This window comes from Hyphomicrobium sp. 2TAF46, from assembly GCF_052114865.1.
Classification (GTDB): domain Bacteria; phylum Pseudomonadota; class Alphaproteobacteria; order Rhizobiales; family Hyphomicrobiaceae; genus Hyphomicrobium_B.
Genome location: NZ_JBFRFO010000010.1, coordinates 56,548 through 109,377, shown reverse-complemented (window position 1 = coordinate 109,377; position 52,830 = coordinate 56,548). Strand labels below are relative to the sequence as shown.

Genomic DNA, 52,830 nt, shown 5'->3' with positions numbered 1-52,830 from the left:
CAACATTGGTCACTTCCTGATCGGAGAGGCGATTTTCGGGGGGCTTTCCATGGCCGTCCGCCGCATGCGCGTTCTGATGGACGAAGCTCGCGAGGCGCTCTCGGTGCAGAGAGGGCGATGATCATCGGCATCGGCAATGATCTCTGCGATATCCGGCGGATAGAGCGGACGATTGAGCGCTTTGGCGATCGCTTTCTCCAGCGTGTGTTCACGGCGGAAGAACGCCGGAAGGCATTCTCGAGGGCCCACGCGGCTCGAACCTTCGCAAAGCGCTTTGCCGCCAAGGAAGCGGCTTCGAAGGCGCTCGGGACCGGTTTTCGCCGCGGCGTCTATTTGAAGGACATCGGGGTCGTCAACGCCATGTCGGGACGCCCGACGTTATCCTTTACCGGCGGCGCCGGCGCGCGTCTTGCCGAGTTGATACCGAAGGGTTTCAAGGCGCGCATCGACGTCACCCTGACGGATGAATATCCCCTTGCCCAAGCCATCGTGATCATCTCGGCGGTCCCGGACGAGGAAAATCGAGGCGACTGACTATTTCGCCGCGGCTAAAGTCGTCGCCGAGTATCCCCTTGCCGCAAGGCCGCCGCGGCGCTGAAGTACTGTTATTCCTTACGGTTTTGTCAGGTTTGTGCCCGTCGTTGCGGCACAGGAGCAAACTCGCTATAGCGGACCCCCTAACATGAAGCGAGCCCCGGCCAATGCCGCCTGGCGGCGCAGAGGAGCCTCTGGATGAGCGTTGGTATCAAGGCGTCGAGATCGAGTTGGTCTGAAACTCTCATCATCGTCGTCGAAGCACTCGCCATTGCGATGTTTGTCCGCGTCTTCTTCTATCAGCCGTTCAATATTCCGTCTGGCTCGATGAAGGAGACACTGCTGATCGGCGATTACCTGTTCGTCTCGAAGCTGTCCTACGGCTACAGCAAGTTCTCCTTCCCCTTCAGTCCAAACCTTTTCGAAGGGCGGATTTTCGGCGCGGAGCCGAAGCGGGGAGACGTCGCCGTCTTCAAGCTGCCGCGGGACAACTCGACCGACTACATCAAGCGGGTCATCGGTCTCCCGGGCGACGAAGTCCAGATGAAGAACGGTCAGCTCTTCATCAATGGGCAGGCGATACCGAAGGTGGCTGCTGGTGAATTCACGACTTTTGAGGATGGCCGCGAGCGGACTATACCGGTATTCGAGGAAACGCTGCCCAACGGCGTGAAGTATAAGGTTCTCGATAGCGACCCGAATGGACCCTACGACAATACGGGGGTCTATAAGGTTCCCGAGGGTCACTACTTCATGATGGGCGACAATCGCGATAACTCAACCGACAGCCGGGTTCGAAGCGCGGTCGGGTTTGTACCTTACGAGAACCTCATTGGCCGTGCCGAGATCATCTTCTTCTCTGCCAAAGTCGACGAGCCGGATGCCTTCCGCTGGTATGCGCCGTGGACTTGGCCGTTTGACATCCGCTGGGACAGGTTCTTCACTCTCGTGCGGTGACCGCAAAGCGGCATTTGCGCCATGCTGAGACCTCGCAAGTTTAAAGAACTCGAGACGAAACTCGGATACAAGTTTAAGGATCCCGCGCTCCTGGAGCGCGCGCTGACGCATGCGAGTGTTCGCGGCGGAAAGGTTGCGCGGTTCGACAACGAGCGGCTCGAATTCATCGGCGACCGGGTTCTTGGGCTCGCGATCGCCGAGGCGCTCAACGGGCAATATCCCGAGGCCAGCGAAGGGGAGCTTGCGCGGCGCTACAATCGCCTCGTTCGGGGGGAGGCCTGCGCCAAAGTCGCTCGCACTATCGGACTTGGGGCCCATCTTATTCTTTCGGAAAGCGAAGCCGATAGCGGCGGCCGCAACAAGACAACCATTCTGGCCGATGCCGCCGAGGCTCTTCTCGGCGCGGTGTTCATCGATGGCGGCTTTGAAAAAGCGCGCGGCGTCGTTCACAGGCTCTGGCAGGAACAAAGCGAACTCGTTCCTGAAGTCGCCGTCGACGCCAAATCGGCTTTGCAGGAGTGGGCGCAAGGGCAGGGCTTGCCACTGCCGCGATATACGGTCGTTGCGCGCAATGGGCCGGATCACGCGCCTCGCTTCACGGCCGAGGTCTTGATTACTGGAAAGGCGCCCGCGCAGGGCGAGGGGGCTTCGAAGCGCATTGCCGAGCAGGCGGCAGCATCGGCGCTTCTAACTCGAGAAGGCGTAGGAGCCCGGATAGGCGATGGTTGACGACAAAGGAATTTCCTCACCACCCGACGCTGCCGATCAGCGTTGCGGTTTCGTTGCGGTCATCGGGCCGACGAACGCCGGCAAGTCGACGCTCGTCAATGCGCTCGTCGGTGCCAAGGTCGCGATCGTCTCGCACAAGGTTCAAACGACGCGGGCGCCCATTCGCGGTATCGCGATCGAGGGCAACAGCCAGATCGTCTTCATCGATACGGCCGGCATCTTCAATCCGAAGCGCCGGTTGGATCGGGCGATGGTGGATGCGGCGTGGGGCGGGCTTGAAGACGCGGACGCGGTGCTGCTCGTCATCGACGCGGCGGCAGGTATCGACGACGATGTGCATGGCATCATCGAGCGGCTCAAATCGGCCCGGATGCCGAAGATCGCGATTTTGAATAAAATCGACCGCGTGGATGACAAGCCGCGGCTGCTGTCATTGGCAAAAATGGTCGATGAGATGCTTGTGCCCGATCGCATTTTCATGATCTCGGCGACCGAAGGGCAGGGCATCAAAGATTTGCGGACGTATCTCGCAAAGCTCGTGCCTAAGGGCCCATGGCACTATTCGGAAGACGACGTGACGGACGTGCCGATGCGGACGCAGGCGGCCGAGATGACGCGGGAAAGCGTCTATCGCTTCCTGCATCAGGAGCTGCCGTACACGACGACGGTCGAGACCACCGACTGGAAGACGCTGAAGGACGGCTCGGCGCGCGTCGAACAGACGATTTACGTCGAACGCGACAGCCAGAAAAAGATCGTGCTCGGCAAGGGCGGCGAAACGATCAAGAAAATATCGAGTACGGCCCGGCACGCGATCGAAGAGATGGCTGGCCACAGGGTGCATCTCTTCCTATTTGTCAAAGTGCGTGAGAACTGGGAAAGCGACCCCGAGCGTTACCGGGAAATGGGTCTACCCTTCCCTAAATCGTAAGGCGCCGGCTATTCAGCCATATGCAATGGTCCGATGAAGGCATCATTCTTTCGGTAAAGCCCCACGGCGAGACTGCGGCGATCGTCGATCTATGGACGAGAGCGCATGGCCGGCACATGGGGCTTGTGCATGGTGGGCGTTCGCGGCGCCTCAGGCCCATTCTGCAGCTCGGCAATCATGTCGATGCGGAATGGAAGGCGCGTCTCGCGGACCAGCTCGGTACCATGAGCCTCGAAATGCGGCGTGCATTCGCCGCCGAGACGCTCGACGATGCGCAGGCGCTCATGGCGCTTTCTTCGATCACGGCACTTACGCGGCTGCTGCCTGAACGCGATCCCCATCCCAATCTTTATGAAATTACGCTTTTCGTTCTCGGCTTTCTCAATGATTTGACGGTTTGGCCGGCGCTTCTCGTCCGGTGGGAGATGGCCCTGCTCGACGAGTTGGGATTCGGTCTCGACCTCAGCCAATGCGCCGCAACCGGCAGCAACGACCAGCTCATCTACGTTTCGCCGAAGTCGGGCCGAGCCGTCTCCGCCTCAGCCGGCGAGCCCTATCGCGATAAACTGTTGGCGCTGCCTCAGTTCCTGACGAAGCAGCGGTCGGGACCGGTGACGGTGCAGGACGTCAATCTCGGGTTCGTGCTGACGGGACATTTCATCGAGAAGCATCTTTTGCTTCCGCGCGGCCAATCACTTCCGCAATCTCGCGCCCGGCTGCTGGCGCAGCTCGCGGCCTGACGTTCAGTTCACCTGCTTTCTCGCATTTGCGCAGCGCGTTCGCGACGGAATTGGAGGCAGCGTCCGTTCCTTTAACATCTGCCTGTCGTGATTGCGGGATCACGCTTCGGCGATAACCGATTGTACTCCGGCCATGGAAGCTTTTCCCGCCGGTACTTTTCATTCGGCCGCGTGCGTCCGATATCGCACTCAGCCGATCTGCCCGTTCGGAAATTCCCCCTTCCGGACGGGCTTTATTGTGTCCGCTCCACATCCACGTTCGCCGTGTTGCGCTGGGAAGATTGAAGGCATTAGCGCGGACCGGACAGGCTTTCAGCAACCGTTCATTCTGAGGTGTAGATAACTCCATTGAAACTTACCCGTCGCGCACGCGGGAGCACGGCGGGGGGTTACGGGGGTCGCAGCGGGGAGCTGCGGCCCCCCGACGTTTCTCAGGTCTGTGACGGCGCAGCCACAATTCGCCTCGCGGCCTTTTGCGTGTTCAATTTTCGCGCGCCTCTTAAGGTCCAATTAAACATCGCGGCTTTACCTTTCGGGCATTGCTAGCCTGGGTGTGAGGCATTCGATGAGTGGGCTTCGGTCGCTGCCGATAGACGATATTTTGAAGCGCAGAACGATCGATCTGATCGATATTGTGCATTTTCGCCGTGTCTACTACGAGGACGGGATTCTCTCCTCCGATGAAGCCAATCTGCTCTTCACGTTGAATGACGCTTGCGTGGTGTATAATCCCGAGTGGCCTGAGTTCCTCGTCGAGGCCATCACCGACTATATCGTCTTTCAGGAAGCGCCCCGGGGCTACATCACGGCCGACAACTCGAATTGGCTGATTGATCGCGTTTCGAAAGACGGAAAGATCGATCGGAAGACCGAACTCGAGCTCATCGTCAATGTTCTCGATAAGGCGCGCTGGGCTCCCGTCAGCCTCGTCAAATTCGCGCTTGAGCAGGTGAAGCACGCGGTGATCGAAGGCGCCGGACCGCTGCGCAAGGGCAAAGCCCTACCGGCCGGTAGCATCAGCGAAGCAGAGGTCGATCTTATTCGGCGCATGCTCTATGCCTTCGCAGGCGACGGGGCCGTTGCCGTGACGCGGGCCGAGGCCGACGTTCTCTTCGATATCGACGAAGCGATTTCGGGCGGTGCGCCCAATCCGGCGTGGACCGATCTTTTCGTAAAGGCCATCGCCAACGTCATGATGGCGGCGTCGGGCTATGCGGTTCCCTCGCGCGAACAGGCATTGCGGCAGGAAGCGACGCTCGACAATCCGGGAGAGGAGACGTCGATGCTCGCTGCTCTTCTTTCGATGGTGCAAGCGAACTTGGCATCGGTACAGGACGCTTACCTCGATCAAACGGCCGAGGAGCGCGCGTTGGCCCGGCTCGAGCATCAGCGCATCGAGATCATCACGCACGAGGAAATTACCGAAGCTGACGCGACTTGGCTCGTCAGCCGCCTTGGCCGCAACGGCCGTATGAGCCCGAGCGAGAAGGCACTCGTCTCGTATTTGAATCGGGAAAGCCCCCGGATTCACCCTGTTCTTACCGAGGCGGTCTGCCGGCTTGGCGACGCTGCCTGACGCGTTAAGGGATTTCGGCCCGATTGACCCTCGATCGGGCCGGTAAAGACGGCCTCCGGCGATCTTCAGCTGTGCGGCAGCGGATCGCACAGTTCGCGGCGCCGGCCCATCTCGAGGCGTGTTTACGACGCCTTCCACAGGCTCTAGAACGGCGTCTTGCCTTGCGACAAGCTGAGGCACTTGAAAGTGCTTACGGGAAGGACCGGGACCGGCCGATGTTCAAGAAAATTCTGATTGCAAACCGCGGTGAGATTGCCTGCCGCGTAATAAAGTCGGCGCGCAAAATGGGCATCAAGACGGTTGCGGTCTATTCGGACGCTGACCGGGACGCCCTCCATGTTGAAATGGCGGATGAAGCCATTCACATCGGTCCTGCACCTGCGGCGCAGTCCTACCTCCTGATGGATAAGATTATCGAGGCCTGCAAGGCGACGGGCGCCGAGGCGGTTCATCCGGGCTATGGGTTTCTGTCGGAGCGCGAGGCGTTTCCGATTGCGCTGCAGAAGGCCGGCATCGTCTTCATCGGCCCCAACTCCAAAGCCATCGCCGCGATGGGCGACAAGATCGAAAGCAAGAAGGCGGCGGCTGCCGCCAAGGTTTCGACCGTTCCCGGCTACATGGGCGAGATCAAGGACGCGAAGCATGCGGTCCAGATCGCCAACGAGATCGGCTATCCGGTGATGATCAAGGCCTCCGCAGGTGGCGGCGGCAAGGGCATGCGCATCGCCTATGACGCGAAAGAGGCTGCGGAAGGTTTCGAGCTTGCCCGTTCGGAAGCCAAATCGTCCTTCGGGGACGATCGCTGCTTCGTCGAAAAGTTCATCGAGAATCCCCGCCACATCGAAATTCAGGTGCTCGGCGATAAGCACGGCAATGTGGTCTATCTCGGCGAGCGCGAATGCTCCATTCAGCGCCGGAACCAGAAGGTTCTCGAGGAAGCTCCGTCGCCGTTGCTCGACGAGAAGACCCGCAAGGCGATGGGCGAGCAGGCCGTCGCCCTGTCGAAGGCCGTCGGTTACGATAGCGCAGGCACCGTCGAGTTCGTCGCCGGCCAGGACCGCTCCTTCTATTTTCTTGAAATGAACACACGTCTCCAGGTCGAGCATCCGGTGACGGAACTTGTGACGGGCGTTGACCTCGTCGAGCAGATGATCCGCGTCGCGGCGGGCGAGAAACTGCCGTTCAAGCAGTCCGACATCAAGCTCAACGGGTGGGCAGTCGAGAGCCGGGTCTACGCTGAAGATCCGTTCCGGAACTTCCTGCCTTCGATCGGCCGCCTGGTCAAATACCGGCCGCCTGCAGAGGCGACCAAGGGAGGCGTCACGGTCCGGAACGACACCGGCGTCTTCGAAGGTGGCGAGATCTCGATGTACTACGATCCGATGATCGCCAAGCTCGTCACGCATGCACCCACGCGGGAAGCGGCGATCGACGCCCAATCGGATGCGCTCGACGCCTTTTACATCGACGGCATCCAGCATAACGTGCCCTTCGTCTCAGCGATGATGCAGCACCCGCGCTGGCGTTCCGGCAAGATTTCGACGGGTTTCATCAAAGAAGAGTATCCCGAAGGGTTCGCGCCTCGGGCTCCCGAGGGCAAGGATCTGATCACGCTCGCCGCAGTGGCGGGCACCATCGATCACCTCGGCAATTCGCGCCGCCGCGATATCACGGACCAGATGTCGGGGCATTCGATCCGCTTCGCCAAGCGCCGCGTTGTAAAAATCGGCTCGGCGACGGTTGAGCTCGAAGTCCTCGGCGCCATTCCCGGGCCTTATTATGTATCAATCCTCGGCGGCGATGGTCAGCCGACGAAGACCATGGAGATCACATCCGAGTGGTGGCCGGGCGAGCCGGTTTGGTTCGGTGAGGTCGATGGGACCGAGGTTGCGGTTCAGGTCCGCCCGATTTCCAACGGGATGACCCTTTCCTATCGCGGCATCCAGGCGCCGACCTACGTCTATACGCAGCGCGAGGCCGAACTTGCCGCGCTGATGCCGGTCAAGGTTGCGGCCGACATGTCGAAGTTCCTGCTGTGCCCGATGCCGGGATTGGTCAAGGCGGTGAACGTCGTCGAGGGCCAGGAAGTCAAGGCCGGGGACAATCTGGCAATCGTCGAGGCCATGAAGATGGAGAACATCTTGAAGGCCGAGCGCGACGGCAAGGTGAAGAAGGTTGCCGCGCAACCCGGCGACAGCCTCGCTGTCGATGCGGTGATTCTCGAGTTCGTTTGAGCGCGTTCACCTGAGCCAGGTCCGGCGTCAGGAATAGAAACAATCTGTGAAGTAGGGCGGCCGGACCATTAGCCGAGCTTGGCGGCCGCCCGCCTCAAACCTCGCAGAATAGGCTCATAGGCCTCTTCGTTCCGGGTTTCCGGATAGACCATATATACCGGATAAGTGAATTTTCGCGCCCGTTTGGGCTCTCTGACCCGGCCGCGCGCGATCAATTTGCGCACCATTCGCGCCGGAAAATATCCCGAGCATTCGTTTGCCAGCAGATAGTCCAGGCCCATCGGTCCGAGGTCGAGACTGATCGCGGGATTTGCGTGCTCGGGAAATGCCGCGGCGTGATCCTGCAAGAAATCCGTTCCCCAATCGACGAGCAGATAGTCGTTAACGCCTCGCCGCGCCGCCGCTCTCGACGACGAGACCAATACGAACTCCTCGTCGAACAAATGTTCGATCGTCAGGCCCGGAGGGGGCGACGGGCGGTACATGATTGCGAGATCGAGCGTTCCTTCAATGAGGCGTTGGCTCAACATGGCTGAGGCACCCGCGGTCGCGGAAACCGCGATGCCGGGGATCTGGACTCGCAATCCTGCGGCCCATTTCAACAGGAATCCGCCCCAAAGGCTCAATGGAGCGCCGACGGAAATGTGCTCAGGATGCTGATCGGCAAGCGAGACCTGTAGCTGCGCTTGTTGCCAAACGCGGACCATCGCGAGCGCATGCTTCTGAAAGAGTTCGCCGGCGCCCGTGAGCTCGGCGCCAGACTTGGAGCGCGTGAAGAGTGGCCGTCCGAGCAGATCTTCCAGGCCTTTGATGCGTGCGGAGACGGTTGATTGGGTAATGTTCAGCTTGCGTGCGGTATCGACGAAGCTTCCGGTCTCGGCGACGACGAGGAAGGTACGAGCGAGATTGACGTCCATCGCGTGGGATCCTCATCGGATGCGTGGAAAACTCATCTATCGAAATTTCCGATATCACCAAACGCCAAATTTCGTTTGTGCATTGTCTTGAATCTAATCAATGTCAATGCGACCTGACTCGAGTCGGGTCGACAGACGTGCGTCTGTCAACGATCCAAACGGAAGGACGATTTAAAATGGCTAAAGCTGCAAAGAAAGCCGCCAAGAAGGCTCCTGCCAAGAAGGCAGCTAAGAAGAAGAAGTAATGGATTTCTGCCGCGATCGCAGGAGCGGCCGTTTTGACCTTCTGGCTCTTACGGTTCGCATGATCGCAGTTCTTCTTATGACCTCGGCTGCTTCCGCAGCCACGATTGCCAACCGAGGTGATAATGAGGTCAAGCTCACCATCACCCAGGGCTCGTCCCATCAAGACGCGGTTCTGCCAGTAGATAAGGTGATTGGCGGGGTCTGTCAGAAGAGCTGCATCGTCCGCCTCAACGACAATGTGAACGACGAGTACGAACTCGATGGTTCGGAAAGCGTCTCGGTCGAAGGGGGATTTCTCTACTACGATTCTTCCGAAAAGGGGCTCGCGCCGCCCGCTGGCAGCGCCTCGAAAGAGGGAGAGGGGAAAATAAGGTAGAGAAAAGGTTGCGGCATCGCCTGTTTGGCGCTTGTGTCCCCCTCGGACGCAGGCGCCTTTTTCTTTTTGCGGCCTGAACGTTGACGTGCCGATCGTCCGTTTTCGGCCTAAATATCGAGGCCATCGCTCTCGATGAGCCTCGTCGGCCCGAAAATCTGTTGAAAACTTCTGCGCAGCGCCACGTCTACGTCGTAGAGCGTCACCGGCAAGCCGAGGCCGGCCAAGCTTGTCACGCCATGATCGCGGATGCCGCACGGGACGATTCCGTCGAACTGAGAAAGATCGGGGTCGACGTTCAGGGCTATGCCGTGGCTGGTCACCCATCGGCTGACGCGAAGACCGATCGCGGCGATCTTGTCCTCGACCGCTTCACCCTTTGACGGCCGTCTGATCCAGATGCCGACGCGGTCGTGCCGCGTTTCGCCAACGACATTGAATTCGGCGAGGGTTTCGATCAGCCACTTCTCGAGGAGGGTGATGAGGCCACGGATATCGCGGCCGCGGGTTTCGAGGTCGAGCATGATGTACACCACGCGCTGACCCGGACCGTGATAGGTGAACTGGCCGCCGCGGTTGGTGTGATAAACGGGGAGTGAGCGGGGGTTCAGAAGATCCTGCTCCTTCGCACCAGTGCCGGCCGTGTATAGCGGCGGATGCTCCAGCAGCCAGACCAGTTCCTTCGCCCGGCCTTCGCGAATTGCCATTGTCCGGCGCGCCATAACGGCGAGGGCGCGGTCGTATTCGACATAGCCATTGCTGACGATCCAATCGACGGCGGCAGAAGAGTTTGCAATCGATAATTTGGATGGCATCGGCGTTAATCTGACTGGTTCTCGAAGGGCGTCGAACCTCAAAATCGGCTGATTCAAGCGGGATTCCGGCGATCCGGAGCCCGGTAATAGCGATCACCTCAATATATAGAGTGAGTCCGGGCCAAAAGGTTCGATGGGCCCCTGGCAAACTGCCGCTTGCGTTTGTGAGAACGCTCTGTTACGTCGGCGTCTTCGCGGATTTGGGCAGCGCCAAACGCCCTTTCGCGATTTCCAGATCCTACGGGTCGGAACTGCGGTTGTGGCGGAATTGGTAGACGCACTACCTTGAGGTGGTAGCGCTGGAAACGGCGTGAAGGTTCGAGTCCTTTCAACCGCACCATTGTATTTTCAAGTGCTTACGTACTTGAGCAAGGCTCAGATTTTCGGAGCCGTCCGTCAGCTATTGACGGGCGGCTCCTTTTTTTCGCGATAATCTAGACGCCGCCGCTTTTAAGCAGTCGGGATCGCGACGTAGCGATCGCCGTTGGCGGTCTTCAGCTGCATCAGGACCGCGCGTTTACTCTGCTTCTTGGCCTCTCGCAGCGCCTTGGTTATGTCCTGCGGGCCCGAGACGGATTTGCCTCCGACCGACAGAATGATGTCGCCCTGCTGAATGCCCTTCTCGGCGGCGGTGCCATCGGGATCGACATTTACGACCACGGCGCCCTTAGACCCTGCACCCTGCACGCTATCGGCAGGTGCCAGCGTCATACCGAGCTTCGTATCGGTATCGGCAGGCTGCTCATGTTGGGCGGCCTTGTCGTCAGGATAGGTGCCGACCTTCAGATCGAAGGTTCGAGAGTGCCCGTCGCGAATGACTGCGACGCTGATCGCTTTGCCCGGCGACATGCCGGCGATCGTCCGGGCGAGATCGCGTCCGTCCTTGATCGGCTTCCCATCTACGGAAACGATTACGTCCTGCGCCTTCAGCCCTGCTGCAAGTGCGGGGCCGCCGACTTGCGGCTCGTCGACCAATGCGCCTTTGGCTTCCTTCAAGCCGAGGCTGTCAGCAATATCGGCAGTCACCGGCTGGATCGATACGCCGATCCAGCCGCGAACGACCTGACCTGACGCTTTGAGTTCGTCGGCGACGTATTTGGCGGTTTCGGCAGGAATGTCGAATGCAATACCGACCGAGCCGCCCGACGGAGAGAAGATCGCGGTGTTCACGCCAACGACTTCACCCAATTGATTGAACGTCGGACCGCCCGAATTGCCCTTGTTGATCGGAGCGTCGATCTGAATGAAATCATCGTAAGGTCCGGCTCCGATATCGCGTCCGTTGGCCGATACGATGCCGGCTGTGACGGTGCCACCGAGGCCGAACGGGTTGCCCATGGCCACGACCCAGTCGCCAATGCGCGGCTTCGACGACGCGAACCGCACGAACGGGAAGTCGGAAGATCCTTCGACCTTCAGGAGGGCGATGTCAGTTTTCGGATCGGTGCCTGCCACTTTGGCGGGATAGCGTTTTCCATCCTCCATTGCGACCTCAACGCTCTTGGCGTGGTCGACGACGTGATTGTTCGTAATCAAATAGCCGTCCGCGGAAATGAAAAAGCCCGAGCCCTGCGCCTGCATGAGGTGGTGGCGAGGCTTGGCGTTGCCATTGCCATTGTCCGATTGCGGACCGAATTGACGGAAGTTGAAAGGCTGGCCCTGGAACGGGTTGTCTCCGTCTTGTCCGTCCGATTGCCCATCCGACATGCTGGCGACATCTTCGATCTGGTCCGCTTTCACGAACACCGAGACGACGGCCGGTTTCACGCGATCAACGAGGTTGGCGAAGCCAGGCTCGCTCTGACTGTCCTGATGAGTCGCGCTCAGATCGGCGACCGGCGTTACCATCGGCTTGCCGGGGAGGTTGTTCGTGTTGGCAAAGACGGCGGTCGCGCCGAGCGTCGCTATGATGGCGGCGCAGGCTGCCAGGGTGCGTTTATGCGAAGCGATTGTGCCCACCGATTTGGGGCGGCTTGCCGTGGTGTCATCCATCATCATCGTTCCTGATCCATGAGGGTCGTGCGCGTGCTGCGCATCGCGGGGGTGCAGCGAATTTGCCTGCGCCAATCTTTCCGGAAGCCGTCCAACGCCTTAAAAATCAGAAAGCAATGCTGTGGCCGGCTCGTGCCGGCGGCGCTCAAATAGATCGGATCGCGGGGCCGATGCGATGATTAACGCGGGAACCGCCCGGCCGACATTCTCCAATTTGATCTATTTCCTTGGCGATGAAGTTGGATCGTTCGGCGCAAGATCGTCCCCGCTGTCAACGCTGGAGATACCGCCATGTCCGATCTCGTCGTCATCGTCTATCCGAACGAGGCGAAAGCCGAGGAAATGCGTACGAAGCTGCTCCAACTTCAAAACGAGTATCTGGTCGAGATCGGCGACGCCGTGATCGCGGTCAGACGGGAAGACGGCAGGGTGAAGCTCAATCAGCTGATGAATACGACCGCCGCGGGCGCCATATCCGGTGGCTTCTGGGGAACGCTCGTTGGCTTGATCTTTCTGATGCCGCTGCTTGGCGCGGCAGTCGGGCTCGCCTCCGGTGCCCTGGGCGGCGCGCTTTCCGACTATGGCATTAACGACGACTTCATGAAGAAACTCGCGTCCAAGCTGACGCCCGGAAGCGCCGCTCTCTTCGTCGAAATCAGGAAGATGACGGAAGACAAGCTCTTGGAGGCGATCAGGGGGACAGGCGGCGAGCTTTTACAAACTTCGCTCGATCATTCGAAGGAGCAAGCGCTGCGCGAGGCGATCTCGGCTCACGTGCCACCTATTGGAGAGAATTCGATAATACCTCCGCCACCAGCGGGAAGCGCTCCACCGGCCGGGGCCAATCCCAGTCGAGCGGCTTAAGCGTCAGGCTTGTCGCGGATCAATTGAAGAAGGACGGTGGCCAGACCAATTCTGGTTCCTTCGGCTTGCTGCCCTTTTTATTTTTTGCAGCCGCCGGAGCTTCGGAACTTTCGCCAGATAGGCCTTCAGTGATCGAGGGCTTGGTCGAAATCTTCTTGTAGCGGTTCGGCTTGTGTTTGGTTCCGGGCACCGTCACGGTGGCGACGTCCGTCTCCGCCGACGGCGACGGAGCCGGTGACATCGGCCAGACAATCGAGCGCGTTGCGATCGGATTTGCGGCTTTCTTCGCTGCTTTCGCGGCAAGAGCCTTCTGGGCGGCCTCGTCGTAGGAGGCGATCGTCTCGATATGGCCCTCAGGAACGAAGTGGACGATCTTGAAGCCGCGGTCGTGAAGTTCCTTCAGGAGATCGGGCAGCATCGCGGCAGTCCAGGCGTGGATGTCGTGCATCAGGATGATGCCCTTCTTCGCCGTTGCGAGCTGCGCGAGGATGCGTTGCTGAACGACTTTCGGACTGCGCGTCAGATAGTCCTTTGAATCGACGTCGATCCAGATGGCCGCGATATTCCGCCCCTTGAGATAATTCTCGGTCTGCTTCGTCGAGTTCAGATACGGGAAGCGGAAAAGCGGGGCGACCGGCGTGCCCTTGGCTTGCGACACAGTCGAGATCGCCGCTTCGATCTCCTGCTGAGATTTGGCCAGCGAGACGGCGCGGAGGTTTTTGTGCGACCACGTGTGCGTGCCGACCGTGTGACCGGCGGCCGCGACTTCACGCACCATCGCGACGTCGGCCAGTGCCATTTGGCCGACCATGAAGAAAGTGGCTTTGGTGCATTGGTCGGCGAGCGCCTTGAGAATGGGCTTCGTCACCGACCGCAACGGGCCATCGTCGAACGTCAGGACGACTTCGCCATCGTTCAGCAGCTGCTCGGCGCCGCGCATGTCGCCGCCGACATTGGGTCCGCCATCCGATTTTATTTCGACGACGCGCGACACGCCAAGGTGCGTGGTATCGCCAGCGCAGGCATCCACGTTAACGGATCCGCCGGCTTCGATCTCAGCGGAAAGCGGATTGTATGCCGCCAACGCCAACAATGACGCCAATGCCGCGATGTAAATGGAAGGCTGCCGCATCTCTTCGCTTCGTCCTTAGAGCCGAGCCGGACTTGTACGGGTGAGCATATGATTGTTCAAGGAACGGGCATTAGGGAGCGGCGATCGGCATTGCGCCTGTTACTGAATAGCCGCTATTGCGGGCGTGATTCCTCGTCGGCAGGCTGAAGGTGCGGCCAAGCGTGGCTGACATGACGCGCGCGGTGCCTCATAGAGACACTTGGAATTAGATGGGAAGGTGCAGCGGATGACGGTCAACGTCAGGCCAATTGTGGCAAGCGACGAGCAAGCTTGGTTGCGGCTTTTTCGGGATTACATCGCCTTCTACAAGGCGAGCGTGCCCGAAGATGTCATTGCTGAGACGTGGCGTCGCCTCCTCGGCCAAGAGGACAACATGATGGCGCTGATCGCTCGCGACGACGAGGGGCAAGCGCTTGGGATTGCGGCTCTCGTCTTCCATCGGTCGACGTGGTCGCTCACTTGGTACTGCTATCTTGAGGATCTCTTCGTTACCACCGAGGCGCGTGGGCAGGGCGTGGGCCGCGCGCTCATCGAAGCGACCTACGCCGAAGCCGACCGGCGCGGCGTGAACCGAACGTATTGGGCGACCCAAGATGACAACGCGACCGCGCGCAAGCTTTACGATCGCGTCGGTCAACTGACGGAGTTCGTTCAGTACCGGCGATGAGAGGCGTCAGACGAGGCCGTTGATGTGATCGAAAAGTTCGACGGCTTGCGGGTAGGCACCGAGAATCTGGGACATTTCGCCCGATAATTCCCGCAGCCGGACTTTCTGCGCCGAGGTCGGCGTTCCGGCCCGCATCAGCAACTCGAGTTCGGACAGTCGCTGTTCCAAGTGCTGCGTACCCGTCTGGCGCGCGTAGAAGCGGTGCATTTCGACGATTGCCGGAAGGACGCCCGTGTAATCGACGAAGGAATCCGACGCTGCGACGGGGGGGGCCGCTCCATTCATTGCGGATATAAGCGCCGGCTGAGTTCGTTGGGGCTGCGGCTGCTGGTGTGCCTGAGGCTGTGATTGACGAGGCGCGGGGCCGGAATGCTCCGGCTGCGCTGGCGCCGGACGCGGTCTTTGGGCGGCGGCCGGGGGCATTCGATCCTGCGCACCGCCGCTACTTCCAGGTTGCGCCGAGTGTCCGCCTGTCGTGGCGTGCGGTTGGCTCGGCGCATGGTGGCCGCCGCCGTGCGAGGGGCCAAGATTTTCAATCTGACCGCGCTCGAAGTTGACGTTGAACGTCATCGACTCGTCGTTGCGGTTGATTTTCTCGGTGAGAATGCTGCGGACCTCTTCGAGAATGGACCGGTCGGGCGCGGTAAATCGCGAGATGATCCCGTCGTTCGATGAGATCAGCAGATAGTGCGTTTTGTCATCGGGGCGAACTGCCAGTCCGGCGAACGCGAGCCCGATGAATCCGAGGAATACGGTTGCGCCTGTCGGCACCAGCGGCCCCCATGAGAAGTCCGACCGCATCGAGCCCAACGCCATAACAAGGAACAACGCGGCAATCAGCCAGAAGAGCCCCTTCGGCCTTGCCACGACGTGCGTTCCGACGCTGACCGTTGAAATGTTGGAGATCGCAATGGTGCGCGCCGGTGTCGACAGTACACGCCTGTCGATACGCAGCTGCGCGAACGTTCTCGTCGCCGCAGCGCTCTCTCTGATTTTCCCCGAAAATACCATCGCATGCCTGATCATGGGACTATGTAATAGTCCGAGCCGAACATAATCGATGCGGCACTTAAACTGAAGCCTCGGCGGCCGGTTACACAGGGTTTTCAGCTTGCCGGTACGTCGAGCTTGCGCGTCAAATGCTCGAATTCCCTGCGCAACTCATCGCTTTTGAAGATTTGATCGAAACTCGGGGCTTCGAGTTTTTGAATCGCTTCGAACGATGTCGAGCTCTCGCGAATCAAATTTCGCAGCTGAACGCTGGCTTCGACCGTCTCGTAGGTGTTGTCGGCAATCTTCAGATCGTGGGTCGCCTTCATCCGTGCGCCGGCGATTTGCTCGCGCTGTTGCTGCAGATAACGCCGGTAGGCTTTTGCCGCCTCGTCGGCCACCTGCTGGCTCGCGCGATTGGATTCAAGAGCGCGCTGCTGGTCGGGGCGGTTTTCGGCTTTCATCAAATCCCCCGTTCGCGTCCGCGCCGCGGCTATGTCGGCGATAATGGCGTCGAGCTTCGGAAGGTACTGCGTGTCGATTTTGGTGATCGTCGCGTCCTGCGCTTGAACCAGCATCGCGAACAGCGCGGCATGCATGGCGAAATAGCGCCGGGCCGCTTCCATGTTATCGCCGGTCGTCCCGATCAGTTTTGCCAACTGACCGTCGATCATTTTCGCGGCGTTGAAAACGGCGACGAGCCGAATGAGATCGCCGGAGAGAACGCTGTCGAGCAACAGATCGACTTGCTCCGGGGCGAGGTCGAGGCCGGAATTTTTCAACGCCGAAGCGATCTCGGCTTTCTGATTTTTGATTTCGGCGCGGTTGGCTTCGATCCTCTTCTTGTTCTCTGTGATCTGGTCCTCGATCGAGGCGACGGTGTCATTCAGGATACCGGGCAGAGTCGCGTCTTTCGGCGCAACGAGCTGCTTCTCCTTCAGCTTGACGTTGGCGTCCTCAAGCTCGCGGATGTTATGGCGAAGCACCTCGATCTGCTTTTGCACTTCAACGACGGGTGCATTGGTGACGATCGCAAGCGCGGAGTCCAAAAGATCGCGGACCTTGGCGTTGCGGTCTTCGCGCGTCTCTTTCCAGAAGGGGGGAATGACGTAATCGTCGCGACTTGGAAGCTTGTTTGCGCCAGCTCGCGTCGATGCCGCGTCCCTCAGAACAGCATCGATAGCGGTCATCAGCGCCTTGGCACGCTCGTACTGCGGATCGCCATCGCGCGGATCGGCAATATCGGCCGGGGGCTGGTCGTCGGGCTTTGATGGCTTTTTTGTCGGATCGAGCGCCGTTGCAGCGGGGTCGGCGGCCGTCTTGCCTTCGACCTTCTTCAGCCAATCGCCGATCGCGTCGCGTTTGGCAGTCTGAGCATTTGCGCCGCCCGCCAACGCCATAACGAGAATAATCGCGAGATATCGCGCCCTTGTAGGTCCCTGCTTTGCCGACATCGACGCCTCCACGCCCGCAATGGCGCGAAAATTCCGGCAAATCAATGGTGCCGACCGGTCAAGGTAGATGCAATCTAAACGAATACTGAAGATCCTAGCGCGCCGCCGCGGCGCGGATCAGGCGTTGGAAATCCTCATCTAGCTCGCGGACGTCGTCCAGCAGCAGCATCTCGCGGAAGGGCGGGGCGGTCTTGTTTGCAGGTTCGGCAGGTTTGCTGCGCTTGGCTCCCGCCGGTCCGAAGTTTGCGTAGAGACGAAGTTTTTTGGGCCCTGCATGTAAGGCCGCGAAGGGGTTCGGCGCGGACATCATGACGAAGATCGCGGTGGCTGCGAATTCAGTTCCAGGAACGGCGCGGCCGATTTCACGGAGCACATGCTCGGCGAGCGGCCGCAAGCCCTTGGCTTCGCTCAGGAGATGTTGAATTGGGTCGCCGCTGATGGCCGCAGCCGGCGCCGTTGCTGGAGCAGGGGAGGGAGGCGGCTGTGGTCTCCATTCGCGGAAAGGCCGCGCCCGTGCCGGTGGCTCGTCGCTCGGCTCTCTCGGGGATGGCCGGCGGTTCGGTGCGGTCGCGCGGTCGGCGTCGTTCGCATAGATGAGCCGGCCGTCGTTGTGATGAATGCGCTCAAGCCACGAGGCCCATGCAAACTGGAAGCCTTGGTGTCGCAGCCAGTCGATGATGTCGTTGCGTTGGCTGAGGCCGGTTTCGGCAATCGCGGCCATCCAGCCCGCGAGGTCGCGGCCGGTGTCCTCGGCAAGCCCGGCTATAAACTCACGTTCCTTTTCGGCGAGGTCGCTGCTCATGGCGGTGAAATATCAAATCCAGCGCCGGGTGCGGGACTTATAGTCTGCATACGCGTCGCCGAAAATCGCTTCCAGGTGGCGTTCCTCTGGGATGATCTGCAATGCCGTCACCAGGACGGCGAATATTGCCGCCGCCGCGACGAACCAGATCGATTTGGTAATTTCGGCTCCATAAAGGAGTAGCAGAACTTCGCCAAGGTAAATCGGGTTGCGAAACCTCACATAAGGTCCTGTCGTGACGAGCACGCTCGGGGTTTTGTTCGGCAGGACTGTCGTTCGACGTGCGAGCAGGCTTTTGAAGCCGAAGACGATCAGCAGAAGCCCGAGTACGCCGAAGCTCAGGCCCAGCCAGTGCGCGGCAGCGTCGTCTAACCCGGGCCACGGCAGCGGCGCCAACACTGTCAGCATCCATGCAAGCGCGATGGCGCCGGCAAACAGCAACGGCGGCCAAGGCACAACAGTTGCGGGGTCGATGGACGGTGGGATGGCGTTGGGATCGGTCATTCGGCCAGCTTATCGCCAAATGTCGTCCCGGTCAGCAACCGGCGGGGGTCGTCTCGTCCCTCAGGGCACGGGTTTAGTCGTCGCGGGAGCTGGAGGAGAAGCTGCTGCAGGCGTCTTCTTCTTTTTCGGCGCCGGAACGGTTGGCGCCGGAGTTTCATGCGGGTCTGTTTCGTTGAGTTCCTTTTGGAGGTCGTAGCTTTTGCAGCCCATTGCGACGAGCCGTTGGTTGGAGGCTTGCAGCGCCTGGATATCCGCGTCGTGCTGACCTTGCGGGTTGACGCCGTGCGACTGATTGCCAAACGTTGCCGCCATGCCTGACTGTATGCTGCGGGAAAAGTTCGATACCTGCTTCTGGTTGTCAAAGCCGCGGAGTTGCAGAATGCGCACTTGCATCCGTCCGGAAATCTGCTTGCAATTGAGCTTGTCGTCCGGTGTTTCCGGTTTCGGCTTCTTTGCGTAAGCGGCAGACGGCAGAGCGGTCGCCAGACAGAGCAGGATGAATAGAACGGTTGATCGCATGGCCACTCGCCCTGTCTCTTTTTTTGGTCGCATTTTCTTCACGTGAACCGGTATCCACTTCGCTTGAAAATGCTCTAATGGGTTAGCTTCGCAGCCCATAACATATCCGCGGCAGTCTGAAGGCAAACCGCGGGTACGGACCGATTGGCCGCGCTGGCGTGGACGGCAGTGTCGCGTCATGCTGGTACGATTTGCGGCGGATCTGAACGACGGTCGGAGAAACTTCTTTGCGAGATGGGAATTTGCAAATGCCGAACTGCCGGATTTGGACTCTGATCGCGACTCTTTCGGGGGTGCTTTCGCTGAGCGCTCCGGCCTTTGCTCAGGAGAGCATGCCAACGCATGTCGTCTGCGATTTCGACAAAGGTTACGCTTGGACCTACGAAGCGGGCAAGTACCAGGCCTCTCCGCCCTCGGACCTGGCGTTTGAGATTGGCAGCATCGATCTCGACCATCAGTCGGCGTCACTTATCCTCGGCGGGCGAACAGCCGCCACTCTCAAAATCGTGCGGGCGATCAACGCCAATCATTTCCTCGAGGTCGTCAATGAGGGTTTTCTCAATCTGACGACCATCTACGACCGCGACCCGGCCACTGGAAGGTTTCCGGCGGTGCATTCGCGGCACTTCGGCCTTTTTGGCCAGCCGGTTTTCGCCCAATATGCTGGAAGCTGTGTCGCCAAACCCTGATTGAACGTGAACAGTTGCCGTTCCGCCGGTGCTGATGCAAAACGCTGCCCATGACATTGCACCTCGTCAAGCTCTGCGTCGGCGTCAACACGGTCGAGGAACTCGCGGCCTGGCAGACCAAGCATCGTCCGTATAAGACCCATGATGGCAAACGCGGCCTTTATCATCGGACATTTCAGTCGCCGAAACGACAGACCGAACTGCTCGATGGCGGCTCACTCTATTGGGTCATCAAGGGCTTCATTCTCGTACGTCAACAGCTCATCGGCTTTGAAGATGGCACCAAGGACGATGGCACGCCGTGCTGTCTTATCCTTTTCGCGCCGCCGCTCATCGCCGTGCGTCCGACACCTAGGCGGCCTTTCCAAGGCTGGCGATATCTCAATGCAGACGACGCGCCGCCCGATCTCGGAAAGGGCAAAAGCGATCAACTTGCGTCCATGCCGGCGGATATGCGTAAGAAGCTCGCCGACTTGGGCCTTATCTGAATATTGAACCCTCAATCCAGAGCAATCCATGTCTCGTCCTCCCTTCACGCCGACGGTTGCAGCCCTACCGAAGCTCGTGCCTTTCGTGGGGCCGGAAGCCTTGGAGCGTGCACGGGGCCGGCCCTTTCGTGCGCGGCTTGGAGCTAACGAAAGCGTCTTCGGAGCTTCGCCGCTTGCCGTCGCAGTCATGCGCGATGCTGCGGCCGAGAATTGGAAATACGCCGATCCGGAAAGTTATGAGCTGCGTTCGGCGATTGCCGCCTACCATGGCGTGCCGATCGAGTGCGTCGTCGTCGGGGAGGGGATCGACGGGCTTCTTGGTCTCACCTGCTCGTTGTTTCTGACGCCGGGAACGCACGTCGTCACGACGGACGGCGCGTATCCGACTTTCAATTTCCACGTTATGGCACACGGCGGGAAGGTGCATGCCGTCCCCATGCGTGCGTTCCGCGAAGACGTTCCGCGCCTCATAGACACGGCGAAAACCATCGGTGCGTCGGTGGTCTACGTATCCAATCCCAACAGCCCGATGGGAACGTGGTGGGGGGCCAGCGATATCGCGGCGCTGATCGCGGCACTTCCGCCCGAGACGCTGCTCATTCTCGATGAAGCGTATTGCGATACGGCGCCGGAAGCGACGTCGCCGACGATCGACGTTTCGAATGCGCAAGTGATCCGCTACCGGACATTCTCGAAAGCCTACGGACTGGCGGGTGCTCGGATTGGATACGCCATCGGCGAGCGAAGCACGATCGAAGCCTTCGACAAGGTTCGCAATCATTATGGCATCAATCGCGTCGGGCAGCTGGGCGCGCGTCAGGCGCTTCACGATCAGGATTACTTGAAGCAAGCCGTCGCGCAGATTTCGGCATCGCGAAGCCGAATTGCCAAAATTGCCGAGAAGAACGGCCTTTCATCGCTGCCGTCGGCTGCGAGCTTCGTCGCCATCGACTGCGGCGCCGATGGCCCGTTCGCGGCGCGCGTGTTGGCTGGCCTTTTGGAGAGGGACGTCTTCGTCAGAAAGCCGGTGGCGAAGGGGTTGGAGCATTTCATCCGCGTTTCGTGCGGGCGCGACGAGGATCTCGATATTTTCGCCTCTGCGCTGTCGGATGTGCTCGCCTCAGTAAATGCCTGAGGTTATCGCCTGAACATCAGTGGCTTTTCGTCCGCCGCACTCGCGGTTTCTGCTTCCGCGAGCTCTGTTTGGCGACCTGGGATTCGATGCCCGATATAAGGATATCAATTGCGGCGTCGAAAACTTCGTCCTCGCTGAGGCGCGTAAATGCCGGCAGCAGCTTTTTCGTGAGCGGCAGATCGCTCTGGCCTTCAACTTCGCTTAACGCTTCGGCGCTGGGTTTGTTGAGCAGGCCGCCAATCTCTCCTGCGCATACGCCAAGTATGGCTGCATAAGTCGCGAATCCGACAGCAGGGATATCGGTCTCGCGCAGGCCTGCGTCAAAATGGGCTCGATACCATTCTTCGCATATTTGCATTTCGCCCGGACCGGTACTCCAGAAACGGAGCAACAATGGGAAGGCGTTGGGGTATCGTTTCGCGATTTGCCGATATGACCTCGCCATTGCGGTCAGGCGCGTTTGCCATGTCGAATGCGGCTTCGGGGCGGCCACCTCACTTTGTAACCGGTCCGCGATTGCGCGTTTCAAGCCCTCCTTGGAGCCGAAGTGATAGCTCAATGTCGCAACGTCGCAGCCAATTGCCCGCGCGGCGCAGCGAAGACCGAATCCCTCTAAGCCGCCGCGTTCCACCTCCAATAACGAGGCGTGAACGAGTTCGGCTTCGACAAGTCCTCTTTGGCCACGGGTGTGTTTCGCTTTCATCAGTGTTGGAATTTGCTCTTGCGGGCGGCCAAGTCAAGCTTTATTCCAACGGTGTTGAAATGAGGGAGCGTCCAAGTAATGTCGTCGACGATCGATCAGCTCGGGTCTCGCCAAAGGCTGTTGAGCCTTGCCGCCGTGTGCTCGACGTCGTTTGGCACCGGTATTTCTTTTGGCTTGGGCTTTCCGCTTGTCTCAGTGACTTTCGAGAACTGGGGCCAACCGAGCTGGATGATTGGCCTGGCGGGCGCGGCCCCGCCATTCGCCATTCTCCTTGCGCTTCCGATTGCGCCTCTCATCATTGCAAGACTGGGATCGGTTGCGGCGATCGTGCTTGGATCTCTGATCGGCGGGCTGGGATTTCTGGCACTCGGTGTTTTCCAGTCGCCCTGGGCCTGGATTGCGATCCGGGTTCTGATGAGTGCTGGCTTCGCTTTTCCGTGGCTTGCAGGGGAAACTTGGATCAATGCCATCGCGCGTGAGGAGACGCGCGGAAGGATCATTGCACTCTATGCCATGGTCTTCTTCACCGGTTACGCGGTGGGGCCGATCTTGCTCCAGATGCTCGGACTCATTTGGCCTTGGCCGTTCATCGTCGCCGCTGCTGTGACAGTGCTCTCCGCATTACCGATTTTGCTCGGACGGCGGCTCGCCCCGCCGTTGGCCCACGACGATCGTTCGAGTAACGTCGCGTCGGCCATGCGCAGGTCTCCGGTGGCTATGGTTGCCGCTTTTATTGGCGGCTTTTCCGAGATCACCATTCTTTCGTTGATCCCCAACGTGGCGCTCTCCGCGGGGTGGTCTGAGAAGCTGGCCCTTACCATGTTGACCGTCACGACCGTGGGCGGGATCGTGCTTCAGTACCCCATCGGCTGGCTGTCAGATCTCATCTCCCGATTTGCTATGATGCTTGCCGCCGTGATTTTTTTCATCGGCCTCGCTCTTGTGCTGCCGTTTGCGCTCGTCGATCCGTTCTCCGGATTGGTGACGGCGTTTCTCATCGGCGGCGTCATTTTGGCGTTCTACGCGCTGGGACTCGCGATCATCGGGGAGCGTCTGACGGGTAGCGAACTCACGGCCGCGAATGCCGGGTTCATCATCATGTATCAGCTCGGCGGGCTCATCGGTCCGCTCTTTGCCGGGATCGCGATGACGGATGACGCCATTCGGGGTTTTATTGCGATCGTCATCGTCACGATGGTCATATCCGGAGCCGCCTTGCTCTTCTTCGACCGCATCGAGCGCGGCCGCGCCGGGGCGTGACAATGATCATGGTTAACGGTTTATTCGGGTCTCTACGCTAGCCTGGCGCAAGGTTCAGCGTTGCGGATTTATTCCGAGATCGACCATGATCGTGCGGTCCATCCTGTCGTTCTTCTCGGTGCTCGCATTTGGTGCGATGACGGCCGCAGCGTTTTTCGCGCTGCTACCCTGGTTCTCCGGTCATGTTCCCGCAAGCGTGCGCTCGGTAACCGACGGCTTGGAGTTCAACTCACTGATCATCGGACTGGTGCTCGGGTTGACGCTCGGGGCGGTTGGCCGCTGCAACTGGTCCGACATTCCGCGCCGCATCGTGACGTGGTTTCTCGTCCGCGAGCAGAAGTTCTTCTATTACGCGCTGATCGCCGTTTGCGGCGGAGTGCTGTTTTTCTATTGATCGCCCAAAAGAAAAAGGCGGCCCTTTCGAGCCGCCTTCGTATTCCAAATCCCCGGACGATCCTCAGACCGAGTAGTACATGTCGTACTCGACGGGATGCGGCGTCATCTCGTAGCGCATGTTTTCTTCCATGCGGAGCGCGATGTAGGCGTCGATCATGTCGTCGTTCATGACGCCGCCGGCTTTGAGGAAGTCGCGATCCTTGTCGAGGCTGTCGAGTGCTTCGCGAAGCGAAGCGGCGACAGTCGGGATCTTGGCAAGCTCGGCCGGTGGCAAGTCGTAAAGGTTCTTGTCCATCGCCGGGCCCGGATCGATCTTGTTCTGAATGCCATCGAGGCCGGCCATCAGCATCGCCGTGAAGGCGAGATAGGGGTTTGCGCCCGGATCCGGGAAGCGGATTTCGATGCGCTTCGCCTTCGGGCTCGTCACGTGCGGAATGCGGCACGATGCGGAGCGGTTGCGCGCCGAGTAAGCGAGCAGCACCGGCGCTTCGAAGCCCGGAACCAAACGCTTGTAGGAGTTGGTCAGCGGGTTGGTGAAGGCATTGATGGCCTTCGCGTGCTTCAGGATGCCGCCGATGTAGTAAAGGCACATCTGCGAGAGGTCGGCGTACTTGTCGCCGGCGAACATCGGCGTGCTGCCCTTCCAGATCGACTGGTGGACGTGCATGCCCGAGCCGTTGTCGCCATAGACAGGCTTCGGCATGAAGGTCGCCGTCTTGCCGTAGGCCTGCGCGACGTTGTGCACAACGTACTTATAGATCTGCATGTGGTCGGCCATCGTGATCATCGGGCCGAACTTGACGCCGAGCTCGTGCTGAGCGGCAGCGACTTCGTGGTGATGCTTTTCGACGGCGACGCCCATTTCCGAGAGAACGGAAAGCATCTCGGAGCGGATATCCTGGGCGCTATCGATCGGTGGAACAGGGAAGTAACCGCCCTTCACGCGGGGGCGATGGCCGAGGTTGCCCGTCTCGACGTCGGCGCCGGTGTTCGTGGGCAGTTCGCTCGAATCGACCTCGAAGCCGACCGAGTACATATCGGTCGAGAACCGTACATCGTCGAAGATGAAGAATTCGGCTTCCGGACCGAAGTAGACTTTGTCGCCTATACCAAGCGACATCATGTAGGCCTCGGCCTTCTTGGCGACCGAGCGCGGATCGCGTTCGTAGGGCTGGCCGGTCGAGGGTTCGAGCACGTCGCAGAAAATCGCGACAGTCGTTTGCGCGAAGAAGGGATCGATATGCGCCGTTGCCGGATCCGGCATCAACGTCATGTCGGACGCCTCAATCGTCTTCCAGCCGGCGATCGAAGAGCCGTCGAAAGCGTAACCATCGGTGAAAATGCTTTCGTCGACGCAACTGACGTCGGCGGTGACGTGCTGCATCTTGCCTTTGGTGTCCGTGAAGCGAAAGTCCACGAACTTGGCTTCCTTGTCCTTGATATACTTCAGGACGTCATTCGCGTTTTTCATAGACACTCCCCTGTCTAGACGTTTCGATGGAACTCACGCATGCCGGATCGTTGGGCCAGCAACGGCCAGGTCAGGCGTGGTCAGGATTTTCTATAGTTCTCTCTTGTCAGATGGCATCTCGTCCGGATTCACCGGTGCGGATGCGAATAGCGTCTTCGATGGACGAGATAAAGATCTTACCGTCGCCGATCCGGCCTGTCTTCGCGGCCTTTTGGATGGACTCGACTGCCTTGTCCAGCATGTCGTCGCTCAAAACCACCTCGATCTTCACCTTCGGCAGGAAGTCGACCACATATTCGGCACCCCGATAGAGCTCGGTGTGACCCTTCTGGCGGCCGAACCCTTTAGCTTCGATAACGGTGATGCCTTGCAAGCCGATCTCTTGTAGCGCTTCTTTTACTTCATCGAGCTTGAAGGGCTTTATAATCGCTTCAATCTTTTTCATTTTCGCCCCTTGAATCGTGGACAGCATGTCGTTTGAAACCCACGCTTGCCCAGTGGCCCCAAGGCTAGCAGAGGCCGTGCCATCAGTGGCATTCTTTAAAAACGCCAATTATGTCAGCGGTTTAGCGTGTAGTCCCGGCTTCGGAAGCCGTTGCCGTGCGCCTAATAAGCCTAAAATTCGTGCCGGATGAATAAATTTCCGGCGACTTCTTTGCCCATTTCGATCGCAGACCATCGATCGCTGAATTTACAGGCAGGGCCACGGCGACACCATCTTGTCTTCAGGCTCGCATCAGGAACGTGACATGAATGAATTATTGACGCCTGCGGAAACGGGGGAAGCCGATCGTCTAGCTGAGGCCAAGGGAGTTTCCAGTCTCGACTTGATGGCGCGGGCAGGCAAAGCGGTCGCAGACGTGGCGACCCTGATGACGCGCGGGCCCGATACCCGCATTTCGGTTCTTTGTGGGCCCGGCAACAACGGCGGCGACGGTTTCGTTGCTGCCCGGCTCTTGCGCGATGTCGGTTTCGATGTGCGCGTGTTTCTTCTCGGCGAGAAATCGGCGCTCAAGGGCGATGCCGCGGAAATGGCACGCCGTTGGCCTTTGCCCATCCGCCCGGCGACGCCTGACGCACTCCAAAGTATGCACCTCGTGATCGACGCTCTGTTCGGAGCCGGGCTTTCGCGGCCACTCGAGGGCGAAGCCGCCGAATTGGTCGAGGCCGTGAATGCCAGTGGACTCCCGGTGCTTGCCGTCGATGTTCCAAGCGGTCTCGATGGGGCAAGCGGAGAGGTGCGCGGCGTCGCGGTCCGGGCGCGCCGAACCGTAACGTTCTTCCGCAAGAAGCCCGGCCATCTTCTCATGCCGGGACGAGAACTCTGCGGAGAGGTAACGGTCGCCGATATCGGCATCCCTGAGAGCGTGCTCGAGACCTTGAAGCCGCGCCTGAACGAGAACGCACCGTCGCTTTGGGTTTCGCATTTCAATTGGCCGAAGCACGGCGGTCATAAATACGACCGTGGACATGCGGTCATCGTGTCGGGTCCGGCGTTGCAGACCGGGGCAGCACGGCTCGGCGCACGCGGCGCGCTGAGGTCCGGCGCCGGGGTCGTAACGCTCGTCGGCAACGCGACGGCGACGGCGATCATTGCGACGCAGATCACGTCGATCATGGTGCGGTCCGTTTCGGGCGCCAAGGCACTGTCCGAATTTTTGCGCGATCAACGCCGCAATGCGGTTCTAATCGGTCCAGGCGCGTCTGTAGGTCAGGAGACGGCAGAGGACGTCCTAGCCATTCTGAAAACGTCGGCTTCAACCGTGCTCGATGCCGACGCGTTGACCTCGTTTGCTGATCCGGAGGACGATGGTGATCGAGCTGACGCCAGCATGGGGTTTCTTGCTCGCAACGGCGATCGGGCTCCGGCACAGCGATCCACGCTTTTTGCTGCAATCAAGGAGCGTCGAGCGCCTGTCGTCATGACCCCGCACGAGGGCGAATTCAAACGGCTCTTTGGCGAGCTTCCGGGCTCCAAAGTCGAGCGGGCGCGCGCGGCGGCGGAGCAGTCGGGCGCGGTCGTCATTCTCAAGGGTGCGGATACTGTCATCGCAGCGCCGGACGGGCAGGCGATGATCAATTCGAACGCTCCGGCGACGCTCGCGACGGCGGGGTCGGGGGACGTGCTCGCCGGTTTCGTCACAGGGCTGCTTGCGCAACGCATGCCGGCCTTTGAAGCCGCCTCTGCCGCGGTCTGGCTTCATGGCGAATGCGCCGACGCCTTCGGCATCGGGCTGATTGCCGAAGACCTGCCAGACCTTCTGCCCGGCGTTCTGCAGAAACTGCATCAGGCCACAAGGCCCTTAGGGCGGCGCTAGAGCGTTTCCGCTTTTCCTTGAATCGCGAAAACGCTCTAGCCTTTTGTTTTGACGCAATTCCGGACGCAAAACCGTTGCACACTTTTGCTGGAATTGCTCTAGGTCGAAACCCGGCCAGCCTGCTTCAGTTGATCATCGGCGTGCAAGAACGCTGCGACTTCCGGCGTCGAAGGAGGGCTGACTTCGGAGACCCCAAGGAGGGCCATCAACCGGGAAATCTCGACGAACTTTTTTTCTTTCCGGTCGTAGAGGCCGCCCTTGAACAGGGCGCGCGCTGCCGCCTGTCCGTCGCGCACGCCGCCGTCGATGACGAAGGTCTGCTCCATCACGACGAGAGCTGCATCCCAGCAAAGGAGACGTGTTTCGAGCCGAAATTTTTGGAAGGTTCGCAGTTCGCGCTGAAATCGAATGGTGACGGCGCTCGCAATGGGCGTCCAGCGATGGCGCAAAACTTCGCGCCACAGGCCAGAGCGCACCATGAAATCCAGGCGTCCGAGGTCCATCAGCGTCAGATAACGGCCGTTGTTCATGTGGATGGAGATGTCGAGATCGTGCGGCCAGACGCGAAACGCGAGCGCGGATGATTCGCGCGGCACGTCGAGGTGACCACGGCCCTTGGCCGTCAGCAGAACCCATATAAGCCTAAGCCAAAGGTTCATGACGAGGGTCTCCGGAGCAAGTCTTACTGCCTCGTAAGGCAGCTTTTACGTATGCGTCAACTGGACGGAGAGCCGCTGCCGGATTTGGCCGTTGCCCGCCCGAGGGTCACAATGGCACCCTAGGTTGTGTAAGATGTGAATCGCGGTTCGAGACCACCCAAAAGGATTCTGCTCAGATAATGACAAGGGGCTTTCACGCAGCGGCGGTTTCTCTGGCTTTCGCCTCGTCGTTTGCGCTGGTACCGGCGTTTGCAGCAGATGGCGTCTCGATACCGTCGCAGGTCGAGGAAGGTGCGGCTCAACTCGTTCGCGGCGACGTCGCAAAAGCTGTTGCAACTTATTCGGAAGCGCTGAAGGACACGGGGCTCGCCAACGACAGGCGCGCAACGATCCTCAACGATCGCGGTGTCGCGAACGTGCGACTCGGCGAAACGAAGCTCGCGCTCGAAGATTACAACCGGGCCGTCGAACTTTTTCCGGAGTATCCGGTTGCCTACAACAATCGTGGCAACTTGCTTTTGGCGCTCGGGCAGTATGGTGAGGCGACGAAGGATTTCGATCGCGCCATCGTCCTGGCGCCGGGTTACGCCGCTGCCTATTCGAACCGCGGCAACGCAAAAATGAAGGCCGGCAAAACGCGCGATGCCATCCTCGATTTCACCAAAGCGATCGAGTTGATGCCTGCAAGCGCGCCACCGCTTTCGGGCCGGGGACTCGCCTACCTCACCGTCGGCAAGCCGCATGCGGCGATCCGCGATTTTTCGCGCGCTGTGAATGCAGATGCGCGTTTCGCCTCTGCTTATCGCAATCGCGCCGAAGCGCGGATGGCGGTGGGCCAACGCGAAGAGGCGATCGAAGATCTTTCGCGCGCCGTCGCGTTCGACGTTGGCAACAGTGAACTCTATGTCGTGCGCGGCTATGCGTATCTGCTCGACGGCAACACTGCATCCGCGATCAAGGATTTCTCCCGCGCCATCGAACTCGACGGCAAATCGAGTGCCGCATATGCGGGCCGCGGCCTTGCCAACGGCGTTGCAGAAGCGGCGGACGACGCCTATGCGGATCTCAATCGCGCGATCGAACTCGATCCGCGTTCTCCCGCCGCGTTTGCGTTTCGGGCTTTCGTCTACAAGCAGAGCGGCCAGCCGGATATCGGCGCCAAGGACGTGCAAACGGCAATCAAGCTCGATGCGAACGCGCCGGAGGCGCTTTGGGCACGCGGGGAAATCGAGGAAGCGACCGGTCAGGCCGATACAGCCATCACGGATCTCCGCCGCGTTCTGCAGTTGCGGCCGAGCTGGCGTTTCGCAGCCGATGCCCTGAAGCGGCTCGGCGCGCCAGTTGACGACGCGGACGACAAGGCGGTGCCGTCGCTCGATTTCGGCAAATGGCATGTCGTGCAGCGGGGCAAGGACTACGCCGCGACGAGCGATGAATATCCGCAGATCCGGGTTCCGCTGGAGATGACCGGCGAAGGTTTGCCGAAACTGCTGGATTGGGAAGTCAAAGCACCGCCCTATGCGAACTACGGTATCTTGCACTTTTCGGGCGGCCGCGTGCCGGTGAAGGGCGGAAGCTTCGAGGACGCCGAGCTTGCCGCGATCATCGATATTCCTTCGGCGAAGGTCATCGCGATCGAACCGCATAAGCAGGGTAATCGGGTCGCGACCTGGACATGGGACGGTGACAGCCTTCTCGTCGCGAGCGTCGACGGGGCAACCGACCAATATCAGCTTCGTCCGGTCAATGTCGCGGCTGTCGGACAGAAACGGCCGTATGGGACAGGCGCGGGCGACGCTCCGCAACGGCGATCGAAGCCCAAGACGATATTCGATCTCTTGTTCGGGAACTGATGCTCGTGACGTCGATCCTAAAGATATTGCGCGGTTGAATGGGTAGCGCGCCGGTCATTGTCTGGTTTCGCAATGACTTTCGCCTGCGCGATCATTCGGCGTTGACCGCTGCTATTGCATCCGGATCGCCGGTCATTCCGCTTTACGTTCTCGACGATGAAACGCCGGGGCCGTGGGCGCTTGGCGGCGCGTCGCGGTGGTGGTTGGCGAAAAGCTTGGATGCGTTTGGCCACGATATTTCCGCCCGTGGCGGCCGGCTGACCCTCCGTCGCGGTCCCATCCATCGCGAACTGCCGCGGGTTGTCCGGGAGACCGGCGCAAAAGCAATTTATTTTACACGGAGCTACGAGCCCTGGGCCGTCGCGCTCGAAGGGCAGCTGAAACTGCATTTCGACGAGATGGGCGTCGCGTTCAAGCGATACGGCGGCCGGCTCATCCGCGAACCCGAAGATGTGCGAACGAGTTCGAATGGCGCCTATCAGGTTTTCACGCCGTTCTGGCGTGCATTCGTCAAAGACCTGAAACTGCATAGCGCTTCGGCTGCGCCGGACCAAATAAACCCACCGTCGAGACATCCGAAATCGGACGATCTTCGCGATTGGGAACTCTTGCCGGTCAAGCCCGACTGGTCACACGGTCTCGATGAGACTTGGCAGCCTGGAGAGAGCGGGGCGCGTGCGCGGCTGACGAAGTTCAAAAAGCACCTCGCGGCATACAGGGAAGATCGCGACCGGCTCGATAGGGAGGGCACTTCGCGTCTGTCGCCGCATCTCGCGTTCGGGGAGATTTCGCCTGCAACCTGCTGGCGCGCAGCCGCCGACGCCGCAAGGGGGAAGGGTGCTGCCGATCAATCGATCGAGACGTTCATGCGCGAGCTCGCATGGCGCGAGTTTTCATATTCCCTGCTCGTAGAGTTTCCGAAATTGCCGGAGCAGCCGCTCAAGCCGGAGTTTGCGGAATTTCCCTGGCGTGAGGAACCGGCGCATCTCAAGGCATGGCAGCGCGGAAAAACCGGCTATCCGATCGTCGATGCCGGGATGCGGGAATTGTGGGCAACCGGCTATATGCACAACCGGGCGCGAATGATTGCGGCATCGTTTCTCATCAAGCACTTGCTCATCCCCTGGACCGAGGGGGAAGCGTGGTTTTGGGATACGCTTGTCGATGGCGACCTCGCGAACAATTCCGCGAGCTGGCAGTGGGTCGCCGGTTGCGGCGCGGATGCAGCGCCATATTTCCGGATTTTCAATCCCATATTGCAGGGCGAGAAATTCGATCCGAGCGGGGAATACGTTCGAAAGTGGGTCCCCGAACTTCAGAGATTACCTGCGAAGACAATTCATGCACCGTGGAAGGTCAGCGCTGAGGAATTGGCACAGTCTGGAGTTGTGCTCGGAAAGTCATATCCGAGGCCGATTGTCGATCATAGCCACGCCCGAGGTCGCGCTCTCGAGGCGTATGACGAAATAAAGATCTCTTCAAAAGGGGAAAAGCATTCCTAATTAAAAGAGTGCATTCAAACCGTTACGGACTAAGTCTGAGCATTAGGGGAAATGCTCACGGCGATATAAGAAACGATTTTGTAATCTATCTGAATGGGAGGGCATCTCCGGCCGCGATTCATTCGCCATTTTCTTAACAGTTCAGCATCTTTCTGGATATTATCGTGGCAGGAAGAAAGCAGTCGCGTATTGCGTAGGGAGATCTAATGTTGCGGGCATTTGCGTTGGCGGCGATTTTCGCTGCCGTTCAGTCGGTTTCGGTGCTCGCCGCGCCGTCCGACAGCGAAACCAAGGCAGGGTCCACCACGACCGAGACCCAGTCGGGTACGACGACATTCTTCGGGGACGCGAGCCAATCCGCTCCCGAAAAGAGCGCTCCAGAAGCTGCAAAACAGGAACCGGCGCCGGTTGCCGCCAAACCGAAACCGCTGCCGCCACCGACGCTGACGGCAACGATCGATTTGAGCCGTCAGACGATGTCCGTTTCCGTCAACGGCGAGCCGCGTTACAGCTGGGCGATCTCATCGGGCACGTCTCAGTATCCGACGCCGACAGGTAATTTCCGTCCGGAATGGACGTCCAAGATGTGGTACTCGCGCAAATACGATAACGCGCCGATGCCGCATGCGGTCTTCATCAATGGCGGTGTCGCAGTGCATGGGACGTATCATCTGGCTGCGCTTGGCAGACCGGCCTCACACGGCTGCATCCGGCTCTCACCTGCGAATGCGAAGACCTTCTACAATCTCGTGCAGCATCACGGGCTGCAGATGACGCGGGTCAGTGTTCATGGTCGTCCGAACTGGCACGATGGCGCCGTTGCAAGCCGGCGGGAGCGTGATGAGCGCCGGCAGGAAGATTATGCAAGCAGCGGGCAGAGCAATTGGTTTTGGGGCGGTTGGGGAAGCGCAGATTCCGCTTACGATACCCGGCCGCTCAAAAAGAAAGATCAAAAAGCGTACAGCTACGTCATGATCGACGGCGTGCCGACCAAGGTCTACCGGCGCAAGAACGGCGACTACGTCTATAAGGTCCCGCCCCGGCCGAAGAAATATTACAACACATATGGATATGCCTATTGAGCGGCGTAACCGTTTCGCTTGAAGATCACATTTCCTCAAAAGAAAGGCCCGGTATTCCCGGGCCTTTTTCATGTGCGAATTCCGGGCTGGCTATCAGAACGGATTCCAGGTCGGCTTTTCCGTGAAGCCGAGATAGCCGACGTTGGCGCCGAGACGCATTCCGACGCCGGAACGGATTGGCGCCATGACGACCGGGCCGCCCTTGAGAACCGTCAGTCCGACACCCCCGACGAAATACGCCGAGCCATCTATGCCGGTGAAATTGCGATAAAGAGCCGACGGATCATCCATATTGTAGATGAGGAAAAGCGTGCGCGATCCCGATGCGCCGAAGTCGGTGCCGAGGGAAGGTCCGTGCCAATAGACTTTTCTCACGCCGGGTTGCGAACGCATGAAGAGGTTGCCCTGGCCGAAGCGGAGTCCCGCCAGGAAGGCGCCGCCGCCTTCTATCCCCAGCACGTAGGCTGTCGGACGTCCGAACTGCTTGAATGCGTGCTCGATGACGCTCGCCAGGTTGGTGGAGACCGTCCCGAAGAAGCCCTGCGTCGCATTGCGGATTTCATCGATCGTATAGCCCTGGTCGGGCGGGGGCAGTCCCGCGGGCGGTGGAGGCGGGAACGGCTGCGAACCCTGATCCGGCTCCTTCATTGCGATGACGGGCGGGGAGCCCGCATCATCGTGCTTTGTGCTCGCTGCCCAGCCTTCTGCCGGCGGGAGAGGTGCTTTCGTCACTTCGGATGGCGCGGTCTTTTTGGTCTTCGGCACGCTCGGCGCCGGATTCTGGGCCGAGTCCTGAGCGGCGGGTTCGGCTGCGGGTGGTGAAGCGGTCTTTGCGGGCGCCGCCGATGCGACAGGCTTCGACGGCTTGGCGTTCTTTTCGGCCTCGGCGATTCTCTCGTCGAGACGCTTCAGCATGTGGTCGGATTTGCTCTTGATGACCCCGTTGAGTTCATCTGCTGCGGCACGCAATTCATCGAGCTTGGCGCAATCGGGCTCTACGCCCTCGGGTACACGGCCGAGTGAATCGACCCGGAAGAGCAGAGCGCTGCTTTTCTTGTCGAGTTCCTCGAGCGTCGAATCTTGGATTGCATCGAGCGCTTCATCTTCGTAGGCGGTATCGCTGAGCTTGAGAGCCGCCCGGTAGCGCTGCATGCGTTCTTGAAGCTTGGGCTGCGCTTCGAGTGTCAGTGCTCTGAGGCTCGCTCCCGACTGGTCGATCGCGACTGCAAAATCCTTCGTGGTGCAGGGCCCGGCTGCTGCGGCGGCTCCGGCGGTGGCCAGTGACGCGGCGAGGACAAAGAGAGCTGGCAACAATCGCATTAGCCTGTAACTCCGGTGATGTTGCCTTACGGCGCACTCAAATCGAATCGCATGAGCCGAGACGAATGCTGCAGGCTTCCCCTAACGTCGTGGCAGAGATTTGGCGGCCAGCCGTGCCATGAAACGAGGCGTGTCGACGACAATGCGCGTGTGCACGCCCGATCCGATCTGTTCGATGCCGTCGCTTGCGGTGACATCAAACGTCAGCTTGCGTCCGTTGACCTCTTTCAATGTGGCCTTGGCCGTCACGGTGAAGCCGATCGGAGTGGGCGCAGTATGCGCTACGTTGAGCTGGACGCCCAGGCTCTGGTAATTCTCCGGCAGATGCCCGTCGAGGCAATCGACCGCGGCCGCTTCCATTACAGCTATAAGCATCGGGCTTGCAAAAACGGGGACATTCCCGCTGCCGACCTTCGTCGCGAGGCGTTCGTCGGTGACAAGGGCGCTTGCCGAGCCCTCCAGTCCCACTGTCAGCGATGATAAATCGGCCATTTTTTCCTGCCCGCGTTCGCTAGCAGGCCTTAAGGCGCGAAATCTCTTTGATCAATAGGGACGATATAGAAGACGGTCCGCGTCGGGCGTTAACCTCGATCGGGCAAGGGGGTGCACAATATGTCCTCGAGCGATCAAGGTAGGAAGGGTTCGAGAAACCTTCCTTTGGTCGTTGGGAAGACGCGTGGTTTACCGCTTTCGCTGGTTTATGACGGCATTTTCGATGGTGCTAGCGTTGGTGCCGTTCGCCGGCATCACGGCGGCGGCGCTCATGGCGCTCGTCGCCGGCTGCGAGATCAATGACGCCGCCAGGGGTGCTTGCGCGGCGTTCAGGTTCGATCTTGGCCCCTTGCTGTCCAGCCTGATCGCGACCGCAGGGCTCGGGAAAATCACGTTCCCGGTATTGGGGGCTGCCCTCATCCTTTGGGCCGTTATCGAGAGTGCCGCGCTGCTCTTCAGACGATAGTTGGGCGATAGATCCCTACGGCCGCGAAAATTCCAATAATCCGGGGAAGGCCGTTCCCTTGGGCCCGATTTCGGTCAGGGCTGCCGCGCAGCTTTCGTCAACAATGACCTTGCACTGGTTCGGGTCATCCTCGCGGACGCAGTGCTTCACCCTGATCCAGGCATCGTAGATCTTCTTTTGCTGCGCATTGAACTCGTCGAGTTCTGTGCCCGTGTAGAGGACGGGGAGCGCCGAGGCTTTGCCCGTGACCTTTGCGCCGGTGCAGAGTTCGACGGCCCCCAAGGCTTGGCCGTAGCGGGAGCCGGTGTCCCGAGGCGTCAGGCGGGCGGTCGTAACGGCGGCGCGTGTGGTGGCGACGATGTCCTCCGGAGTTTCGGCCGCGGCCGCACCCCAGCTCACACTTATGGCAATTGCACCGAATATGGATCCCAGGGTCTTGTGACGCCCAAGGCGCATTGTTTCCTCCAAGCTGATTGTATCGGCAATCCAACGGTGTTTGGAACGGAGTTGACCCGCCTCCTTTGTCCGAAAGTGCACGCCATGCCTATACTTTTTAGTAAGTAGACCCGAATCCGCATTTTCGCAGCACCGACGAAAGCTTATATCGTAGCCGCACCGCCGGCGGCTCGTACACTTTCTTTGTGCTTGCTGCCGGGCAGGGATATGGATTTGTTATGGGCCGGTTTATTCATCGCCGTCCAAGGAGACTTCAGATGACCTCACGCTTTCTGGTATCGGCTGTGGTGTTTGCGGCGTTTGCTGCCGTCGACGCCGGGCCGAGCTTTGCACTTTCGACCAAAGAATGCAGCGTGAAGTACCAGGCAGCGAAGTCTGCCGGCACTTTGAACGGCGAGACGTGGAATGAATTCCGGAAGAAGGAATGCGCAGGAGCGGAAGCGGCCGCGCCGGCCACCACCGAGCAAAAGCCTGCGGCCAAGAGCGAAACCGCTGCGCCTTCCACCAGCGGGGCCATTTTCCCGAAAGCCATCGATCCGAAGTATTCCAAGGAAACGGCAGGTAAGGCCCGCATGCACACCTGCCTCGATCAATATAGGGCCAACAAGGCAAACAACGGCAACGCTGGCCTCAAGTGGATCCAAAAAGGCGGCGGCTATTACAGTCAGTGCAACGCCTCGCTGAAAAGCTAAGCTGCGTTCCGGTCACGCTCCTGAAAACGGAAACGGCGAGATTTTGATCTCGCCGTTTTTTATTTATCTGATTGGTGTGACAGGGATCAGCGCTTCGTCAGGCGATCCCGCTGCCAGCTGAGGAACAGCACTGTCACAAGCGCTGTCAGAAACATCGTTCCAAGGATTGCGGGCTGACGCATGAAGGCGCGCCATACGTCGAAGCCTTCGAGCCATCCGCCGCGTCCCGTCAGCACGATGTTCAGGACCAGAATGGCGAATGCGACCAGGGATGTCAGTCCTGTTGCAATGACGGCTTCGACGAGCCTTTTCGTTATGCGAGGTACGGATATCGAATTGCGGCCAATAGCGAGTTGGGTCCGGTCCGACATGATGTGCTCCTCATTGTTTCGGCGAAGGGGCACGGCGATCGCCACGGAGCCCCGGATTTATTCTCCCTGTTTACCAGATTCGCTCCTGTAACGTGGCAATGGCGAGGCATTGGGCCGTCCCTTAAGTGCCCGCCGCTTATGCTGCTTTTGATGATTTATCGAGTTGTTCGGCCGGTCGAAAGAAGTTCCTCACCAAGTTCCTGCTTGTCGTGGCGGGGCTTAGTAGGGCGCGGTAGATACTCGGGCTGAGGAACATCTCAGGACAATGGTGGGCTATGAGGACCGCACTGCGTATCGCGATGGCGTTGTTGCTGCCGGTGATGCTCTCGCATGCAGCCGCCAGCGGGGACTCGATATTCGACGTTGAGCATGCTCGTGCGGAATACCGGGCGGGGAGTCTGACGCCCAACGGCGCGGATCTGATGGACCGGTGGGGATGGCCGAGCGGCTGCTATCCCCCGCAACCCTGCTACGTGCGGCCGCCTCCGCCGAGGCCCCTCTATCACCGCAGGCCCGACTGGCGCGCCCGCCGGTAACGCTTGCCCGCGCCTGAGCGTATGCTCTTGAAGCTCAGCAACGGTTGGCGGATATAAGGCGCATGGAAAAGAAATTGATGCCGGTGGACGAGTCCGAGTGGCGCAAGCGATTGACGCCTGAGCAATATCGCGTGCTGCGCGAGAAGGGCACGGAGCGGCCGTTCACGGGCGAATATCTCGAGGTTGACAGCGACGGCACGTTCACGTGCGCTGCCTGCGGGAACCCGCTGTTTTCATCGGATGCGAAATTCGATTCCGGAACGGGGTGGCCCTCGTTCGACGAGGCGCTTCCCGGTGCCGTCGAATATCATTCGGACACGTCGCACGGCATGGTTCGCACGGAGATAACGTGCGCGCGCTGCGGATCGCATCTCGGCCACGTTTTCGACGATGGTCCGACCGAGAGCGGGAAGCGCTATTGCATCAATTCCGTTTGTCTCAATCTCGACGAAGAGGCGCCGAAGAAGTAGCGCCGGCCGAATTTCTTCCTCGTTATATGTTTGTGTCTTTGGGTTCGCGCCGGTGAACTTTCTTTATCGCTCGGATCCAGAGACCCAAATAAACGATCGCCAGGATCATGAAGGGCATGGCTACCAGTCCGTCGAAATCCGGACTCGTCTGCGGGATAAAACCGAAATTCATAGCCAGCGTGGTGAGATTGGCTCCGCATAGCGCCAGGAGCATGATGTTGCCGGTGGGGTTAAGGTATTTCTCGGCTTCAAAGTACGACGTCACCCAAGAATTTTTAGGCGGTGGCGAGCCATGCGCGAGCGAGTAAAGCGCGAGAGGCAACAGTACCAACGAAAACGAGTTCAGAGCGACTTCGAAGTTGCTGAGCATCGGAAGTTTCCTGGCCGGATATGGCGTCAGCGGTAGCTGCTGCGTGCGCCATAGATGGCCAGAGGGTGATGGTGTTGCCTGTTCCTTGAGGAACGACTGATGGCGATCAGGAATTAGGCGTCGGGCTTTCCGACTTTGTCTGCTGGCGAGACGCGTTTCTGAAATGCCATGGCGGCAGCCGGGGCGCGTACTTTGCCTTCGTGAATGAAGAAAACGAAAACATCGCGCGGCGAATGCGCGGGTTTCGCGCCTTTATCGATTATCGGAAGGTCACCCGGTGTGCCCCCAGAGGCCCAGGCCTTTGCGCGTTCGGCCCATTGGTCGAGCGCCTTCGGCTTGTACGCCGTCGGGATGTTGTCGTCTCCGGTCTGCAGCCGTGCGTAGACGAAGTCGCTCGTGACGTCGGCGATCGCAGGGTAAGTCGCGTGATCGGCGAAGACGATGGCGACCGATTTCTTCCGTACAAGCTCCACGAACTCGGGCGTGCAGAATGACGGGTGACGTGGCTCAACCACATGTTGCAAGCGATGGCTGCCGGCCTCCGAGGGCAGCAGATCGAGGAAGGCGCCGAAGTCGTCTGCGTCGAACTTCTTCGTCGGCGCGAATTGCCAGAGCAGGGGGCCGAGCTTTGATCCGAGTTCGGTTATGCCGGAATCGATAAATCGTGCGATCGACTCTCCTGCCTCGGCAAGGACTCGGCGGTTCGTCGTGTAGCGCGGCCCCTTCAAGGAAAAGACAAAATTATCGGGACTTTCCTTGGCCCAGCTCGCAAATGTCGACGGCTTCTGCGTCCGATAGTAGGTGCCGTTGACCTCAATCGTGGCAAGATGGTGGCTGGCGTATTCCAGCTCTTTTACATGGGGGAGGCCGTCGGGGTAGAACACGCCGCGCCAGGGCTCGAATGTCCAACCGCCGATGCCGGCGCGGATTTTTCCGGTGGGCTCCTTCTTTTTGCTGGGCATGGGCGCCTTCATGACATGAGAGCTTCAACCATGGGGTTCGGCGAATCGCCTAGTTTGAATGCATTGGTCTTTTTCCCGCGACCTCAGGGCGCATCACACATAATCGCTTACATGCCATCTCGGCGTTTTTTTGCCGATCAACTATCATCTCTGGTTCGGGCCGGGGCAAGAAAAGCAAGCTGTTACCGTTGGGATCGAACGAAAGAAACATGACTGCCGAAGACGTGGGGCAAACGGCTGGTCTTTCTATTGCAGGCTTCGCGCAATGGGGCGCGGGCACGTCTAAGCGCGAGCGGAATTTCTACATCGCGCTGGCCTGTGCAGCGATATTGCACGCCTCGTTTTTCATAAGCGCCGTCTCGAACGGCAATGCAAAGCGCCTAGGCAGCGAATCTGGGGCTAACGACGCGATCAGCGTTTCGCTGGTGACGGAAGCCGATCTCAAAAACCGCGCCATGGCCGATGAGCCCGTGACGCCGCCTCCCGGTCCGATGGCGCCAGTGCAGGAGGCGAAGCCGCCGCCCCAGCCTGTGCCGACGCCGAAGCCGGAAGAGGCCAAGCAGCAACCACAGCCGGAAACGCCTCCTCCGCCGCCGCAAGCCCAAGAGAAGCCGCAGCCTCCGACGCCTCCTGACGTCCCGGAGGAAACGGCGGAGCCCGACCCGGTGAAACCGCAACAGGAAGTCGCCAAGCTCGACGACACGAGTCCCGACAGCAATCCTCCTGATCTGTTCTCGCTTCAGGATCAAGATCCTTCGAAGATGCAGAGCCAGGATAAGCCGAAGCCAAATCCGGAGGCTAAGCCCGAGACCAAACACGAAACCAAGCCGGAGACGAAGAAGGCTGCCAAGCCAGCGCCCAAGCCGCCGGCGAAGGCGCAAAAGAAGAATCTCGCGGCTCTCGATCTTTCGGCGCCGGCGGCGCCGTCGTTCGGCGGCGGAGGTGGAGCTGCTTTTCAGCGGCCGCCCGGCATTACGCGATCCGGCCTCAATGACGCTTTCGCGCGGGCCGTGATCCGTGCCCTGCAACAGACGATGCCGCAGCTTACCAACGCGCTGGGCCGCGTGACGGTGCGAATTCTGCTTTCGGAATCGGGCAATGTCGTCGAGGTCAAGTTGCTCTCTGGTGCGAAGGATTCGTCACTCAATCAGGACGTCGTGTTCGCAGCCAAGCAGACGAGCTACCCGATACCGCCGGCCGGTTCGAACCTCGCCGACCGCACCTTCATGGTCACGTATATCTACGACTGATATCCGCGACCGCTCCGCGAGCGAGCGGGCATTGCGCTCTGGCACTCAGCACGCGCCGCAATAAGATTTGATCAGCGAAGATATGTTGCGAGGGAGCATGCCTCTTCGGCGTGCGCGACCGAGGAGATGGCCAAACCGACAATCGTCAGGATGAGGAGGGCAATGGCAAAGATGGCGTCAGTCTTTTCCGTCATGATCGCTCCAAATCGTTCGATGCAGCAGCTTATCTGCCGTCCGATCCCAACTTGTGCGTGACCTCGGAAGTCTTCTTCTGACGTTGTGCCAAGGCTATGTTCGACTCAGGTTCGGTCTCAATAGCCAAAGTGAAGCAGCGTCGACGACGCTCTGATCGAGTGGCGCCGGCGCTGCACTGCGCAATCTATTGATGCTGAACTGTCGGAACGATGCGATTAGCGCTGCGTGGTGTCTTGAGCGGCCGATGCGGGGCCACCGAGCTTCATCGGTGTGTATTCCGGTGTCTCGCGACGGCAGGCTCCGAGCATCAATGCGGCAATGCATATTCCAAGAGCGGCGACTTTCATTGGTCTTCTCCCGGTGTGGGTGACTGTGGTGGGTACGAATGAATGCATGCAGGCGCCTAACGTCTAGTCGATTAAGGTTGTTCCCCGGTTACCAAGTTGGCTGAATGGACGGGGACTGCCTTTTCTCGACCATTCTCCAGTCACCATGCCGCGCTTTAGTTCGATCCGATGTCATCGCCGTGAGGGCACTCGATGTCAGCGCTTCTTCGTCATCCGGCCTCTTTTCTTGCCGTCTGCGGATTATTTTCGGCGGTGCTCGGCAGCCAGCTCGTTGGCGGCAGTTACGGCTCGGCGCCGCAACCCGGCCTCTATCTCGTTCTGACCGGCGTATGGTTCGGCTTGGTCGCCGGCTACGGGGTTTGGCGATTTGGACATGCTTCTGCGGCGAGCGCGGTCACGGTCGTTCTGACGACGTGGGTTGCGTGGGAAGCAGCGGTCAACGTTGCTATCCAGATCGATGGAGGCTGGTATCCGGAGGCGATGCCGGGTTTTCTCAAAGGATATTCCGCGGGCTTCGTTGCGGGCGCCGTTGGGGCAGCCATCACCTGGGCTGGGGCGGCTATCGCCGTGCCGTCGTTAAGAGGAAAGCTCGCTTTCGGGAGCATCGTCGTCGCCGGAGCCTTACTCGGTTTGCTGTTGCCGGCGACGAACTATTACGATGGCGGCGCCGTCCTGCTGGTTCCATGGCAGGCTACGATCGCGGGATTACTCGGCTTCAATATGGTACCATCGAGTGGCCGGAGACGGCGTTCAAGCGTGACGCTTCCGTCCGGCGGGTGAACTCTCGTGGCTGGGAGACTGTGCGATGCTGACTCGGGCGCATGCTGTTTTCATGGTGGGACTTCTCATCTCGCCGGTCGCTTTCACCACTGCCTCCGACGCCGATGCGATTTCCGATGAGTCAGCTGGGTCTATCGAAGAGCTGATGAAATCCGGCTGGCAGATAGCTGGCTATGCCAGCAACTCCGACAATCGCTCGACTTTCATCCTGTTCAAGAAGCCCAACGAAAATTATCTCGTCCAATGCCTTGCCGGTTACGACGTCACGCGATCCCCGCGCGTCTTCCACAATTGCTACCGGTTGCGGTGAGGCGCGCTTCAGCGTAAGTCGCGACGGGGTTTGGGGCGCGACTGGAAATGACAGCAAAAGCGGGCCGCGTGGCGTGGACGATTGTCGGCTTGCTGTGGGCTGTCGCGCTGCTCAATTACCTCGACCGGCAACTCGTCGTTACGATGCCCGGGCCGATCAAGGCCGACCTTCGTCTCGGCGACGAGAAATTCGGCCTGCTGTCGTCGGTCTTTCTCTGGGTCTACGGCTTCTGTTCGCCGATTGCCGGTTATGTTGCCGATCGCGTGGGCAAGAAGAAGGTCATCCTGACCAGCCTCGTCGTCTGGTCGGCCGCCACTATTGCAAGCGGTCTCGTCACCTCTTTCGAAGGCATGCTTCTGGCGCGGGCAACCCTCGGCGTCAGCGAGGCCTTCTATATGCCTGCGGCCGTCGCGTTGATCGTCGAATATCATCGCGGTGCGACGCGCAGCCGGGCAACGGGTTTGCATTTGAGCGGGGTTTACGCGGGATCGGTGCTCGGCGGTCTTGGTGGCTTCATGGCGGAAGCCTTCGGCTGGCGCGCGGTTTTCCTCCTTATCGGCGGGATCGGCGTCGCCTATGCCCTGCTGCTGATGATTATCTTTCCATCTCGGGTGGAGGCCGAGGGTTCGACGGCGGCTCCCGAGGATATCGATGCGCACGCGCCGGGGAGCGCGACCTTCGCGCCACTCTTCTTCGTGCCGGGATTTCTGTTGCTGCTGGCGATGAACGTTCTTGACGGCGCTGCCTATTGGCCGGTCCGGAATTGGCTCGCGGAGTTCTTCCGGGCGGAGCTTGGTGTCGAGCCGGCATGGGCCGGTGTCTATGGCCCGATGACGTTCAATGGCGCGGCGTTTCTCGGAATGCTGATCGCGAGCAGTGTCTCGGATTGGTGGGCCGGCTGGAACGTGCGAGCGCGTGCACTGGTGCCGGCCATCGGATTTATCATCGCTTCACCTTGTCTGTTCGTCATGGGAGCCGTCGAATACGTTCCGGTCGTTCTCGGCTGCATCGTCGTTGCGGGCATGTCCCAGGGCTTTCTCGACGCGAACCTCATGCCGGCGGCCTGCACGGTCGTCGATTTTCGCCTCCGGGCGACGGCGTATGGGCTGTTGAATTTTGCGGGGACGACGGCCGGTGGCGTCATGACCTACGTCGGGGGACGATTGAAAGAGCAGGACGTTCCGTTCAGCGCGACCTTCCAGGCCGCGAGCGGGATGATCCTCGTGGCGGGGCTTCTTCTTCTCTTCGTCAAGCCCGGTGGCGGAACGCGGAAATTCGCTCAGCCAAGCGGTGCGGATTTTAAGAAGAGGATCGTTCAGGAAGAACTTTAAGCTTCCTGCAAGCATTCTTCGAAAAATTCGCTGCACGCTTCGGATGTGGTGTGGAGTTTTTGTAAACCACACGGAGCCGATGAACGGCAGTGTTTCGTGAATTTGTGCCGCTTCAGGGTCCGGAAAAACAACGATATTTTCTGATCGTTGTGATGGACATCGTTTTGAACGCTCATCAACATCGATGCGGTTCTTACGAAACTTTCATATCCGACGAATTCGGATGGCATTCGTGGATGTGCCCTGTGTACCTCCTATTAAGATGCCAGGCCTTAACGTTGCTTTTGCTCACGACGTGGACTGAGCAAAAGTGGGTATGATGGAACCCGTGACCGTCGAAACAATACCGGCCGGCATCGACTCGACGATCGTCGAGTGGACGATCGAATCCGGCTTTCCGCTGCTGAAGTTTCCCCGGCGGCTCGAAGCGGCATTCGAACGCGAGGTTGGCGCCGAGCGATCCCGGCAGCTTGCGGCCGGCGGTCTGTTTGGCCTCGTGCTTTACAATCTGTTTTTGATAGCCGACTGGTTGGCCGCGCCCGATACTTTTCATTCGGCGCTCTGGCTGCGTCTCGGCATCATCACGCCCATCGGATTGCTTGTGATTGTGGCTCTCTACTTAAATCCGCCGGTCGGGGTACGCGAATTTCTGGCGGCGGCGGGCGCCGTCATTCTTGGAGCGGGCAGCAGCCTCTATCTGATGCTGATAGGCCATGGTCCACACCATGACGCTCAACACCAGGTCATTATTCTCATCCTGCTTTTTATCACGATGGTGCAGCGTGTCCGCTTCTGGTACGGCGCGGCGGCCTGCCTTGCATGCTTCGCGGTGCACGCCGTAGGCTTGGCAATGCTACCGGCCTATCCCTTCGAATTTCAGGTTTCGGCGAATGCCGTCTTCGGCTGTGCCGTCATCCTGTCGATTTTCGCGTCGTACGTGCTGGAACGCGAGATGCGGATGAATTTCCTGCTGTCTCTGCGCGGTCGTTTGCAACGGCGCGATCTCGACGTCGAAAGCCGCCGTGATCCGTTGACTGGGCTTCGCAATCGCCGCTCGCTCGACGAGGTGATCGAGGGGTGCAATCAGAGCAAGGCTGTCGGGCAGGAACTGGCGATCGTTCTGCTCGATATCGATCACTTCAAGGCGTTCAACGACACGGCGGGGCATCAAGCGGGCGACGTCTGTCTCAAACGTGTCGCGGGCATCATTCAGAGTGAACTTCGGGATCATGTCGATGCGGCGTTCCGATTTGGCGGCGAGGAATTCATCCTTGTCCTGCGCGGCGTCGATCTCACGACGGCTATCAGAATCTCCGAACGCATCCGGCGGGCAATAGAGGATGCGGCCATTCCGCATCCGGCGCTGGCGCTCGGCGAGGTCGTTACAGTGAGCATGGGCGTGGCGTCGGCCATCGTGAGCCGCGAGATCCGCGTCGGCGTCATCATTTCGGCTGCGGACTCGGCTCTTTATGCGGCGAAACGCAACGGACGCAATCAGGTCTCGCCGCGCCCGCCGGCGGCAGATGTCGTGGATATGACGGATCGCAAGCTGCGCTTGAAATAAAGCCGCGTCGGCTCGGCGCGCGAAAGCGAGTGAAATTTTTATTCGTATAAATTTCGATCAGAGTGCTCGCTGTGTGTCTAACGCGCAGTCTTCCTTCTGTGGGGAGAGCCTATTTTGGTCGCGATCTTCAGCGCAACCTCCCATGTCGGTGATGTCGTCTGACGTGCACGATTGGTTCGCACATCGTGACGAGGCTCGCGAGTTCACTTTCACAATCGCACTTGCTCTGTTGCGTTTCTGCTTATCGCTCTTGACCGCGGAACAAGGTCACGTCATTTGCGTTGCTGCAGGGGAATACCATTGAAGGATGATCAATATGCAGAAGGTCGCAATTCTGGCGGCGATGACGCTTGCCTTGTCGTCGGGTTGTGCTTTCGCGGTCAGTCAAGCCGTCAAGGATGCGTGCTCTTCGGATTTCGCAGCCTATTGCAGCCAGCATAAAGTTGGCACGGAACCGGCGAGACAGTGCATGCGCGAGCACCGGAAGATGCTGACAGACGGCTGCATCCAGGCGCTCGGAAAGTCGAACGAGGTCACGCAGGCCGACATCGAGCAGTACAAGCGGGAACACAAGCAGTAAGCTTCAGTTGCTTCACACGATCGCAGCCTGCTCGCCGCGGGCTGCGATCGTGCGCCTGGCGGATGACGGTCGTCCGAATTGTTGCCCGCCACTTCCATCGCCGATTACCAGCGCACCTTATTCAATGAGAAAACCCGGCCAAAGATTTTGCGGATGACGGTGCTTGGCAGTTTGCCGCGCGTGAGGTGCATGAATTTGGCGGTCGGACCGACCGCATTCCGGAACCGGGGACGCGGGGACTCGAGAACATTCGCGACGGCCTTCGCCACCTCGTTCGGATCGCGCCCGAATTTTTCGACATGGGCTTCGACCGTAGGCTCAAGGTGGCGTATTAGCGGGTAATAGGCGCTGGTCTTCGGCAACACGCGCGGTGAGTTTTGCCAGATGTCCGTGAGGTAGGCGCCGGGCTCGATCAAGATGATATCTATGTTGAAATGTTCCACCTCGTAGGCAAACGCTTCCGCCCATCCTTCGATGGCCCATTTGGAGGCGGTGTAAGGTGAGTTGGCGGGCAGGCCCGCGAAGGCGGCCTCGCTGGACATGATGACAATGCGGCCCCGCTTCTGGGCGCGGAAGGCCGGCAGCAGGCGCTTTGTCAGCGCCAGCACTCCGAAATAGTTGACCTCCATCACTCGGCGGATGTGGGCTTCGTCGAGATCCTCGAATACGCCGCCGACTGCGACACCGGCATTATGGATGACCGCATCGAGGGGATTTTGGGGAAGATCGAGGTCTGCGACCGCGCGGTCGATCGATACGGGATCTGTTACATCGAGCTGGCCGATGCGAACCTTCGCGCTGACGCCCGCGGCTTCCAATTCGCGTTCGAGTTTCTTTCGCTTCTCGACATCGCGCATCGTGGCAACGACATCCCAGCCGCGTTTCGCAAGCTCGACGGTTGTCACAAGTCCGAAGCCGGACGACGTTCCGGTAATGAGTACCTTTGGCATCGCGAGAACCTCTGCTGCGGATATCTTCACCGGTGATATTACGCCAGCAGCGGCATGTGGGCGAGGGCGCGGTATTCCTGCTAGGACTTAGCACTGACCTTGAAGTCGTTTGGTCTGCGATCAGTTGCCGACCCGCAGTGCCGGCGGCAAAGCGGGTCGGGGCCATGCGGGCCGGGACGCCGGATCAGTCGAGGAACGTGACGCGGCCTGTGGCAATGTCGTGCATCGCCGGTACGATCTTCAGCTTTCCTTCGGCGACGAGATCGGAGAGCACGCTGCTCTTCTTTGTCAGAATTTCCGCGCCGAGCCTGGCGTTCGTAACCGCCACATCCTGTACGAAAGCGCCGTTCTTTGCGGTCTGCTCGCCCGGAGCTTCCTTGTTCGCTTCTACCGCGGGCCTGATCTTGGCGAGGAGGCCGGTCAACATGCCAAGTTCGGCGCCGTCGATTGCGCCCTTTACCGCGCCGCATTCGCTGTGGCCGAGCACGACGATGAGCTTGGCTCCCGCGATCTTAGTCGCGAACTCGGAGCTGCCGATGATGTCGTCGTTGATGATGTTGCCGGCAACGCGGGCACTGAAGACATCGCCGATGCGTTGATCAAAGACCAGTTCCGGCGGCACGCGGGAGTCGATGCAGCCAATTATGACGGTGGCGGGGTACTGTCCATTTGCGGTGGTGCGGACTTGCGCCATGAGATCGCAATTGAGCAACCGGCCGGAAACGAAGCGCTCGTTACCCTCTTTGAGCTTCGCCAAAGCTTCATCCGGGGTTATCGCGGACTGACTGGCTTTCGTAAATGCTTCGCACTGGTCGGCGGCGAAGGCCCTCTCGGCAGTGAGCAAACTCGCAGCGATCGCTCCGCTGCAGCAGAAATGGCGGCGTGACAGCACAGCTTTCCTCCCCCGGTTCGAAGGGACGAGGCCGCTTATGTTGAGGTGGGCCGCTATCCCGACGTCGTATATGTATCGGATTCGGCTGCCCGTGCAGTCGTTGTTGGTGCCGGCTACGGGCCCTTTGAGGCGGGTTGCCTCTGCCGCCCGCTCGGGAGCGGTCTTAGGTGCTACAGCAATTGCAATGGATCGGTGTGACGGCGCGATTTCCCCTCGAAGAACGAGCCGTCTTCCAGCAAGAGCCGCTTGTGCACGATGTCCGCGTTCACCGAGCAGGCGGCCTTGAGGGTCAGCTGGTTCGCGAATATCTCGCCGGTAACTTCGCCCATCACCGTTACTTCCTCGGATTTGATCGTTCCCTCAATCACACCCCGTTCGGTGACGATGAGGGAGAGACAGTTGACGTCGCCGAGGACGGTGCCGTCGATAACCACGGGGCCCGGGTAATCTATGCCGCCTTCAATGGTCGCGGTGCGCGGGATGGAAAGCGTCCGGCCAATGCTTGCCGGCTTTCGCTCGATCATTGATATCGCCCCATAGCTGATGTCTTTTCCCGCGACCCCCATTTTTGGAGACATTGGTGGCAAATTTCAGGCTGGCCAATTGAGGCTGGGTGTTGTGCCCACTCCCTTTTCGGCGTCCGCGACGTTGCTGCGCGCACTCGGCCGTTAGCGCGGACTTGCGCGCGCGTAGGCAATCGTATTAGGCAACGCCCAAATCGGCTGGAAGGAGTCATAAGAGATATGGCGGACAATATCGACACGAGCAAGGCCATCGCGGACTTGAAGCGCGAAGTGGCCGAGCTCTCGGGGCTCTCGCTCGCAACGGGCGTCATTCTCACCCAGTTGCTGCAGAAGATTGCCACCCGCGAGATGAATCCGCAGGGAGCCGCCACGACGATCGTGACCAACGCTCGCGCAGCCATCGAGAGTTTCACCTCGCAGGCGGGATCGGATCCCGTAATGAAGGCGCGGGCGCTCGAAGCGGTGAAGCAGTACGAGGACCAGATCCGGTCGGTACTTCGCGACTAAAGGCCCTTATCGCCGATCCTCGGTATCATGCCGGGGATCGTCGTGCTTCCGGGGCAAGCGATCAGGATCCGCTCGGTCTGATCCGTTTCAAGAATTCCCAGATTGGCAGCGCTGTAAGACCGCCGATGACGCCGCCGAGGTAGATCGGCAGCGGAAAGCTGAAAAGCTGTTGCCACGCGAGGGAGATGAGGTAGCTCACCGCCAGCATCGCGACGATGGTGATGAGCAGCCGCTGCCAGAAGGGAAGGTGGAACATGGGGGTCAATCCGACTTGATTCTGAATATGCGATGAGGGCCGTGCGCCGAGGGTTCCTGTTCTCGTCCTCCCTTACTTTGCATACTTTGCATAGAGTGCCTTCATCACATCGCGCGTCGCGGGGTCGGCGTGGGGACCGGCGATATTGGTCGTCACGACGATCGCCAAGTCGTGATCGACGTCGACAAGGATGGAGGCGAAGTTCAAGCCATTCGAGCCGTTGTGCGTGAGCAGCGGTTTATCTGACCAATCGAATTTCGATAGTCCCCAGCCGAGTGCGTAGGAGCCCGTCTTCGGCGTGCCGGGTTTCGGGTCCTTGATCTGCATATCGACGACGGGCTCGTGGAGGGTCTTGAGCGTCTCCGGTTTGATAAGCGCAGGTCCGCGCTTGCCTTCGCCCGCGTTCCAACCCGCCCAGGTTGCGAAATCCTTGATGCTCATGTGGGCGAGGCCTGCCGGTCCGAGGGAGGCGGGAAGATCCGCAGATTCGCCCCATGGGAATGGCGTCATCTTGCCCTTGTCGTCGACGCGGTGGCCGACGGGCGCATCATATTCGCCGAATGTGGCCTGGGCGCCGAGACCCGCGGTCTTGAGATCGAGCGGCGCGTAGATGCGCTCGAACATCAGCCGTTCCCAGGGCTTGCCGGAAGCTTTCTCGATCATCGCACCGGCGATGATGTAGCCGAGGTTGGCGTACTGGAACTTCCCGGCATTGACGAAGCTCGGGTCGTGCTTCGAGCCCCAGGCTTCGATCATCTTCAAGCGCCAGTCGGTGAGCGGATGGTCGGCAGCTTCCGGACTGAAATAGAGCTTGCCTATCTCTTCATTGTCAGTCGGAAGGCCGCTCGTGTGCGAGAGCAGCTCTCGCAGCGTGATCGCGCCGAACTTGGGGCGAATTCCAGGGAGAACGGGACCCAGCACCTCGGCGATCGTCGAATCCCAGCGAAGCCTGCCTTCATCGACCATCATGCCCGCGAGCGTTGCCGTCATCGCTTTGGTGTCGGAGCCGAGATGGAAGCGGTCGTCGGCGGTGACGGGAAGATCCCGGCCTGCAACGCGGACGCCGACTGCGCCATAGGCGACGAGCTTGCCATCCTTCTCCACGGCGGCGGCGAGGGCGGGCAGCTGGTACTTCGTCCGGATCGGATCGAGGAGCGTGTTCAGGCTGTCCTCGGCGCGGGCTGTCGCCGGGCAATCCAAAATCGCGAGCATCGCGAGAAAGGTGAAGAACACACGCATGGAACACCCGTTTTCCATAACGATAGCTGGATTGCCGGGCGCTGTCCCGAATGACGGGGGATCCGCTTCGGGGTTTGGTTGAGCGTTGGTTAAGACAACGGCCGATCGTCAGCCGCTCCTAACGGCTGGCCAGGCGTTGACCGCGAAAAGGATCGTGGACAACAGGAGGCCGATCGAACCCACGCCCGCGAGCGGTTCGCCGATCTCCGGATGGCCGCTGAAAATCTGGAAAAGACCGACGAGCATGATCAGCAGGCTCGCTTCGGCCAGCCAGAACTGCGCGGTGGCGATGCGGGTTGCGGCGACGCTGGGGAAGAGGTGATAAAAAAATCCGAACACCGCGAAGCTTACCCAGCCAACGAGGAGAAGATGCGCGTGCGTCGGCATCTGCGTGTGGTTTTGCGTCATGCCCATGACGACGCCGAGGGTCATTCCGAGCACGGCGTAAATGAGCGCGGATGCGAAGAACCGGCTTGCAAGACCTTTCATGGTGTTTCCCCCGGATTGTCTTTGTGCAGTCTGTTTCGCCCGAATGTGCAGCCCTCATACCTGCGGCTGGGAGAGGGAACAAGGCGTTTGGGGATGAAATCCAATACGCAATCCGCCGATTGTAACAGCTGAGACGACAGCGGGGATAATTCCGCCTTCAGAATTGTGATCGCTGGTGTGTCCTTCCGCCGCCCGCCTGGCTGGAACAGGCGCGTGCGCATGGCGTTGGCATTGTACGCAGGCAAGCAAGGCCTGATTAACCGTTACGTTGAGAGACGAATGGGAGCTTGATGATGAATAGGAATTGGACGGTTGCGGCGGCTGCCGCGGTGATGGTGACGTTCGTCGCCCCTATGGCACATACTTCGATGGCTTGGGCGGATTCCATCTCCGGTGTCGAGGGCGCACGCGCGAAGGAGCGTCAGGGCCGTTATTTGAACCGCCAGGATCGCGAGCACCTCCGCCGCTACGGCGGCAATGACGATTCCTGGCGCGGATATCGCGGTGACGACTACGGCTATTATGACAGCGGCCCGGGAGTCAGCGTCTACATAGGACCGCGCGGCGGCTATTACGGACCTTACGATTACTAAGGCGAACCGATTTTATGGAGAGAGGAAAACAGCGGACCGGAGTCCGCTGTTTTTTTGTTTGCGGGTCCCTAACGTAACGGCGGTGGAACGGTCGCAAGGCGTTCGAGTTGGCAACGCTATGCCTCGGCATTCATGCGCAGGCACTCCAGCCCGCAGACATGCGGCCCGGATAGGCGATAAGGAGTTCAGTCATGAAACGGAATTGGACCGCTGCTGTTGGCGCAGCATTGATCTTGGCATCGTTCGTTACTCCGATGGCACTTTCTTCGATGGCTCGGGCGGATTCCATATCCGGCGTCGAGGGCGCCCGCGCAAAACTGCGGACGGGATCGCCGCTTACCCCTCGCGATCGTGCGATGTTGCGCAGATATGGCACGGGTACCGGCCGTGAAATCCCGAGCGGCCGTGTCCATCGCCCCACGCCGAGCGGCGGGTATTAATTTGGGAATTCTTTGAAGCTTATTGCGACGAACACGACGGGCGGCGTACTTTTTCATTGCACACCATCCGGCTCCAGTTCGTGAAGCCGGATGGCGTGTGCGTGGTAAGCACCCGGCCAGTGAGAGTGTTCGCCTTTCCTCGAGGCGAGGTGTGGAGATTATGGGGTGTGCGGAGGGAGCGGGGATAACTTTTTATCGCAGCGTGACGCGGCCGACGAATAAGCGAAATCGCGTGGATCAGCCGACGGCCTCACGAGTATACCACGCGTGCTTCCGACAGGCGCGCGCGGAATTCCGGTTGAACCTCACGGGGGCGCGCCAGTCGAGGCGACCCGTCATGCAAACGCTATGAGGTTTCACATGATCGAACATCGTCAGCGCCTTCGCGCGCTCGTCGTGACATTTGCCGTCGTCGCTTTCACAGCTCCAGCCAGCGCCGCCTCCCGGTTTGATGGCGTTTGGAACATGACCGCGGTGACCACCAGCGGCCACTGCGGGACCATTCCTGTTGGCATGCTCATCATCGGCGGGCGCATTTCTTCGACGAGCGGTTCCTATGCTTTCAATCAGATCGCCTTGAGCGGACGTGTGTCCCCTTCGGGCAGCACGTCACTCAGGGCCGTGACGGGACCGCGCGTCGCCTACGGAGTCGGATGGTTCGACAGCGATGAAGCCCACGGCAGATGGCGCGGAACGGGACCTTCCGGCATCTGCTACGGCGATTGGGTCGCGACACGCGAATAGTCAGCCGCGGCGTGCCTTCTCGATGGCGGCGACGTCGATCTTGCGCATGGTCATCATGGCTTCGAAGGCGCGACGTCCCTCGTCGCCGCCGGCTGCCAACGCGTCAGTCAACACGCGCGGCGTGATCTGCCAGTTGATGCCCCATTTGTCCTTGCACCATCCGCACTCGCTTTCCTTCCCGCCGTTGCCGACGATGGCGTTCCAATAGCGGTCGGTTTCCTCCTGATCTTCGGTGGCGATCTGGAACGAGAAGGCTTCGCTGTGCTTCGGCCCCGGGCCGCCGTTGAGGCCGATGCACGGGATGCCGGCGACGGTGAACGGGACCACCAGCGCATCGCCCTTCTTGCCGGCGGGATAGTCGGCGGGCGCGTAGTGGACGGCGCCGACGGAGCTGTCGGGGAAGGTCTTGGCGTAGAAGTGCGCGGCGGCTTCGGCGTCCTTGTCGTACCAGACGCAAATCGTGTTCTTGGGCACTGGCGTTCCTCCTTTTGTTGGCGCCTTCCGACTCTCCTTCGTCGAGCCGGCCGGAAGGCGCGGAAATGTTGCTTCTTCCGTGCATGACCGAAGTGCGGAGAATGAGGCAACACGCGTGCGCAACCGGCCGGCGAAACAGCAGACGCGCCATCCGGCCGGCTCCCGGAACGGGAGTCGGATGGCGCAAGCGATAAAGCACGAAGCGGACGGGTTCCGCGGCGTTGGGTCTTCGCAATTCAAGTCTCGGAACCGGTCCGCTCCGTGACAGCCAGAGATCAGGTTTCCGGCAGGTCACTTAATGAAGCGGGATATTCCGCACACGGTTTCTCTCATGCCGTGCGGACCTGCTTTCCGCCTTGACCGCATCGCGCGCGTGCCGCGAGCGGGTGAGGCTGCCCCATCCGAGCGCCGCGCGACGCCTCGCGCGATGCCCTTGCCGGATGGGTGAGGGGATTATGCGGGAGGTGATGGGGGCGGGGATAAGTTTTTTGGGGGGACGTAGAAGGCGCTGAGGGCAAATAGAGAGCGCGGGGTTAAGTGGTCTGCTTCGGGCCAAAAGTAGCCCAAAGCATCACGAGTCCACGTCTAGCTCCGCGTTCAGAAGCAAAGCCAGGCGCCTAAGCAGGTTGCGGGCGTCCCGCCCTTGCAGGCCATCTGCGAGGAGTGACACTCAATCATCCCCGAGCCGGTGCAGGTGG

Annotated in this window: 62 protein-coding genes and 1 tRNA gene (1 of these 63 only partly in view); 34 read left to right on the top strand and 29 right to left on the bottom strand. The window is 59.9% G+C overall.

Annotated features, from left to right (window positions below; genetic code table 11):
• From AB4Z24_RS19580 to AB4Z24_RS19545, 8 genes are all read left to right on the top strand, one after another.
• Positions 1–121, top strand: the 3' portion of a protein-coding gene (locus tag AB4Z24_RS19580; protein ID WP_441710857.1) for a pyridoxine 5'-phosphate synthase. Its footprint begins 692 nt before the window's first position; 121 of the gene's 813 nt are visible here — the last part of the coding sequence; the start codon falls outside the window, past its left edge; it ends in the stop codon at positions 119–121.
• Complete coding sequence (acpS, locus tag AB4Z24_RS19575) at positions 118–534, top strand: holo-ACP synthase (RefSeq protein ID WP_441710855.1); 417 nt, start codon at positions 118–120, stop codon at positions 532–534. The genes AB4Z24_RS19580 and acpS overlap by 4 nt, the downstream gene beginning before the upstream one ends.
• A 198-nt stretch (positions 535–732) precedes the next feature.
• Positions 733–1,491: a signal peptidase I gene (gene lepB / locus AB4Z24_RS19570; protein ID WP_441710853.1), complete on the top strand. Its 759-nt coding sequence runs from the start codon at positions 733–735 to the stop codon at positions 1,489–1,491.
• A 21-nt stretch (positions 1,492–1,512) separates the two neighbouring features.
• Positions 1,513–2,220, top strand: a complete 708-nt coding sequence (gene rnc, locus AB4Z24_RS19565) for a ribonuclease III (protein WP_441710851.1) — start codon at positions 1,513–1,515, stop codon at positions 2,218–2,220.
• On the top strand, positions 2,213–3,151 hold the full coding sequence (gene era, locus AB4Z24_RS19560; protein WP_441710849.1) for a GTPase Era: 939 nt from the start codon (positions 2,213–2,215) through the stop codon (positions 3,149–3,151). The genes rnc and era overlap by 8 nt, the downstream gene beginning before the upstream one ends.
• Before the next feature lie 20 nt (positions 3,152–3,171).
• Entirely contained in the window at positions 3,172–3,891 is a 720-nt protein-coding gene (recO, locus tag AB4Z24_RS19555) for a DNA repair protein RecO (protein ID WP_441710847.1), read from the top strand.
• Positions 3,892–4,456: 565 nt separating this feature from the next.
• A complete protein-coding gene (locus AB4Z24_RS19550; RefSeq protein WP_441710845.1) occupies positions 4,457–5,467 on the top strand; it encodes a hypothetical protein in 1,011 nt (336 codons plus the stop codon).
• A 215-nt stretch (positions 5,468–5,682) separates the two neighbouring features.
• On the top strand, positions 5,683–7,701 hold the full coding sequence (locus AB4Z24_RS19545; RefSeq protein ID WP_441710843.1) for an acetyl-CoA carboxylase biotin carboxylase subunit: 2,019 nt from the start codon (positions 5,683–5,685) through the stop codon (positions 7,699–7,701).
• A 68-nt stretch (positions 7,702–7,769) separates the two neighbouring features.
• Here AB4Z24_RS19545 and AB4Z24_RS19540 read toward each other — a convergent pair whose 3' ends face one another.
• Entirely contained in the window at positions 7,770–8,618 is an 849-nt protein-coding gene (locus AB4Z24_RS19540) for a LysR family transcriptional regulator (protein WP_441710842.1), read from the bottom strand.
• Positions 8,619–8,862: 244 nt separating this feature from the next.
• Between AB4Z24_RS19540 and AB4Z24_RS19535 the strand changes: the two genes are divergently transcribed.
• Positions 8,863–9,240, top strand: coding sequence for a hypothetical protein (locus AB4Z24_RS19535; RefSeq protein ID WP_441710840.1), 378 nt, complete (start codon positions 8,863–8,865; stop codon positions 9,238–9,240).
• Positions 9,241–9,347: 107 nt separating this feature from the next.
• Here AB4Z24_RS19535 and lipB read toward each other — a convergent pair whose 3' ends face one another.
• Entirely contained in the window at positions 9,348–10,052 is a 705-nt protein-coding gene (gene lipB / locus AB4Z24_RS19530) for a lipoyl(octanoyl) transferase LipB (protein ID WP_441710838.1), read from the bottom strand.
• Positions 10,053–10,305: 253 nt separating this feature from the next.
• On the opposite strand from lipB, the gene AB4Z24_RS19525 reads away from it, so the two are divergent.
• Positions 10,306–10,392 (top strand) — tRNA-Leu (locus AB4Z24_RS19525).
• A 110-nt stretch (positions 10,393–10,502) separates the two neighbouring features.
• On the opposite strand, the gene AB4Z24_RS19520 is transcribed toward AB4Z24_RS19525, so the two are convergent.
• The gene (locus tag AB4Z24_RS19520) at positions 10,503–12,044 is read right to left on the bottom strand and encodes a Do family serine endopeptidase (protein WP_441710836.1); all 1,542 of its coding nucleotides are present in this window, start codon (positions 12,042–12,044) and stop codon (positions 10,503–10,505) included.
• Positions 12,045–12,335: 291 nt separating this feature from the next.
• Here AB4Z24_RS19520 and AB4Z24_RS19515 point away from each other — a divergent pair, with 291 nt between their 5' ends.
• Positions 12,336–12,908, top strand: a complete 573-nt coding sequence (locus AB4Z24_RS19515; protein WP_441710834.1) for a DUF1269 domain-containing protein — start codon at positions 12,336–12,338, stop codon at positions 12,906–12,908.
• 19 nt (positions 12,909–12,927) lie between these two features.
• Here AB4Z24_RS19515 and AB4Z24_RS19510 read toward each other — a convergent pair whose 3' ends face one another.
• A complete protein-coding gene (locus tag AB4Z24_RS19510) occupies positions 12,928–14,040 on the bottom strand; it encodes a polysaccharide deacetylase family protein (RefSeq protein WP_441710833.1) in 1,113 nt (370 codons plus the stop codon).
• A gap of 226 nt (positions 14,041–14,266) precedes the next feature.
• Between AB4Z24_RS19510 and AB4Z24_RS19505 the strand changes: the two genes are divergently transcribed.
• The gene (locus AB4Z24_RS19505; protein WP_441710831.1) at positions 14,267–14,707 is read left to right on the top strand and encodes a GNAT family N-acetyltransferase; all 441 of its coding nucleotides are present in this window, start codon (positions 14,267–14,269) and stop codon (positions 14,705–14,707) included.
• Between the two features lie 6 nt (positions 14,708–14,713).
• Here AB4Z24_RS19505 and AB4Z24_RS19500 read toward each other — a convergent pair whose 3' ends face one another.
• From AB4Z24_RS19500 to AB4Z24_RS19480, 5 genes are all read right to left on the bottom strand, one after another.
• Positions 14,714–15,733 (bottom strand): DUF6232 family protein, encoded by a 1,020-nt coding sequence (locus tag AB4Z24_RS19500; protein WP_441710829.1) that lies wholly within the window; start codon positions 15,731–15,733, stop codon positions 14,714–14,716.
• Positions 15,734–15,813: 80 nt separating this feature from the next.
• Positions 15,814–17,151, bottom strand: coding sequence for a hypothetical protein (locus AB4Z24_RS19495; protein ID WP_441710827.1), 1,338 nt, complete (start codon positions 17,149–17,151; stop codon positions 15,814–15,816).
• A gap of 94 nt (positions 17,152–17,245) precedes the next feature.
• Positions 17,246–17,953, bottom strand: a complete 708-nt coding sequence (locus tag AB4Z24_RS19490) for a hypothetical protein (protein WP_441710825.1) — start codon at positions 17,951–17,953, stop codon at positions 17,246–17,248.
• A gap of 12 nt (positions 17,954–17,965) precedes the next feature.
• Positions 17,966–18,457, bottom strand: a complete 492-nt coding sequence (locus tag AB4Z24_RS19485; RefSeq protein ID WP_441710824.1) for a methyltransferase family protein — start codon at positions 18,455–18,457, stop codon at positions 17,966–17,968.
• 60 nt (positions 18,458–18,517) lie between these two features.
• On the bottom strand, positions 18,518–19,075 hold the full coding sequence (locus tag AB4Z24_RS19480; RefSeq protein ID WP_441710822.1) for a hypothetical protein: 558 nt from the start codon (positions 19,073–19,075) through the stop codon (positions 18,518–18,520).
• 233 nt (positions 19,076–19,308) lie between these two features.
• Here AB4Z24_RS19480 and AB4Z24_RS19475 point away from each other — a divergent pair, with 233 nt between their 5' ends.
• Genes AB4Z24_RS19475 through AB4Z24_RS19465 form a run of 3 tightly spaced genes read left to right on the top strand, consistent with a single transcriptional unit; the run spans position 19,309 to position 21,288 of the window.
• Complete coding sequence (locus AB4Z24_RS19475; protein WP_441710820.1) at positions 19,309–19,665, top strand: hypothetical protein; 357 nt, start codon at positions 19,309–19,311, stop codon at positions 19,663–19,665.
• Positions 19,666–19,715: 50 nt separating this feature from the next.
• Entirely contained in the window at positions 19,716–20,153 is a 438-nt protein-coding gene (locus tag AB4Z24_RS19470) for a DUF1489 family protein (RefSeq protein ID WP_441710819.1), read from the top strand.
• A gap of 28 nt (positions 20,154–20,181) precedes the next feature.
• The gene (locus AB4Z24_RS19465) at positions 20,182–21,288 is read left to right on the top strand and encodes a pyridoxal phosphate-dependent aminotransferase (protein WP_441710817.1); all 1,107 of its coding nucleotides are present in this window, start codon (positions 20,182–20,184) and stop codon (positions 21,286–21,288) included.
• A 16-nt stretch (positions 21,289–21,304) separates the two neighbouring features.
• Here AB4Z24_RS19465 and AB4Z24_RS19460 read toward each other — a convergent pair whose 3' ends face one another.
• Positions 21,305–21,991 carry a TetR/AcrR family transcriptional regulator C-terminal domain-containing protein gene (locus AB4Z24_RS19460; RefSeq protein ID WP_441710815.1) on the bottom strand — a complete coding sequence of 229 codons (687 nt, stop codon included), beginning with the start codon at positions 21,989–21,991 and terminating at the stop codon, positions 21,305–21,307.
• 78 nt (positions 21,992–22,069) lie between these two features.
• On the opposite strand from AB4Z24_RS19460, the gene AB4Z24_RS19455 reads away from it, so the two are divergent.
• A complete protein-coding gene (locus AB4Z24_RS19455) occupies positions 22,070–23,251 on the top strand; it encodes an MFS transporter (RefSeq protein ID WP_441710813.1) in 1,182 nt (393 codons plus the stop codon).
• 85 nt (positions 23,252–23,336) lie between these two features.
• Positions 23,337–23,645 (top strand): hypothetical protein, encoded by a 309-nt coding sequence (locus AB4Z24_RS19450; protein WP_441710812.1) that lies wholly within the window; start codon positions 23,337–23,339, stop codon positions 23,643–23,645.
• A gap of 63 nt (positions 23,646–23,708) precedes the next feature.
• On the opposite strand, the gene glnA is transcribed toward AB4Z24_RS19450, so the two are convergent.
• Positions 23,709–25,118 carry a type I glutamate--ammonia ligase gene (gene glnA / locus AB4Z24_RS19445; RefSeq protein ID WP_290992549.1) on the bottom strand — a complete coding sequence of 470 codons (1,410 nt, stop codon included), beginning with the start codon at positions 25,116–25,118 and terminating at the stop codon, positions 23,709–23,711.
• A gap of 106 nt (positions 25,119–25,224) precedes the next feature.
• Positions 25,225–25,563 carry a P-II family nitrogen regulator gene (locus tag AB4Z24_RS19440; protein ID WP_045838054.1) on the bottom strand — a complete coding sequence of 113 codons (339 nt, stop codon included), beginning with the start codon at positions 25,561–25,563 and terminating at the stop codon, positions 25,225–25,227.
• A 304-nt stretch (positions 25,564–25,867) separates the two neighbouring features.
• On the opposite strand from AB4Z24_RS19440, the gene AB4Z24_RS19435 reads away from it, so the two are divergent.
• On the top strand, positions 25,868–27,436 hold the full coding sequence (locus tag AB4Z24_RS19435) for an NAD(P)H-hydrate dehydratase (protein WP_441710810.1): 1,569 nt from the start codon (positions 25,868–25,870) through the stop codon (positions 27,434–27,436).
• 98 nt (positions 27,437–27,534) lie between these two features.
• Here AB4Z24_RS19435 and AB4Z24_RS19430 read toward each other — a convergent pair whose 3' ends face one another.
• Positions 27,535–28,095, bottom strand: coding sequence for a thioesterase family protein (locus tag AB4Z24_RS19430; protein WP_441710808.1), 561 nt, complete (start codon positions 28,093–28,095; stop codon positions 27,535–27,537).
• Between the two features lie 179 nt (positions 28,096–28,274).
• On the opposite strand from AB4Z24_RS19430, the gene AB4Z24_RS19425 reads away from it, so the two are divergent.
• The 3 genes from AB4Z24_RS19425 (at position 28,275) to AB4Z24_RS19415 (ending at position 32,532) form a co-directional block, all read left to right on the top strand.
• Positions 28,275–29,948 carry a tetratricopeptide repeat protein gene (locus AB4Z24_RS19425; protein WP_441710806.1) on the top strand — a complete coding sequence of 558 codons (1,674 nt, stop codon included), beginning with the start codon at positions 28,275–28,277 and terminating at the stop codon, positions 29,946–29,948.
• 38 nt (positions 29,949–29,986) lie between these two features.
• Positions 29,987–31,450 carry a cryptochrome/photolyase family protein gene (locus AB4Z24_RS19420; protein WP_441710804.1) on the top strand — a complete coding sequence of 488 codons (1,464 nt, stop codon included), beginning with the start codon at positions 29,987–29,989 and terminating at the stop codon, positions 31,448–31,450.
• Between the two features lie 206 nt (positions 31,451–31,656).
• Positions 31,657–32,532 (top strand): L,D-transpeptidase, encoded by an 876-nt coding sequence (locus AB4Z24_RS19415; RefSeq protein WP_441710802.1) that lies wholly within the window; start codon positions 31,657–31,659, stop codon positions 32,530–32,532.
• 93 nt (positions 32,533–32,625) lie between these two features.
• On the opposite strand, the gene AB4Z24_RS19410 is transcribed toward AB4Z24_RS19415, so the two are convergent.
• The gene (locus AB4Z24_RS19410) at positions 32,626–33,852 is read right to left on the bottom strand and encodes a DUF1134 domain-containing protein (protein WP_441710801.1); all 1,227 of its coding nucleotides are present in this window, start codon (positions 33,850–33,852) and stop codon (positions 32,626–32,628) included.
• A gap of 81 nt (positions 33,853–33,933) precedes the next feature.
• Positions 33,934–34,344, bottom strand: coding sequence for a thioesterase family protein (locus AB4Z24_RS19405; protein WP_441710800.1), 411 nt, complete (start codon positions 34,342–34,344; stop codon positions 33,934–33,936).
• Positions 34,345–34,528: 184 nt separating this feature from the next.
• Between AB4Z24_RS19405 and AB4Z24_RS19400 the strand changes: the two genes are divergently transcribed.
• On the top strand, positions 34,529–34,810 hold the full coding sequence (locus AB4Z24_RS19400) for a hypothetical protein (protein WP_441710798.1): 282 nt from the start codon (positions 34,529–34,531) through the stop codon (positions 34,808–34,810).
• 15 nt (positions 34,811–34,825) lie between these two features.
• Here AB4Z24_RS19400 and AB4Z24_RS19395 read toward each other — a convergent pair whose 3' ends face one another.
• Positions 34,826–35,266 carry a hypothetical protein gene (locus tag AB4Z24_RS19395; RefSeq protein ID WP_441710796.1) on the bottom strand — a complete coding sequence of 147 codons (441 nt, stop codon included), beginning with the start codon at positions 35,264–35,266 and terminating at the stop codon, positions 34,826–34,828.
• 257 nt (positions 35,267–35,523) lie between these two features.
• Here AB4Z24_RS19395 and AB4Z24_RS19390 point away from each other — a divergent pair, with 257 nt between their 5' ends.
• On the top strand, positions 35,524–35,958 hold the full coding sequence (locus AB4Z24_RS19390; protein WP_441710794.1) for a hypothetical protein: 435 nt from the start codon (positions 35,524–35,526) through the stop codon (positions 35,956–35,958).
• An 86-nt stretch (positions 35,959–36,044) separates the two neighbouring features.
• Here AB4Z24_RS19390 and AB4Z24_RS19385 read toward each other — a convergent pair whose 3' ends face one another.
• Positions 36,045–36,329, bottom strand: a complete 285-nt coding sequence (locus AB4Z24_RS19385; RefSeq protein WP_441710793.1) for a hypothetical protein — start codon at positions 36,327–36,329, stop codon at positions 36,045–36,047.
• A gap of 275 nt (positions 36,330–36,604) precedes the next feature.
• Between AB4Z24_RS19385 and AB4Z24_RS19380 the strand changes: the two genes are divergently transcribed.
• Positions 36,605–36,865: a hypothetical protein gene (locus tag AB4Z24_RS19380; RefSeq protein ID WP_441710791.1), complete on the top strand. Its 261-nt coding sequence runs from the start codon at positions 36,605–36,607 to the stop codon at positions 36,863–36,865.
• A gap of 62 nt (positions 36,866–36,927) precedes the next feature.
• Positions 36,928–37,335, top strand: a complete 408-nt coding sequence (gene msrB / locus AB4Z24_RS19375; RefSeq protein WP_441710790.1) for a peptide-methionine (R)-S-oxide reductase MsrB — start codon at positions 36,928–36,930, stop codon at positions 37,333–37,335.
• A gap of 22 nt (positions 37,336–37,357) precedes the next feature.
• Here msrB and AB4Z24_RS19370 read toward each other — a convergent pair whose 3' ends face one another.
• Together AB4Z24_RS19370 and AB4Z24_RS19365 are read right to left on the bottom strand one after the other, a co-directional pair.
• Positions 37,358–37,705: a hypothetical protein gene (locus AB4Z24_RS19370; RefSeq protein WP_441710788.1), complete on the bottom strand. Its 348-nt coding sequence runs from the start codon at positions 37,703–37,705 to the stop codon at positions 37,358–37,360.
• A 113-nt stretch (positions 37,706–37,818) separates the two neighbouring features.
• Positions 37,819–38,667, bottom strand: coding sequence for a DUF72 domain-containing protein (locus AB4Z24_RS19365; RefSeq protein ID WP_441710786.1), 849 nt, complete (start codon positions 38,665–38,667; stop codon positions 37,819–37,821).
• Between the two features lie 209 nt (positions 38,668–38,876).
• Between AB4Z24_RS19365 and AB4Z24_RS19360 the strand changes: the two genes are divergently transcribed.
• A complete protein-coding gene (locus AB4Z24_RS19360) occupies positions 38,877–39,917 on the top strand; it encodes an energy transducer TonB family protein (protein ID WP_441710784.1) in 1,041 nt (346 codons plus the stop codon).
• 71 nt (positions 39,918–39,988) lie between these two features.
• On the opposite strand, the gene AB4Z24_RS19355 is transcribed toward AB4Z24_RS19360, so the two are convergent.
• Both AB4Z24_RS19355 and AB4Z24_RS19350 read right to left on the bottom strand, forming a co-directional pair.
• Positions 39,989–40,111 (bottom strand): hypothetical protein, encoded by a 123-nt coding sequence (locus AB4Z24_RS19355; RefSeq protein ID WP_441710782.1) that lies wholly within the window; start codon positions 40,109–40,111, stop codon positions 39,989–39,991.
• A 216-nt stretch (positions 40,112–40,327) separates the two neighbouring features.
• Positions 40,328–40,459, bottom strand: a complete 132-nt coding sequence (locus AB4Z24_RS19350; RefSeq protein WP_290992506.1) for a hypothetical protein — start codon at positions 40,457–40,459, stop codon at positions 40,328–40,330.
• Positions 40,460–40,651: 192 nt separating this feature from the next.
• Between AB4Z24_RS19350 and AB4Z24_RS19345 the strand changes: the two genes are divergently transcribed.
• From AB4Z24_RS19345 to AB4Z24_RS19325, 5 genes are all read left to right on the top strand, one after another.
• Positions 40,652–41,239, top strand: coding sequence for a hypothetical protein (locus tag AB4Z24_RS19345; protein ID WP_441710780.1), 588 nt, complete (start codon positions 40,652–40,654; stop codon positions 41,237–41,239).
• A gap of 25 nt (positions 41,240–41,264) precedes the next feature.
• Positions 41,265–41,549, top strand: a complete 285-nt coding sequence (locus AB4Z24_RS19340) for a hypothetical protein (protein WP_441710779.1) — start codon at positions 41,265–41,267, stop codon at positions 41,547–41,549.
• Between the two features lie 47 nt (positions 41,550–41,596).
• Complete coding sequence (locus AB4Z24_RS19335; protein ID WP_441710777.1) at positions 41,597–42,880, top strand: MFS transporter; 1,284 nt, start codon at positions 41,597–41,599, stop codon at positions 42,878–42,880.
• A 319-nt stretch (positions 42,881–43,199) separates the two neighbouring features.
• The gene (locus tag AB4Z24_RS19330) at positions 43,200–44,444 is read left to right on the top strand and encodes a diguanylate cyclase (protein WP_441710949.1); all 1,245 of its coding nucleotides are present in this window, start codon (positions 43,200–43,202) and stop codon (positions 44,442–44,444) included.
• Positions 44,445–44,760: 316 nt separating this feature from the next.
• Positions 44,761–45,024, top strand: coding sequence for a hypothetical protein (locus AB4Z24_RS19325; RefSeq protein ID WP_441710775.1), 264 nt, complete (start codon positions 44,761–44,763; stop codon positions 45,022–45,024).
• Positions 45,025–45,128: 104 nt separating this feature from the next.
• Here the strand turns inward: AB4Z24_RS19325 and AB4Z24_RS19320 are convergent, their stop codons facing one another.
• The 3 genes from AB4Z24_RS19320 to AB4Z24_RS19310 all read right to left on the bottom strand — a co-directional run bounded on the left by AB4Z24_RS19320 (position 45,129) and on the right by AB4Z24_RS19310 (position 47,390).
• Complete coding sequence (locus AB4Z24_RS19320) at positions 45,129–45,974, bottom strand: SDR family NAD(P)-dependent oxidoreductase (RefSeq protein WP_441710773.1); 846 nt, start codon at positions 45,972–45,974, stop codon at positions 45,129–45,131.
• Positions 45,975–46,158: 184 nt separating this feature from the next.
• On the bottom strand, positions 46,159–46,866 hold the full coding sequence (locus tag AB4Z24_RS19315; protein ID WP_441710771.1) for a carbonic anhydrase family protein: 708 nt from the start codon (positions 46,864–46,866) through the stop codon (positions 46,159–46,161).
• A gap of 170 nt (positions 46,867–47,036) precedes the next feature.
• Entirely contained in the window at positions 47,037–47,390 is a 354-nt protein-coding gene (locus tag AB4Z24_RS19310) for a bactofilin family protein (protein WP_441710770.1), read from the bottom strand.
• A gap of 219 nt (positions 47,391–47,609) precedes the next feature.
• Between AB4Z24_RS19310 and AB4Z24_RS19305 the strand changes: the two genes are divergently transcribed.
• Entirely contained in the window at positions 47,610–47,897 is a 288-nt protein-coding gene (locus tag AB4Z24_RS19305) for a hypothetical protein (protein WP_441710768.1), read from the top strand.
• 61 nt (positions 47,898–47,958) lie between these two features.
• Here AB4Z24_RS19305 and AB4Z24_RS19300 read toward each other — a convergent pair whose 3' ends face one another.
• From AB4Z24_RS19300 to AB4Z24_RS19290, 3 genes are all read right to left on the bottom strand, one after another.
• A complete protein-coding gene (locus tag AB4Z24_RS19300) occupies positions 47,959–48,153 on the bottom strand; it encodes a hypothetical protein (protein ID WP_441710766.1) in 195 nt (64 codons plus the stop codon).
• A 72-nt stretch (positions 48,154–48,225) separates the two neighbouring features.
• A complete protein-coding gene (locus AB4Z24_RS19295) occupies positions 48,226–49,392 on the bottom strand; it encodes a serine hydrolase domain-containing protein (RefSeq protein WP_441710765.1) in 1,167 nt (388 codons plus the stop codon).
• Between the two features lie 108 nt (positions 49,393–49,500).
• Positions 49,501–49,881: a hypothetical protein gene (locus AB4Z24_RS19290; protein WP_441710763.1), complete on the bottom strand. Its 381-nt coding sequence runs from the start codon at positions 49,879–49,881 to the stop codon at positions 49,501–49,503.
• A 293-nt stretch (positions 49,882–50,174) separates the two neighbouring features.
• Here AB4Z24_RS19290 and AB4Z24_RS19285 point away from each other — a divergent pair, with 293 nt between their 5' ends.
• The gene (locus AB4Z24_RS19285; protein WP_441710762.1) at positions 50,175–50,474 is read left to right on the top strand and encodes a hypothetical protein; all 300 of its coding nucleotides are present in this window, start codon (positions 50,175–50,177) and stop codon (positions 50,472–50,474) included.
• Between the two features lie 130 nt (positions 50,475–50,604).
• Here the strand turns inward: AB4Z24_RS19285 and AB4Z24_RS19280 are convergent, their stop codons facing one another.
• The gene (locus AB4Z24_RS19280; RefSeq protein WP_441710760.1) at positions 50,605–50,763 is read right to left on the bottom strand and encodes a hypothetical protein; all 159 of its coding nucleotides are present in this window, start codon (positions 50,761–50,763) and stop codon (positions 50,605–50,607) included.
• A 511-nt stretch (positions 50,764–51,274) separates the two neighbouring features.
• On the opposite strand from AB4Z24_RS19280, the gene AB4Z24_RS19275 reads away from it, so the two are divergent.
• Entirely contained in the window at positions 51,275–51,658 is a 384-nt protein-coding gene (locus tag AB4Z24_RS19275; protein ID WP_441710758.1) for a hypothetical protein, read from the top strand.
• On the opposite strand, the gene AB4Z24_RS19270 is transcribed toward AB4Z24_RS19275, so the two are convergent.
• Entirely contained in the window at positions 51,659–52,132 is a 474-nt protein-coding gene (locus AB4Z24_RS19270; protein WP_441710756.1) for a VOC family protein, read from the bottom strand. It abuts the gene before it with no gap.
• Positions 52,133–52,830: the final 698 nt, after the last annotated feature.

Bases quoted from the DNA above. Each gene is read 5' to 3' on its own strand.
- acpS (WP_441710855.1), top strand. From the start codon at position 118: ATGATCATCGGCATCGGCAATGATCTCTGCGATATCCGGCGGATAGAG.
- lepB (WP_441710853.1), top strand. From the start codon at position 733: ATGAGCGTTGGTATCAAGGCGTCGAGATCGAGTTGGTCTGAAACTCTC.
- rnc (WP_441710851.1), top strand. From the start codon at position 1,513: ATGCTGAGACCTCGCAAGTTTAAAGAACTCGAGACGAAACTCGGATAC.
- era (WP_441710849.1), top strand. From the start codon at position 2,213: ATGGTTGACGACAAAGGAATTTCCTCACCACCCGACGCTGCCGATCAG.
- recO (WP_441710847.1), top strand. From the start codon at position 3,172: ATGCAATGGTCCGATGAAGGCATCATTCTTTCGGTAAAGCCCCACGGC.
- AB4Z24_RS19550 (WP_441710845.1), top strand. From the start codon at position 4,457: ATGAGTGGGCTTCGGTCGCTGCCGATAGACGATATTTTGAAGCGCAGA.
- AB4Z24_RS19545 (WP_441710843.1), top strand. From the start codon at position 5,683: ATGTTCAAGAAAATTCTGATTGCAAACCGCGGTGAGATTGCCTGCCGC.
- AB4Z24_RS19540 (WP_441710842.1), bottom strand. From the start codon at position 8,618: ATGGACGTCAATCTCGCTCGTACCTTCCTCGTCGTCGCCGAGACCGGA.
- AB4Z24_RS19535 (WP_441710840.1), top strand. From the start codon at position 8,863: ATGGATTTCTGCCGCGATCGCAGGAGCGGCCGTTTTGACCTTCTGGCT.
- lipB (WP_441710838.1), bottom strand. From the start codon at position 10,052: ATGCCATCCAAATTATCGATTGCAAACTCTTCTGCCGCCGTCGATTGG.
- AB4Z24_RS19520 (WP_441710836.1), bottom strand. From the start codon at position 12,044: ATGGATGACACCACGGCAAGCCGCCCCAAATCGGTGGGCACAATCGCT.
- AB4Z24_RS19515 (WP_441710834.1), top strand. From the start codon at position 12,336: ATGTCCGATCTCGTCGTCATCGTCTATCCGAACGAGGCGAAAGCCGAG.
- AB4Z24_RS19510 (WP_441710833.1), bottom strand. From the start codon at position 14,040: ATGCGGCAGCCTTCCATTTACATCGCGGCATTGGCGTCATTGTTGGCG.
- AB4Z24_RS19505 (WP_441710831.1), top strand. From the start codon at position 14,267: ATGACGGTCAACGTCAGGCCAATTGTGGCAAGCGACGAGCAAGCTTGG.
- AB4Z24_RS19500 (WP_441710829.1), bottom strand. From the start codon at position 15,733: ATGATCAGGCATGCGATGGTATTTTCGGGGAAAATCAGAGAGAGCGCT.
- AB4Z24_RS19495 (WP_441710827.1), bottom strand. From the start codon at position 17,151: ATGTCGGCAAAGCAGGGACCTACAAGGGCGCGATATCTCGCGATTATT.
- AB4Z24_RS19490 (WP_441710825.1), bottom strand. From the start codon at position 17,953: ATGAGCAGCGACCTCGCCGAAAAGGAACGTGAGTTTATAGCCGGGCTT.
- AB4Z24_RS19485 (WP_441710824.1), bottom strand. From the start codon at position 18,457: ATGACCGATCCCAACGCCATCCCACCGTCCATCGACCCCGCAACTGTT.
- AB4Z24_RS19480 (WP_441710822.1), bottom strand. From the start codon at position 19,075: ATGGGCTGCGAAGCTAACCCATTAGAGCATTTTCAAGCGAAGTGGATA.
- AB4Z24_RS19475 (WP_441710820.1), top strand. From the start codon at position 19,309: ATGCCAACGCATGTCGTCTGCGATTTCGACAAAGGTTACGCTTGGACC.
- AB4Z24_RS19470 (WP_441710819.1), top strand. From the start codon at position 19,716: ATGACATTGCACCTCGTCAAGCTCTGCGTCGGCGTCAACACGGTCGAG.
- AB4Z24_RS19465 (WP_441710817.1), top strand. From the start codon at position 20,182: ATGTCTCGTCCTCCCTTCACGCCGACGGTTGCAGCCCTACCGAAGCTC.
- AB4Z24_RS19460 (WP_441710815.1), bottom strand. From the start codon at position 21,991: ATGAAAGCGAAACACACCCGTGGCCAAAGAGGACTTGTCGAAGCCGAA.
- AB4Z24_RS19455 (WP_441710813.1), top strand. From the start codon at position 22,070: ATGTCGTCGACGATCGATCAGCTCGGGTCTCGCCAAAGGCTGTTGAGC.
- AB4Z24_RS19450 (WP_441710812.1), top strand. From the start codon at position 23,337: ATGATCGTGCGGTCCATCCTGTCGTTCTTCTCGGTGCTCGCATTTGGT.
- glnA (WP_290992549.1), bottom strand. From the start codon at position 25,118: ATGAAAAACGCGAATGACGTCCTGAAGTATATCAAGGACAAGGAAGCC.
- AB4Z24_RS19440 (WP_045838054.1), bottom strand. From the start codon at position 25,563: ATGAAAAAGATTGAAGCGATTATAAAGCCCTTCAAGCTCGATGAAGTA.
- AB4Z24_RS19435 (WP_441710810.1), top strand. From the start codon at position 25,868: ATGAATGAATTATTGACGCCTGCGGAAACGGGGGAAGCCGATCGTCTA.
- AB4Z24_RS19430 (WP_441710808.1), bottom strand. From the start codon at position 28,095: ATGAACCTTTGGCTTAGGCTTATATGGGTTCTGCTGACGGCCAAGGGC.
- AB4Z24_RS19425 (WP_441710806.1), top strand. From the start codon at position 28,275: ATGACAAGGGGCTTTCACGCAGCGGCGGTTTCTCTGGCTTTCGCCTCG.
- AB4Z24_RS19420 (WP_441710804.1), top strand. From the start codon at position 29,987: ATGGGTAGCGCGCCGGTCATTGTCTGGTTTCGCAATGACTTTCGCCTG.
- AB4Z24_RS19415 (WP_441710802.1), top strand. From the start codon at position 31,657: ATGTTGCGGGCATTTGCGTTGGCGGCGATTTTCGCTGCCGTTCAGTCG.
- AB4Z24_RS19410 (WP_441710801.1), bottom strand. From the start codon at position 33,852: ATGCGATTGTTGCCAGCTCTCTTTGTCCTCGCCGCGTCACTGGCCACC.
- AB4Z24_RS19405 (WP_441710800.1), bottom strand. From the start codon at position 34,344: ATGGCCGATTTATCATCGCTGACAGTGGGACTGGAGGGCTCGGCAAGC.
- AB4Z24_RS19395 (WP_441710796.1), bottom strand. From the start codon at position 35,266: ATGCGCCTTGGGCGTCACAAGACCCTGGGATCCATATTCGGTGCAATT.
- AB4Z24_RS19390 (WP_441710794.1), top strand. From the start codon at position 35,524: ATGACCTCACGCTTTCTGGTATCGGCTGTGGTGTTTGCGGCGTTTGCT.
- AB4Z24_RS19385 (WP_441710793.1), bottom strand. From the start codon at position 36,329: ATGTCGGACCGGACCCAACTCGCTATTGGCCGCAATTCGATATCCGTA.
- AB4Z24_RS19380 (WP_441710791.1), top strand. From the start codon at position 36,605: ATGAGGACCGCACTGCGTATCGCGATGGCGTTGTTGCTGCCGGTGATG.
- msrB (WP_441710790.1), top strand. From the start codon at position 36,928: ATGGAAAAGAAATTGATGCCGGTGGACGAGTCCGAGTGGCGCAAGCGA.
- AB4Z24_RS19370 (WP_441710788.1), bottom strand. From the start codon at position 37,705: ATGCTCAGCAACTTCGAAGTCGCTCTGAACTCGTTTTCGTTGGTACTG.
- AB4Z24_RS19365 (WP_441710786.1), bottom strand. From the start codon at position 38,667: ATGCCCAGCAAAAAGAAGGAGCCCACCGGAAAAATCCGCGCCGGCATC.
- AB4Z24_RS19360 (WP_441710784.1), top strand. From the start codon at position 38,877: ATGACTGCCGAAGACGTGGGGCAAACGGCTGGTCTTTCTATTGCAGGC.
- AB4Z24_RS19355 (WP_441710782.1), bottom strand. From the start codon at position 40,111: ATGACGGAAAAGACTGACGCCATCTTTGCCATTGCCCTCCTCATCCTG.
- AB4Z24_RS19350 (WP_290992506.1), bottom strand. From the start codon at position 40,459: ATGAAAGTCGCCGCTCTTGGAATATGCATTGCCGCATTGATGCTCGGA.
- AB4Z24_RS19345 (WP_441710780.1), top strand. From the start codon at position 40,652: ATGTCAGCGCTTCTTCGTCATCCGGCCTCTTTTCTTGCCGTCTGCGGA.
- AB4Z24_RS19340 (WP_441710779.1), top strand. From the start codon at position 41,265: ATGCTGACTCGGGCGCATGCTGTTTTCATGGTGGGACTTCTCATCTCG.
- AB4Z24_RS19335 (WP_441710777.1), top strand. From the start codon at position 41,597: ATGACAGCAAAAGCGGGCCGCGTGGCGTGGACGATTGTCGGCTTGCTG.
- AB4Z24_RS19330 (WP_441710949.1), top strand. From the start codon at position 43,200: ATGGAACCCGTGACCGTCGAAACAATACCGGCCGGCATCGACTCGACG.
- AB4Z24_RS19325 (WP_441710775.1), top strand. From the start codon at position 44,761: ATGCAGAAGGTCGCAATTCTGGCGGCGATGACGCTTGCCTTGTCGTCG.
- AB4Z24_RS19320 (WP_441710773.1), bottom strand. From the start codon at position 45,974: ATGCCAAAGGTACTCATTACCGGAACGTCGTCCGGCTTCGGACTTGTG.
- AB4Z24_RS19310 (WP_441710770.1), bottom strand. From the start codon at position 47,390: ATGATCGAGCGAAAGCCGGCAAGCATTGGCCGGACGCTTTCCATCCCG.
- AB4Z24_RS19305 (WP_441710768.1), top strand. From the start codon at position 47,610: ATGGCGGACAATATCGACACGAGCAAGGCCATCGCGGACTTGAAGCGC.
- AB4Z24_RS19300 (WP_441710766.1), bottom strand. From the start codon at position 48,153: ATGTTCCACCTTCCCTTCTGGCAGCGGCTGCTCATCACCATCGTCGCG.
- AB4Z24_RS19295 (WP_441710765.1), bottom strand. From the start codon at position 49,392: ATGCGTGTGTTCTTCACCTTTCTCGCGATGCTCGCGATTTTGGATTGC.
- AB4Z24_RS19290 (WP_441710763.1), bottom strand. From the start codon at position 49,881: ATGAAAGGTCTTGCAAGCCGGTTCTTCGCATCCGCGCTCATTTACGCC.
- AB4Z24_RS19285 (WP_441710762.1), top strand. From the start codon at position 50,175: ATGAATAGGAATTGGACGGTTGCGGCGGCTGCCGCGGTGATGGTGACG.
- AB4Z24_RS19280 (WP_441710760.1), bottom strand. From the start codon at position 50,763: ATGGAATCCGCCCGAGCCATCGAAGAAAGTGCCATCGGAGTAACGAAC.
- AB4Z24_RS19275 (WP_441710758.1), top strand. From the start codon at position 51,275: ATGATCGAACATCGTCAGCGCCTTCGCGCGCTCGTCGTGACATTTGCC.